The sequence below is a fragment of the Labrenzia sp. OB1 genome, from assembly GCF_001624695.1.
In the GTDB taxonomy this organism is placed as follows: Bacteria; Pseudomonadota; Alphaproteobacteria; order Rhizobiales; family Stappiaceae; genus Roseibium.
The window spans coordinates 1-57,671 of sequence record NZ_JSEP01000021.1 but is presented as its reverse complement, the minus strand read 5'-3'; the positions used below and the strand labels follow the sequence as shown (position 1 = coordinate 57,671).

The following is a 57,671-nucleotide window of genomic DNA, read 5'->3' as shown; positions in this document are numbered from 1 at the left end:
CATCCTGATGCGGGAAGGCTCGGTTTCGAAGGACCTGGAGGCGCTTGCTCCGATCCTGACGCCGGATGTGTCGGCCTTCGTGGCCTTGTGCACGGACGACCGAAATCCGCTGGATATTGCCGAGGAAGGCCATCTGGACAGCATGATCCGCCGCTTGATCGCCAAGGGCATCCGGCCGCTCGATGCTTACCGGGCGGCGAGCTGGTCGGCGGCAAATGCGTTCGGGCTGAAGGATCGCGGCTCCGTTTCGCCCGGCAAGCGCGCCGACATCGCGCTTCTTGACGATTTCGAGGCCTGCCGGGTCGCTCAGGTGATCTGCGGTGGCGTTCTGGTGACTGACGAGGAGTTTTCGAAGCGCTCCATCGTTGCTCCAGTCGGACTGGACAGCGTCAAGGTCGCGCCCGTCACCGCGGAAAAATTCGACGTTCCCGCCCGCAACAGCGAAGCGGATGTGATCGGTGTCGTTCCGGGCAGGATCATCACCGAGCATCTGAAGCGAACCTTGCCGGTGACGGCGGGAAAGACACTGGCGGATCTCGATCAGGATGTCCTGAAGGTGGCCGTGGTCGAGCGGCACAAGGGAACCGGCAACATCGGGCTCGGCTTCGTCAACGGTTTTGGCATGAAACGCGGAGCGATCGCTTCGTCCGTCGGTCACGACAGCCATAATATCTGCGTCGTCGGGGCGGACGAGGAGGCCATGGCGCATGCGGTCAACCGGGTGATCGCCATGAAAGGCGGTTTCGCGGTGGCCGATCAAGAAGGGGTCAAGGCGGAGCTTGCCCTGCAGCTTGCCGGTCTGATGAGCCTGGAATCGTTTGAGACGGTGAAGTCCGATCTGGAAGAGCTGCGTGCCGCCGCGAAGGAACTCGGCTGCACTCTTGCGGAGCCTTTTCTGCAGGTCGCCTTTTTGCCGCTGCCGGTCATTCCGCATCTGAAAATCACCGATTTCGGCATGTTCGATGTCAACAAGTTCGAACTGATCGACCAGGGATCCTGAGCCGGGAAACCGGGAGAAGGAGGCATCTGCCTTGATTTTGACCCTTGCCGTCTCCGGCTACCGCTCTTTGCGTGACCTGGTGCTGCCGCTGGACCGCGTGACGCTCGTGACCGGGGCCAACGGCAGCGGAAAATCCAGTCTTTACAGGTCGATCCGCCTGTTGGCCGATGTGGCCCAGGGCCGTGCGATCGCCTCGCTTGCGGCGGAAGGCGGGTTGAGCTCAACTCTTTGGGCGGGTCCCGAGGCGTTCTCGCGGGTAATGAAAAAGGGTGAACAGCCGGTTCAGGGAACTGTGCGCAAGGGCGTGGTCAGCCTGAAGCTCGGATTTGCTGACGAGGACTATGGCTATGCCATAGATCTCGGGCTTCCGGCCGATGCGGGCCGATCGATGTTTTCCATGGATCCTGAAATCAAGGTGGAGGCTCTGTGGGCAGGCGAGGCGTTGTCGCGGTCGAACGAGATCGCCGGGCGCAACGGTCCCTCCGTACGCGTGCTGAACGACCGGGGCCAGAGACTGCCGGTTCTGCAGAACATGGCCCGCTTCGACAGCATGATGACCCATGCGGCGGATCCGAAAGACGGGCTTGAACTGCTGGTCATGCGCGAGCGCATGCGCGCCTGGCGGTTTTACGATCACTTGCGGACTGACCGGGAGGCGCCCGCCAGATTTCCGAAAATCGGCACGCGGACGCCGGTTCTCGGCGCCGACGGGGGAGACCTGGCGGCGGCCGTTCAGACGATCCTGGAGATCGGCGATCAGACCGCTTTTGCGGAGGCGATCGACGATGCGTTTCCAGGCGCCGCCGTCGAAATCACGGTCAACGACGGCTATTTCGAGTTGCTGATGCGGCAGAAGGGCCTGCTGCGGCCACTTCGCTCCAGCGAACTCTCGGACGGTACGTTGCGCTATCTCCTTCTCACCGCTGCCCTGCTGTCGCCGCGGCCTGCACCACTCGTCGTATTGAACGAGCCTGAAACCAGCCTGCACCCCGCGCTGCTGGAACCGCTTGCCCGGCTGATCGCAAAGGCGGCCGAATCAACCCAGGTGCTCGTCGTCTCCCATGCGGACGAACTGGTTTCCTGTCTGGCGCCGCAATCCGGTTGCGTCCGCTACGACTTGCGCAAGGAACTGGGAGAAACCGTTGTGGACGGGCAGGATCGGCCCCGTTGGAACTGGCCGAAACGCTAGCGCCTGTCGCGTTAAATTGAATTCAGGAAACCACCCGAACGCATTTGCAACGCAAACGCCGCCTCGAGTGTTTTCCAAAATAGCTGAAGTCGCCTAAACGCGACACGCTTTAAGCAGTCATGCGTTCAATCGACCGCAGGTTGATGGCGGTGGAGTTAAACATTTTTGTTTGAAGTGATAAGTTTATGATTCTGAATATGTATTTTCACTCGAACTTTCGAGTTTTTCCCTTTACGACAATCGGCACGCTTAAAAAAATGACGAGCTGTCCTTACGTCGCGAGTTGACGTGAACGGAAGGTTGCGCCATGTCAGAGGGACCTTGGATTATGGATCCGTTTCTTGTTCAATTGCGGGTCTGCGGTCCAAAAAGGCACGCTTTGCCTGCGCTCGGGTGTAAAGGAGGAAGGAATTTCCGGAAGGTCTTTGAACTTCCGGAGAATTCGGGATTGCAACCGAACCGCGCGGTAACGCGACAAAGACGTTTTGGAGAACGCAATGACGACTGCGGAGGAGTGGACTGCGGCCTTCAGGCCCCGTCCGATACACGAATACCTGGAACAGACAGTTGCGACATTCGGTTCGCGGCCTGCCGCCGACTTCATGGGCAAGGGCTGGACCTATGCCGAACTTGGTGAGCTTGTGGACCGCACAGCGGCGGGGTTGCAGGCCATGGGCGTGGGACCGGGGGTTCATGTCGGCCTGTGCCTGCCCAATACGCCCTTTTATACGATCTTCTATTTTGCGATTTTGAAGATCGGCGGCACGGTCGCCAATTTTAATCCGCTTTATGTCGAACGTGAAATTGCTTTCCAGGCGCGCGACGCTGATGTGCGCGTCATGGTGACGATGGATCTGAAGGTCATCTATGACAAGGTCGAGCGGGTCCGGGAGGAGCGTGTACTCGACAAGATCATCGTCTGCCCGATGAGCTTCTGTCTCCCGACTGTCAAGAAAGTGCTGTTCGGTCTGTTAAAGCGAAAGGAATTGGCGCGTATTCCCGAGGATGCCGCGCATATCCGCTTCGCCGACCTGCAGACCAAAGGGGCGCATCCGACCCCGGTGGATATCGACCCGGCCGAATCCATCGCGGTGCTGCAATATACCGGCGGCACTACGGGCGTTCCCAAGGGAGCGATGCTGAGCCACGCGAACCTGTCTGCAAATATCGAGCAGATGAGTTGCGTGTTTGAAAGGGCTCAGCCTGGCAATGAGCGGATGCTTTGTGTGCTGCCGTTCTTTCACGTGTTCGCAATGACGGTGGCGCAGAATCTTTCGATCATCCTCGGCGCGGAAATGGTGCTGCAGCCGCGCTTCGAGTTGAAGGCGCTGCTGGAAGCGATCAAGCGCAAGAAGGTGACGCTGTTTCCCGGTGTGCCGACCATCTACACCGCGATCAACAACTCGCATATGACCGCGAACTACGATCTTTCCAGCATCAACCTGTGCCTTTCGGGCGGCGCACCGCTTCCCGTGGAGGTGAAGGAGAGTTTTGAAAAACTCACCGGCTGCATCCTCGCGGAAGGCTACGGCCTGACGGAAACATCCCCTGTGGCCGCGGTCAATCCGCTCGATCGAAACAGCCGCGCGGGTTCCATCGGCCGGCTGGTTCCGGGAACCAGGGCACGCTTTGTCAGCATAGAGGACCGCAAGACCGAAGTCGGCAAGGGCGAGAAGGGTGAGTTGCTGCTCCACGGACCGCAGGTCATGAAGGGCTACTGGAAACGCGAGGACGCGACCGCGGACAGCATCACCGCAGACGGCTATCTGCATACCGGCGATGTCGGATACCAGGACGACGAGGGGTTTATTTATCTGGTCGACCGGATCAAGGATCTGATCCTGTGTTCGGGCTACAACGTCTATCCTCGTGTCATAGAAGAAGCGATCTATCTGCATGAGGCCGTCGACGAGGTAATCGTCATCGCCATTCCGGACGCATATCGTGGCCAGTCGCCAAAGGCATTCATCAAGCTTAAGGAAGGGTGTTCCGCTACGGCTGTGGACATGAAGACCTTTCTGAAGGATCATCTGTCGACCATTGAAATGCCACGGGAATTCGAGTTCCGCGACGAGTTGCCGAAGACCATGGTCGGTAAATTGTCGAAGAAGGAACTGGTTGAGGAAGAGGCCAAAAAACGTGCGGACGCCGAGGCTGGAGCCGCCTGAACGCGAAGGCTTGGCCCTTCAAGGCGAGTCGCTTTCCGGGTTCTTCTCTCTGCACGGCTTGTTTTGGCGACTGCCGTCCCGGACTTGATCCGGGAACTGTATGAAGCGTGAACCTAGGTCCCGGCTCAAGCCCGGGGCTGCTTCCCCAACCTTTTGCTCGACGCTCTGACCGGAAATTTCCGTCAGTTGTTATAGCCGCGCCCGTCGGCGGCGCGGGCGAGTTCGCGGCCGCGTTTGGCTTCCCGGCGCACGGTGTAGATTGACGCGGCGATAATGACGGCAGCGCCGATCAGTGTTTCGAACCGCGGCCACTGGCTGAAGACCAGCGCTCCCAAGATCGTCGCATAGAGAAGCCGCGTGTAATCGAGGGAGGCGATGGCCGTGGCCTCTCCCGCCTTGAACGCCTGAATGTTGGCCATCTGGGCGGCCCAGGAGAAGATGCCGATGAGGAGCAACAATCCCCATTCCAACAGGGACGGCGCCTGCCAGGTGAGCGCTGCTGGGATCAGCACGATAATCCCGACACCGAAGGCCTGATAGGTCAGGATGGTGACCGGTGCGTCGGTCCGGGTCAGGATGCGCACCACGATCATCACCATGCCGGCGCAGGCCGCCCCCGCGATGGCGAGCATGGCGAAGGGATCGATCAGACCTTCACCGTCGGGACGGAGCATCAGCACAACTCCAAGGAAACCGACGATTGTCGCTCCCCAGCGGTGTATGCCGACCTTTTCGCCCAGCAGCCAGATCGCGAAGATTGTCAGGAAGAAGGTCTTGGAGAAACTGATCGCGGTCGCGTCGGCCAGGGGCAGCTCGATGATGGCCGAGAATCCGAACAGCATGGCCGTCGTCGCGAAGACAATGCGGGTAATCTGGAGGCCCGGCCGTTGCGTTGCCAGCGAGGTGGGCAGACCGCTTAGAATTTGCGGTGCGACGATCACCAGCATGAATACCTGCCGGACGAAAAGGATCTGAAAGACGCTGAGGTCCTGGCCGACAAATTTGATCAGCGTGACCATGATTGAAAACAGGAAGGCCGCCAGCAGGATCCAGATCGCGCCAATGGTATTGGCCGGCAGATGCCCGGTCCGTTCGGCGAATTTTCTAGCCAGGCGATTGCCCTTCGGGGGGCCGGAAACGCCGGTGGCCTGTGACGGCTCCGGATCTTTCTGGTGCATATCCATGTTGGTCCTGGCCCGGAAAGTCTTTTGGAGGGGGCGATGCGAAATGAGCATCGGAAACAGTGAAAGGCAGGTCGGGCAGTTGGAGACGGTTGAACCAAACTTAGCGATTTTCCAGAAGAAGGGGAAGAGGGGGGCATGTTTGCCTTTCCGCCAGAGATGGCCCTAAATGTCCAGGGACGCAGCAAGGGGAGGGAGGACCGGAATGCGCAAGATCCAGACCCAGGGTATTCATCACATCACTCTGGTGGGCGCCGATCGGCAGACATCCATCGATTTCTGGGAAGGGCTTCTGGGCATGCCCTTCGTGTTCGAACAACCCAACCTGGACGATGCCGAGCAGAGCCATCTCTATTTCGATCCGGGCGACGGCCGGCTGATCACCATCTTCACAAGTGAGGACCGCAAGCCCGATGACGGCCCTGCGCCGCAGGCGACAGGCTGCGTCCATCATCTGGCGCTCGATGTCTCCCAGGCGACTTTCCGGCAGATCGCGGAACGGCTTGACGCGCGCGGGATCTCCCATAGCGGTCCGGTGGACCGGGGGTTTATGGATTCGCTCTATTTTCGCGATCCTCTCGGTTTCCTGATCGAACTCGCAAGCTACCGGTTCGTACCGCCCGCAGGCGTGCTTATGGGGGAAGTCATGCTGGAAGCACACAAACTGAGGGTGGCGCGCGGTGACTACAATATTCAGGAAGTGCACCTGGCGGATGCCATCGAAAACCTGACCCGGGAGACCCGTCGCAGCCTGTCCGACGACCGGGAGGCCCGCAATCCCTATTCTCGCTGATGCGGATTTCCTGAATTCAATCTAACGCGACATGCTTTAATCAGGATCGACAAAGGCCAATATGTGTTTTTTAGCGCTGGCCGGTTTCCAGATGCGATTGATCTGATATTGTGACGTGGTCTCATTCGCCATCGTACACTATGATTGAGCCATTGCTCCTGGTGTTCGGCATTCCCGGGAAGATCTTCCCAAAACTGCAGGTCCAGTTACATGAACCAGATGGTCACTCCGAAGTTCGGTGTTGGCGCGCCACTGCGTCGCAAAGAAGACGAGCCGCTCCTGACAGGACACGGCATTTATACCGGCGATTATACGCCGCAAGGATGCCTCCACAGTTATGTTCTGCGGTCGGCAATGGCACATGCGAAGATAAGTCTTGGCAATGTGGACGACATCCGGGCGATGGACGGGGTCCGGATGGTCCTGACCGGTGCGGAGCTCGCCGGCAGGTCCATGCCCTGTCTGGGGCGTCCCAGGCAGATCGACGGGACGAATTTTCCGATCCCCGAGCAGCCGGTTCTGTGTTCGGATACGGTGCGGTATGTGGGCGATGCGATTGCCTTCATTGTCGCCGACAGTCTGGAAACCGCACGCAATGCCGCCGAGATGCTGGAAGTCGACTACGATCCGCTGGATGCGGTTGTCGGTATTGAAAAGGCGCTGGCTCCAGGGGCGGTTCAGGTCTGGCCCGAATTCGGCTCCAACGTCTCCTTCACCTACGGACAGGGCGACGAGGCGAAGACCGACGAGGCCTTCGCACAGGCCGACAAGATCGTTTCGATCGATCTGGTCAATAATCGCATCGTCGCCAACTACATGGAATTGCGCGGCTGTGTCGCCGAGTTCAATTCCGAAAGCGGCCGTTTCAAGCTGACCCTTGGAACCCAGGGCGGTCACGGCATGCGCGACACCATTTGCGGCATTCTGGATCTGCCCAAGGAAGACCTGCAGGTGATCACGCCGGAAGTCGGTGGGGGTTTCGGCACAAAGGGTTTTTGCTACCGCGAATATCCGCTGGCCATGATTGCCGCCCGCGAGCTTGGACTGCCGGTGCGCTGGGCCGGGGACCGGATGGACCACTTCGTCACCGACGCCCATGGCCGCGACAATCTCAGCCATGCGGAGCTGGCACTGGACGGTGAAGGCCGGATCCTCGGATTGAGGGTGGATGTGAAGGCCGCCATGGGCGCTTATCTGCACCAGTTTGGCCCGTTCATTCCCTTTGTCGGCACATCCATGACCTCCGGGCTCTATGATATCCCGGCCGTATTTGCCAGGGTCGAAGGCGTCTACATGCATACGGTGCCGACGGACGCCTTTCGCGGGGCAGGGCGGCCGGAAGCGGCCTATCTCATCGAAAGACTGATTGAAACGGCCGGCGAGGAAACCGGGCTCGGCCCGGTGGAAATCCGCAAGCGGAATTTCATCAAGCCGGAGCAACTGCCTTACACCACCGGCACCGGCCGCATGTACGACACGGGCGATTTCGCCGGGCATCTGAACAAGGCCCTGGAAGTCGCCGACTGGACGGGCTTCAAGGCGCGCCAGCAAGCCAGTGCGTCTGCGGGAAATTACCGCGGTATCGGCATTTGCTCCTATGTGGAAGCCTGCGCGTTTCCCGGCAGCGAGGAGGCGACGCTGGAGCTGGATTCGAACGGCGGACTGACACTGCTGATCGGTACCCAGACCAACGGACAGGGGCACGCAACCGCCTATAGCCAGGTCGTCGCAGAGCAATTCGGCGTTTCCATCGAAGATGTCGAGCTTATCCAGGGCGATACGGACAGGGTGCGCAAGGGCGGCGGCACCGGCGGATCGCGTTCGATCCCGATCGGCATGCCCTCTGTGCGCGACGCCAGCGTAGCGCTGGTCAAGAAGGTCAAGGAACTGGCCGCCGACAAGCTGGAAGCCGGGATCGAGGATCTTGAACTGGACAGCGGTGTCGTGCGGGTCGTGGGAACCGACCAGCAGGTGACGCTGGCCGAAATCGCGGCTTCGGCGGGCGAAACGCTGAAAGCCAGCGAAGAAGTGAGCCAGAGCGAAGCCACCTATCCCAACGGCACCCATATCTGCGAAGTTGAGGTCGATCCGGAGACAGGCGATGTCTCGGTTGAAAACTATGTCATCGTCGACGATTTCGGGGTCACCGTGAACCCGCTGTTGCTCACCGGTCAGGTTTACGGCGGCACGGTCTCTGCGATCAGCCAGGCGCTGTGTGAACACACGGTCTATGATGACGAGGGGCAGCTTCTGACGGCGTCCCTGCTGGATTATCAGATGATCCGCGCGGCCGATCTGCCGGATATCCATTTCGAGACCCGCAACGTGCCCTCCACGACCAACGCCATGGGCATCAAGGGCGCCGGCGAAGCCGGATCCATTGGCGGCTGCGCTTCGGTGATGAACGCGGTTCAGATGGCCCTCAAGGAGGGAGCCGGGGTCACAGAAGTGATCGACATGCCGGCGACCCCGCTCCGGGTTTGGGACGCGATTCAGGCAGCGGGCCAGGTTTGACCGCCTGCACCAGATCGTCTGGAAGCGGAAATTCGCTTGATACGAGAATCAGAGGCCGGCGCGGGACGCCGGCCTTCGTTTGTCGATAACCTCGCGTTGATTATCCCGGCTCGCGCTACGCTTTGCCGGGTTGGTGACGTTGAGAGCACGCTTTTGTAAGCAGTCTGAAGAGCCGTTCGCAAAAGGACGGCGCACCGTCAGCAAGTTCCGGCCGGGTAAACCTGTCAGCCGCCCGGGACGGTTTCCGCCTCAGAGCAAACTCGCGCGAATGTGTCTGTGGTTTGTTGCAATTATACATTTGAAATGGCGGGTTCTTGCCGCAATCTGAGTTCTCCTTGTCGTGTGTGGCGCGATTCACCTCTTTCCAGAAACAGGATCCTCCCTGTGTTCAAGTCCTTCTTTCCAAGACCTCATCTGTTTTTTAGCTCCGCAGTCTTCTGGTCCATGGCCGCCGTTCTCGCATGGTACGGCTTTGCAGACGATCTCGGCGGACCGCTCGGTTTCGGCACGATGCCGGAGGGCGCTTTGCCACCGGTCGGCCTGAGCTTCTTCATCACGCCCGACTTCCTCTGGTTCTATGTCTATTACGCGCTCTGTACCGGGCTCTTCTGCGGATTCTGGTCGTTCCAGGCACGGAACCATCCCTGGAAGATCTGGTCGATCTGGGGATCGGCGCTGATCATCTTCACGACCTATTTTTCCGTCCAGGTGTCGGTGGCGATCAACAACTGGCGGCGGCCCTTCGGCGACACACTGCAAAACGCCCTGCAGGGGGACGAGGGCATTGTCGCGGGAGACTTCTACTCGCTGATGCTGAGCTTCGCGGAAATCGTTTCCCTGAGCGTGACGCTGTTTGTCGTGACGCGGTTTTTCGTCAGCCACTACATCTTCCGCTGGCGCACCGCGATGAACGATTATTACGTCAGCAAATGGGGCAATGTGCGCCACATCGAAGGGGCCTCGCAGCGTATTCAGGAAGACACGATGCGTTTCGCGCTGATCATGGAAGGGCTGGGTGTCTCCATGATCGATGCGGTCATGACCCTCATCGCCTTCCTGCCGGTCCTGTTCGCCCTGTCCGGCTATGTGCAGACCCTGCCGATCATAGGTGAAATACCCGCACCTCTGTTCACGATGGCAATCTTGTGGTCGCTGTTCGGGACGTTTCTCCTGGCGGTGGTCGGCATCAAGCTGCCGGGCCTGGAATTCCACAACCAGCGTGTCGAGGCCGCCTATCGTAAGGAACTCGTCTACGGTGAGGATCATGAGCATCGGGCGCAGCCCGTAACCCTTCAGGAGCTGTTCTCCAATGTGCGACGGAACTATTTCCGGCTCTATTTTCACTACCTCTATTTCAACCTTACCCGCAGCATCTACCTGCAGGCGGATAACCTGTTCGTCTATTTCCTTCTCGTGCCAACCATGGTAGCCGGTGTTATCACTTACGGCATTGTCCAGCAGATCCTGACCGCTTTCGGGCAGGTGTCCTCCTCGTTTCAATATCTGGTCAATTCCTGGACGACGATCATCGAATTGCTCTCCATCTACAAACGCCTGAAAGGCTTTGAGGTTTCTATCGCCGAACGGGAAAGTCTGATGACGGGTGAAGCGGGAGAACCGGTCTCACACCCGGCTGAGGGTTCATAAATCAGGGCCGCCGATCCGGCGTTACCCAACCTGATCCTCGCGGTTCTGCGGCCCGACGCACCGCGTGAGACACCTTTCTGCGCCGGGCCGCGGAAGATCTGCATGACGCTTCGGAGCGTATTGTCCCGCTTTTCGGGCCCACCTGCGCAGGCGGGCATGACCCGGCACGCGCCGCTCCACGGGATTTCGCTGAAGGTGGCCTCAACCCTGGCGTTTTTTGTCATGGCCACGGCGCTGAAGATCGCCGCGGAGACCGTTCCGATTGGGCAGCTGGTGTTCGCGCGCAATTTCTTCGGCCTGTTCCCCGTGCTTCTCATGGTGGCGATGCGCCGGGAATTGGGACTGGCCTTTCAGACGCAGAACCCACGCGGGCACCTGCTGCGGGCGACCATCGGATTGTCGGCCATGGTCTGTGGCTTCACCGCCCTCTCGCTGTTGCCGCTGCCGGACGCCACGGCGATCGGTTTCGCTACTCCGCTGTTTGTGGTGGTTCTGGCGTTCTTTCTGCTGAGAGAAAAGGTCCGGATCTATCGCTGGAGTGCGGTCGGGGTCGGCTTCATCGGGATCCTGGTGGTGCTGTCGCCACATCTGGGCGATGCCCATCTTGACGGCCCCGCTACCCTTGGCGCGGCGATCGGCGTGATGGGGGCCGGCTTTGCCGCGCTTGCCATGATCACCGTGCGCAAGCTCTGCGAGACCGAACGCACCTCGACTATTGTGACCTGGTTTGCCGGGGCCTCCACGATTCTGGCGCTGATGACCCTTCCGCTCGGCCTCATGCTGCCGGGGCAGGCCTGGGTCATGCCGGATGCACCAACTGCCGGTTTGCTTGTCCTGATCGGACTGGCCGGGGGAGTCGGCCAGATTCTGCTGACCCAGAGCTACCGGTTCGCGGATGCCTCGACCATCGCGCCCTTCGACTATGTGAACATGCTCTGGGCGATCATCGTCGGCTGGGTGATCTTTTCCGAGATACCGGTTCCCGAAGTGGTGATCGGCGCCCTCATTGTCATAGCCGCGGGCGTGTTCGTCATCTACCGTGAACACAAACTCGGCCTCGACCGCACCAAGTCCCGCCGCGCGTCGTCACCGTCGAGATCGTAAGAACGCCTTTACAGACCGACTTCAAACGCTGCATGCCGTCCCGGCCTTGAGCCGAGACCTATCCCGAACAGACCCCGACTCAAGGCCGGGGCGGCACTTCGTGCATTGAATTTCCTGACTACTGCGGCTTGTACAGGAAAGTCTCGACGGCGCTTTTTGTGCCGTCCGGGAAGATCAGTTGCACGCTGATGGACTGGGTCGAGCCATCGGGCCGTTCCAGATAGGGCTTTTCCTTCAGAACCGCGTTCGGGTTGTCCGGGTTGCAGTCATCCAGTTCCCAGATCTCGTCCAGCGGGCCGCCGTTAAGGCCGTAGAACACGTAGTCGATGCCGCATTTCCACGCTTCCAGATGGGTGAAGTAGATCAGTTCCTGACCCTGCCAGTCCCGGAAGGCCACCCAATTGGCCTTGGTCAGGTCGAGGATCTGTTTGATCTGCTCCGGCGGCATGCCCTGAGCGGTCGCCGGAACCGGCAGGAAGCTGAGACCCAGTATGAGGGCGGCGGATTTCAAAATGCGCATGGAATATCTCCTGATGAGAAAAGCGTGCGATAAATCACTCGGACTCCCTGCGTTCAAACAGATGCGGGAGGTCTAGGGTGTGGACCCATAAAATTGTACTTTCAGGCATCAATCCGACAAAGAAGAGCAAGGAAAAGCCTGAAGAGCCATGCTTGTGCATGGGGCAAAGGCTTTAACGCCGCTCTTCGCAGCCGGATTGATGTCCTTCGGATCGTTCAGAAAGCGACTGTCTCCAGCGTTGCAAAATCTTGAAAACCAGAAAGGTTTCCTGCGATCTTGCGCCTTGGCGCCAATCATTTTCTGAACGACCTGAAAGCACAATTTTATGAGTACACACCCTAGAAAGCCTTGAAGGTAATGATCGTTTTCGTGTCCTGAATGCCGTCGATGGGATGTACTTTTTCATTCACGAAATGGCCGATATCGGCTCCGTCTTCGATATAGAACTTTATCAGAAGATCGTAATCGCCGCTGGTGGAATAGACCTCGGAGGCAATCTCGGCGTCGGCGATCGCGCCGGCGACCTGGTAAGTCTTGCCGAGCTGGCATTTGATCATCACGAAAAACGGGGTCATGCGGCGCTCCGGACATTGGGACGAGAGCATCTTGCGGTCCTGCGAAGGTTCACAGGATGCTCTCTCATTTCAAGATCGATCAGCTTCCGGCCGTTGATGCGATTGCAAGCTGACGGCCGCCGATCCGGACAAATTCTTTTCAAGGACATCGCCCATCTCGGCATTCCAGTCAATCGTCTGTGCCGTCAATCGGCAAAGGGACATCATGCCCGGGGCCTTGCAAAAGCAGGCGGGTCTTGCTAGCTGTCAGTCATCTCATGGGGGTGCCCGGCAATAGTGGTTCGGGCTGAGAGGCGGCTGGCCAACTCCTTGAACCTGATCCGGCTTGTACCGGCGGAGGGATTTGAGATGATGACATTCAGGGCGGATCGCCCGCACCACATCCATCTTCATACAGGCGCATTCGCGGCCCTTTCAGGAGGTGCCTCATGAGCCTCACTATTGCCGCATCCACCGAAATTCTCTCCGCAGAGACAGTTTACGACCTTCTGCTGCGGGTGCGCGGGAAGACGCCGCGTGTCCACGCGATCACCAATGCTGTCGCGCAGAACTTCACCGCCAATGTGCTGCTGGCGCTGGGGGCGGTCCCCTCGATGACCATTGCCGAAGAGGAAGTTGCCGGATTCGCCGGAAGCGCGGATGCGCTGCTGGTCAATCTGGGGACACTTGACGAGACCCGGCGCGCGGCGATCCCGCTTGCCATTGAGGCTGCCAGAGCCGCCGGGCGTCCGGTCAGCATCGATCCCGTCTTCGTCGACCGCTCGCCGGTTCGCTGTGCCTATGCGGCTGAGCTTCTGTCATGCGGTCCGGACGTTGTGCGCTTGAACGCGCAAGAAATGGAAGCGCTGTTTCCCGCAAGGGCCGGCGTGGAGGAGATGATCGCGGCGGGAACGGTTTTCGCGGTGACCGGCGAAGAAGACAAGATCGAAAGCAGCAACAGGGATTTTCGGCTCTCGAACGGACACCCGCTGATGGCGCGTGTCACGGCGACGGGATGTGCGGGCGGTGCGGTGCTCGCCGCCTTCGCGAGCGTGGAGAGCGATCGGGCGCTTGCTGCCGCCTGCGGATTGTCGGTGTTCAATATCGCCGGGGAAGTCGCGGCTGCACGCGCCTGCGGGCCGGGCACCTTTATGCCGGAGTTGCTCGACGCGCTCTATGCAATGAGCCTTCCCGATATCGAGGCCAGGCTCAACGCCGCCTGAGACATATTTCCATTTCCATTTCCATTCGAAGAGGAGACGCCCATGACCGCGATCGCGGTGACAATAGCAGGGTCGGATTCCGGTGGAGGGGCCGGTATTCAGGCCGACCTGAAGACCTTTTCCGCAAACGGTGTCTATGGTGCCAGCATTCTGACGGCCCTGACCGCGCAGAATACTCTCGGGGTGAGCGCCATCCACGATGTGCCGCCCGATTTCATACGTGCGCAGATGAAGGCGGTCTATTCGGACCTGAAGGTGAACGCGACCAAGATCGGCATGCTGTCGCGTGTCGAGGTCATCGAGGCAGTCGCCGAAGGTCTTGATGCATATGACACAGGCCCGGTGGTTCTTGATCCGGTGATGGTGGCCGCTTCCGGGGATCCTCTGCTTGCCGAAAGTGCTGTCGACAGCGTGATGAGCATACTCGTGCCGCGCGCCGATGTAATCACGCCGAACCTGCATGAAGCCGCCCGGATGCTGGAAACAGAGGTGGCGGACAGCGAGGCTGCCATGCGGGCGCAGTCCGAACAGTTGCTGGAGCGCGGGGCACGGTCTGTTTTGCTGAAAGGCGGACACGGCACGAGCGACGAAAGCGCGGACCTTTTCGTGGACGGGAGCGGGAACGCGACCTGGCTGCGAGAGGAGCGCATCGCCACCAACAACACGCATGGAACCGGCTGCACCCTGTCGTCTGCCATCGCATCCGGTCTGGCCCTCGGCAAGGACCTCGAAACCGCGATCCGGGATGCGAAAGACTATATCCACGCCGCCATTACGGCAGCTGACCGGCTCGCGATTGGTTCGGGGCACGGGCCCGTTCATCATTTTTACGACGTCTGGAGCACGTAACATGTCCGACAGTACTTCACAGGGAAACAGGCCGATAAACCGCAGGGCACTGCTCGGGGTGACCGCCGCTGCCGGTGCCACAGCTCTGGCGGCTCCTGCTCTTGCGCAGGAGAACGCCACCATCGAATGGAAGATGGTGACCTCCTGGCCGAAGAACCTGCCGGGACCCGGGGTAACCGCGCAGCGGATTGCCAACCGGGTCGGTGACATGTCCGGTGGCCGGTTGCGCATCCGGCTTTATGCGGCCGGAGAGCTGGTTCCGGCGCTGGGTGTGTTCGAGGCTGTTGCTGCCGGTACGGCCCAGATGGCCCATACGGCCTCGTTCTTCTGGCAGGGCAAGATCCCGGCTTCGGTCTATTTCACCGCGATCCCCTTCGGTCTTCTGCCTCATGAACACATCGCCTGGATCGAGCAGGGTGGTGGTCAGGCGCTTTGGGACGAGCTTTACGCGCCCTTCGGTCTGAAGCCGGTGATGGCGGGCAATACCGGCGTGCAGATGGGAGGCTGGTACAGGCGGGAGATCAACAGCCTTGCCGACCTCAAGGGGCTCAAGATCCGCATGCCGGGACTTGGGGGAGAGGTGATGCGCCGGCTCGGCGCGACACCGGTCAGCCTGCCGCCGGGCGAATTGTTCCAGGCGCTGCAGACCGGCGTTCTGGACGCGACCGAGTTTCTCGGGCCCTGGTCCGATCGGGCCATGGGCTTTCACAAGGCCGCGAAATCCTATTACACGCCGGGCTTCCACGAACCGAACGGTACGGGGGAGGCGATCTTCAACCAGGTCGCGCTTGACGGTCTGCCCGAGGAACTGCGGGCAATCGTTCTGGAAGCCTGCAAGGCTGAAAACGGGCGCGCCCTTGCCGAAAGCGATTGGCAGAACGCCGGCAGCCTGAAGCTGCTTCAGGAGGAGGCCGGCGTAACGGTCAGATTCTATCCGGAGGATGTTCTGGTCGCCTTGCGGGAAACCGCTGCCGTCGTTCTGGCCGAATTTGCCGAGAAGGACCCGCTCAGCGCGCGCATTCAGGAAAGTTACACCGCTGCCATTGTCCGCCTGGCACCCTGGAGCGATGTTGCCATGCGGCGCTTCCTGGTGGCACGGGACGGCTAACCTTATCGCCGGTCGGGTGGGGATGTCCGAACCTGCCGGCGCGAAATTGCGGTGGCTCTGCAGTCGCGGATAAACAGGTTCATGACGAGGAAGCGCGGCTGGACTGCCTCGCGTTTTCTGATTCACTGCGCGAGACCCGCCGCTTTATAAGTCAGACCATCGGTGTTTTTGCGAAGGCGTCTCGAGGGACTTATCCACCGGGTCTCGAGGTTCCCTTGGGAAACCTGTGACAAAGCCGCAACGATTCAACACGAATGCACATAAGAAAAAATGCGTAGCTCGATTGCCTAAAAATTGGGCAGGCGAGCGAAGGTGTGTCGTTGATGTGACTTACTGTCTCCTAACATGTCCTTTTCGAAGAATTTGAGCGGAGCAACAAAAGCCACCTTGCGGAAATATGGCGTGTTTTGCGGTGCGGCATCAAGAATCGGAGCGGGTCTCTTCGATATTATTATGTTGAAACCTGAAGTTTTCTCCAGAAAATCTGTCTTCAGTTGTCGTGGAACGCCCGGTGGGACGGGTAGGGGAGGAAACGCTATGTCAGGCGTAAACAAAAAAACCATTTTATTTGCCGAAACCGTAGTCGCACTATCTATGATTGCAGGTTCAGCTCATGCGGGTGGCTTCGGGCTGCGTGAGCAGAGTTCTTATTATCAGGGCATGTCTTTTGCGGGCTACGGAACGACGGGTGGCGGTATATCCTCGATGTACTGGAACCCCGCGTCCCTGATGGGAGCAGAGCAAGGACTGACCGTCGAAGCACACAACTCGGGCCTGTTCCCCGTTTCCGAGATCGACGGCACCCTGTCGGGAGGTCTTCTGGGATCATCATCCATCGGCAGTGGCGATATTGCTTCCGATGCTTTCATTCCGGCGTCCTATGCGGCCTACCGGCTGAATGACAATCTGATCTTCGGGGTCGGCATCAACGCGCCCTTCGGTCTGTCTACCAAGCCCGACATGAACTGGGCCGCGCAGTTCTATTCCAGGTCGTCTTCGGTCTTTTCCGTCAACGTGAATCCGGCCATTGCGTATCAGTTCAATGACATGGTCACGGTCGCGGTTGGTGTTCAGGTGCAATACCTTGATGTCTCCCTGAAATCCGCCGATGCCACGTCCGGTGCGGGCTTCCCGCGGTCCAATGAGATCTCGGGGGATGGCGTCGGCTTCGGCGTCACGGCCGGTGTCACCGTGCGTCCTTTCGAGGGCACAGAAATCGGCGTTGGCTACCGCTCGGGTGTCGGTCACGACCTCGAAGGCGACCTCTTCGCCAGTGGTACGCGGAGTGCCATAGGTCTCGGTGTGGTGACGCCGGATATGGTCAATGTCTCCGCCCGGCAGCGCTTGACCGACAAGTTTCGGGTGCTGGGCACGGTGGAGTGGACCAACTGGAGCCGGCTGAAATCGCCGCGTGCGACTTCGGACGCGACCGGTGCAACACTCACCACGCTGCATTTCAACTACAACGACGGCTGGTTCTTCTCGCTTGGCGGTGAGTACGATTTCAACGAAAAGCTCACCTTGCGCGCCGGCCTCGGATATGAAATTTCCCCCATCGACGAGGAAATCCGGTCCACACGTCTGCCGGACAACAATCGCTGGTGGCTGTCGGCAGGTGCGAGCTACAATTTCAACCAGCATCTGTCCTTTGATCTGGGCTACACTCACATCATCCCGGAATCGACCAAGATCAACATCGACCCCAGTCATCAGGACTACAATGCGACCTTCGGGACCTACGAGGCGGATGTCGACAGCCATGTGAACATCATCTCGGCTTCGCTGCGCTACAAGTTCTGACGGCTTTCCGCAGACCCTCAGATGAGACAAAGGCCGGGGAATTCCCCGGCCTTTCCAGTTTCGGAGCGTGCAGAGAACCTCAAAAGGCGGAGGGGAACAGGCCGCCGTCCATGAGGATGTTCTGTCCGGTGATATATCCGGCCTGACGGGAGCACAGGAAAGCGCAGGTCTGGCCGAATTCCTCTGCCGTGCCGAAGCGCCGCGCCGGAATCTCCGCGGCCTGCGCCGCCCTTACCTGGTCGACACTCTTGCCGGACTGCTGCGCGGCGCGTGTGAAGCCGCCCTTGAGGCGGTCGGTGTCCATCTTGCCGGGAAGCAGATTGTTGATCGTGATGCCATGTGGCGCGAGTTGCCGGCAGACACCGGCCAGAAACGCTGTCAGGCCCGCGCGCGCGCCACTGGACAGGTCAAGGCCTTCAATCGGCATCCTGACCGAGAGGGAGGTGATGTTGACGATCCTTCCGAAGCCGCGCTCCTGCATGCCCGGGGCAACCGTCTGGATGAGCTCGACAGGCGTGATGAAATTCTGGATGGCTCCGTCCAGCATCGCCGCCCGGTCGAGTTCGGAATAGTCCCGGCGGGGCGGGCCGCCGTTGTTGTTGACCAGGATGTCGGGCTGAGGGCAGGCCGTCAGCAAGGCTTCCTGGCCTTCGCGGGTGGAAACATCCGCGGCGACGCTGGTCACTCTCACGCTGTGGGCCGCCTCGAGGGCGGCCTGTGTTTCCGCCAGTACCGCTTTGTCGCGTCCGTTCAGAACGATCTCGCACCCTGCTTCGGCCAGAGCCTCCGCACAGCCCCTGCCGAGACCGCGGCTGGATGCGCAGATGATCGCTTTCTTGCCCTCAAGACCCAGGTCCATGGAATGTTTCCTTCTATTTCCGGTTTAACGGTTTGTGGCCGGTGCGCGGCACCCTGTCAATCGGACGCACGCAGCGATGCATCCTTGCTGAATACGGTTGGCATGCCGGGCTTTTTCAGCCATGCGCCGGCGCACGGCGAGGTCATTCAATCAGGGCGCTTTGCGGTCGCATTGTTCAATTCGACCCCGAAACGCAGCGGGACCGCAGATGTTGATCCTCGGGTGAAGGACAAGACATCAAACAAAAACAGGGCAGGGTGTCATAATAGTGATACCTGAATCGCGTCTATAGCGCCCCAATGAGGATATGGAGAAGTGCTATGTCTACCGGAGAGACATCGCGGCATTATCGGGCTCTGTTCATTTCTGACGTTCATCTTGGTACCCGTGGCTGCCAGGCGGATCTGCTGCTCGACTTTCTTAAGGACAACGATGCGGAGACCATCTATCTGGTCGGCGACATTGTCGACGGGTGGCGTCTGAAACGGTCCTGGCACTGGCCACAGCTGCACAACGACGTTGTGCAGAAGGTGCTCCGCAAAGGCCGCAAGGGCGCCCGTATCATCTACATTCCGGGCAATCACGACGAGTTCCTGCGCAATTTTCTCGGAACCCACTTCGGTGGGGTCGAGGTCACCGACAGCATCATCCATGAGTCCGCCAGCGGCAAGCGCTACCTCGTGATCCACGGCGATCAGTTCGATGTGGTCATCCGCCACGCCAAATGGCTGGCATTTTTTGGCGACAAGGCCTACGTGACGGCGCTCGGCGTCAATACCTGGCTGAATGCGATCCGCCGCCGCCTCGGCCTGACCTATTGGTCTCTGTCGGCCTGGGCGAAGCTGAAGGTCAAGAATGCCGTCAGCTTCATAGGACGGTTCGAGGAGGCGCTGTCGGACGAGGCGCGCCGCCAGGGGGTGCAAGGGGTGATCTGCGGTCACATCCACCATGCAGCCGACCGCGACATGAATGGTATACACTACATAAACACAGGTGATTGGGTGGAAAGCTGTACTGCGGTTGCAGAACACCATGATGGAACATTTGAGGTGATCCGATGGGTGGAACAGACCCAGGCAGGAGCCGTGCCGGAGAAGGCCAGGGAAACAGCGGTCGCCGCATGAGCTCCATCCTGATTGTGACGGACGCCTGGCATCCGCAGATAAATGGTGTCGTCCGGTCGCTGGAGAGAACGGCGGAACAGCTCAGGATCATCGGAATTCGGGTCGAGTTCCTTTCGCCTCAGGCGTTCAGGACCCTTCCGTGCCCGACATATCCGGAGATCCGCCTGTCACTGACCCATCGCGGCATCGTCGGCCGGAAAATAGAAGACTTCGATTGCGAGCATCTGCACATTGCCACGGAAGGCCCGCTGGGCATTCTGGCTGCCAGCTACGCCCGCAAGTCAGGGCAGCCGTTCACGACGAGCTATCACACCCGGTTTCCCGAATATGTTTCCGCACGATTGCCGATCCCGCTCTCCTGGTCCTACAGCTGGCTGCGCAGGTTCCACAATTCGGCAAGCGGCTGCATGGTGGCGACGCGCTCACTGGAGCAGGACCTGCGCGATCGGGGCTTTCAGAACCTGATGCGCTGGTCGCGCGGCGTCGATGAGCAGCTTTTCAGGCCCTATGAGGGCTCTGTGCTGCCGGCGGATCTGCCCAGGCCGGTGTTCATGTATGTCGGCCGCGTGGCGGTTGAAAAGAACATCAAGGCGTTCCTGGATCTCGGGATCGGCGGTTCCAAGGTGGTTGTTGGCGGCGGACCGCAACTGGAGACGCTCCGGCGTCAATACCCGGGCACGCATTTTACCGGCTCCAGGCTGGGCGAGGATCTGGCGCGTCACTATTCCGATGCGGATGTGTTCGTGTTCCCCTCGCTGACGGACACATTTGGAAACGTGATGCTCGAGGCGCTTGCCTGCGGTGTGCCGGTGGCGGCCTATCCGGTGATGGGCCCGCTGGATGTCATCGGCGATACCGGTGCCGGGGTGCTGTCGGAAAATCTGCAGGAAGCGGCTGAGGCAGCGCTGGACATTCCGCGCGACCATTGCCGGCAGATTGCCATGAATTACACGTGGGCGGCCAGTGCGCGGCAGTTTCTCGACAATTGCATTGAAGCCCGGGACATTTACAACGGCGCGTCCGGGCAGGCGAGGGCTGCGGAATAGACCTGTCCGGCTTCTGCCGGGGAGGGCCATGAGGTGCCTTGTGAGTTCGGCGGGTCTTCTTCCTTTGGTATTGATGTCGCCCGCAAACCTCACTACTCATCTGTCCCTGTCGACTACCATCGGGACGGATAAAGATGAGCGATACGCAGCTTCACCCGGATCAGGGCATGACACCGGCATCTTCCGGCAAGGCGATCACGATAAAGGATATCGAGGCAGCCGCAGCACGGATTGGCGGTGAGGCGCTCGCGACACCGCTTCTGCGGCATCCTCTGCTGGACGAGCGGGCCGGCGCCCGGGTGTTCATCAAGGCGGAGAACCTGCAGCGCAGCGGGTCTTTCAAGTTCCGTGGTGCCTTCAATTGCCTCAGTCTCGTTCCTGGGGAGGCCCGCACCAGAGGGGTGGTGGCGTGTTCCTCGGGAAATCACGCGCAGGGGGTTGCCGCCAGTGCGCGGCTTCTCGGCATGACGGCCACCATTGTCATGCCGGCCGACGCACCGGCAATCAAGCTGGAACGCACGCGCGGATTCGGTGCGAAAGTGGTCACCTATGACCGGGAGACCGAGGACCGGGATGCCATCGCAACGACGCTTTGCAAGCAAAGCGGCGCGACCCTGGTGCACCCCTTCAACGACCCGGCGGTGATTGCCGGCCAGGGAACCGTCGGATTGGAGATGGTCGCCCAGGCTGCAGCTCTCGGTGTGGAGCTTGACCACGTGCTTGCCTGCACAGGCGGCGGCGGGCTCTCAAGCGGAATTGCACTGGCATTGGCGTCCAGATCACCGTCCACGCTGTTCCACACCGTGGAACCTGAATTGTTCGACGACTACAAGAGATCCCTCGATGCGGGAACGCGTCTGTCCAATGCGGCTAAATCCGGCTCCGTCTGCGATGCGCTCATGTCGCAATCTCCCGGTGAAATCGGATTTTCCATTCTTCGCCGGCTGGCGGGGGAGGGCGTGACCGTTTCCGATGACGAGGTCCTGGATGCCGTTGCCTTTGCCTTTACGGAGCTCAAGCTGGTGGTGGAGCCGGGTGGCGCAGCGGCACTGGCGGCGGTGCTTTCCGGCAAGCTTGCACTGACGAATACGGCCGTCGGTATTGTCCTGACTGGCGGCAACATCGATCCGCAGATGATGGTCAAGGTGCTCTCCCGGCAATAGTCTCTGGCTGCCGTTGCAGGCACGATAGTATCATCCTGCGATTCGGCCAGGAGCAGCGGTTCGTGATCTCAAGTAAAAAGGGCGCTGCCATGCGGCAACGCCCTTTGATTTTCGCACGGAGCGAACGGTTCAGTTGAAGAGTGCCTGACGCTCGGCTTCAGTCATTTCTTCCAAGGCGTCCTTTTCCTCTGACGTTTCTTCCGTCATTTCCCACTCTGCGTCGGCATTTGCTTCCTCTGCAGCGTCTTCGGCAGCTGCCTCAGGAGCGTCCCCGGCAGCTTCTTCGGGGGCTTCTTCGGCTATTTCGTCCGCTGCGGCATCGACTTCCGTGTCGAACAGTTTTTCAATCGCCGCCTCGTCGAGCATCGCGTCCGGGTCGCCGTCGCTCGCTGCGTCGTCGTCAGGCGCCGCTTCCTCACCGGCACCGCCGCTGGCGGGAGACGCGAACATGTCGTCGATGTCATCGGTACCCATCGGTTCGTCGCCATTTGCCATAATGGCATCGACGTCTGAATCGCTGGCATGGATCTTGGCCGGTGCAGAAGATTCGGTCCCGCTGATAGCCGCGTCCAGAACATCGTCGCTGACAGACATCAGCTCATCGATGTTGGTCTGGGAAACGCCTTTTCCTTCGTGTTGCGGACCGTTCAGGAGATGGGCATCCGGGCGGTTGTCGACCGGGCCGGCATCCGCTTCGGCTTCCATTTCCTCGATACCCCAAATGCCGATCATCAGATTGATGCGGCTTTCCAGATACCTGAGAACCTGCACGACCTTGTTGGTGCGCTGTCCGGTCAGGTCCTGGAAGGAGCAGGCCATGAAGATTTCCGTGGCCTTTGCGTCTATTTCGTCGCAGGCCGCATCGTCAGCGCCTTTTTCGCGCAGCACCCAGGCTGTTTCCTGGATCTGTTCGGCGGCTTCCAGAATGGACTGGGTTGCCCCTTCGGTCTGGGTGATGATCGCGTCGAGTTCGTGCGAGGCATCCTCGAAGCGATTGCTCTCGTCGCCCTCATCCTTGATGTTGGATATTTCCGACTTGGTGCGCTCGATCGCCTCATGCATGTCGGCGATGTCGAGTCGGATCTTGTCGAGATCGGGCACACTGCGTTGCCGGGTAACCACTTTCTCGAGGCGCTGTATTGCCGTCAAAATCTCGGTGGTTTCCGGCGTTTTGTGCCGATTCAGATATTCGGTCAGAAACCGCCGGCCGCGATCAGACTCCAGCAGGGTCTGTTCGAGGGTATGGTATTCGGCTTCGCCGATCAGCTCCGGCTCTTCCGGTTTTGCTTCCGCTGTCATATGGACGCTAATCTCAACTTGCCTTAGGGATCGGATGCTGTTCTGCCTCGAACAACTTGTCCTTAAAGGTAAGGCGGAAATCGTTAACATCCCTTTAGGCGCAAACCTTGACATTAATCACATGATCCGTACGTCACCGAATGTCAGCACAAGGGTCTCGGGCCTTTTTGCCGTTCATTTTTTCGGGTTTGGTCTGTTCCTGCCGTTTTTGCCGGTGGTTCTCGAATTTCGCGGGATAAGTGCGGAAGATATCGGCTTTATTCTGGGGGCGGGTACGATCACCCGGATCGCCGCCAGCCCCCTTTTGGCCAACATCGCCGACAGAACAGGTCAAAGGCGGCTGGCGATCCTGATCTACAGTCTCGCCGGTGCGGCTTTTATCGGACTGTTTTCCGGACCTGCGGAGATCGTTTTGATCGGTTCCGCCGTAGTCGGATACATGGTGTTCCAATCGCCGGTTCTGCCGCTGAGCGATGCCTATGCACTCGATGTCGCGCGCAACACGGGCACTGATTATGCCCGGATGCGGCTGTGGGGATCCGCCGGCTTCGTCGCGGCGACGCTGGCGGGCGGCGCGCTCGCCGCACAGGCCACGAATTGGCTTATTCTGGTGCTGATCGTCATTTCCGCCGTGATGACCGGTCTGGTGGCCATGTCGATGCCCTCGCAAAAACGCGCCGGAACGACTGGTGCGTCGGAGGCACCGGAACAGGCCTCCCCCTTTGCAACTGCTTGGTTCTGGCCGGTGCTGACCGTATTCGGCCTGTTCCAGGCGAGCCATGCGGCGTTTTACGGTTTCGGCACGCTCTATTGGCAGGCGATGGATGTTCCCGATTTCACCATCGGCGTTCTCTGGGCAATCGGTGTGGTGGCGGAAATCGGCCTCTTCGCCATCGCCGGAAAATTGCCGATTCGGATGGACCCGCCGGTGTTTCTTCTGGTGGCCGGCATTGCCTCCGTCATCCGCTGGGGGCTTTTTCCGTTCGCCGACACGTTCGTTGCGATGGCCGCGCTGCAATTGCTGCACGGGCTCACCTTTGGCGCGGCGCACCTTGGATCGCTCTCCGTGCTGGCAAAGGTCGTTCCCAGCCGTTGGTCCGGGACCGGTCAGGGGCTTCTGGCCACGTCCATCGGCATACAGATGGCAATCGGGCTCGGGGTAAGCGGTGCGCTTTACGAAACCAATCCCGACCTTCCATTCTATGTGATGGCCGCGGCTGCCGCAGCCGGCGTGTTTATGGTGCTTGCGCTGACACCGTTGATACGCAGGCACATGGCATCCGCCGGCTGATCTTTTCCCTTGGGGTCAGCCCCACAGCTCAGGTTGCGGCGGGTAAAGCGTGCTGCCGTCGAACCTCAGGCCCGGCGACCTGTCATGTGCCAGAAGCAGGGGGCCGTCGAGATCGACGTAATCCGCCTGCTGGGCGATCAGCACTGCTGGTGCCATCGCAAGCGAAGTGCCAAGCATGCAGCCGACCATTATCGCGAGGTCCTGCTCCCTGGCTGCCTTCACGAGCTTCATCGCTTCCGTGAGCCCGCCTGCCTTGTCGAGCTTGATGTTGACCGCGTCATACTTGTCCCGCAGGCCGTCGACCCCCATGCCGGGATGAAGGCTTTCGTCCGCGCAGATCGTGATCGGACGCTCAATTTCCGCCAGAAGACCATCGTTTTTCGACGGCAGTGGCTGTTCGATGAGCGCGACCCCGGCAGCCACGCAGGCGGCCATGTTTTCCTCAAAGCAGCTCGCGTCCCAGGCTTCGTTGGCGTCGACGATCAGGGTGCTGTCAGGCGCGGCCTGCCGGACCGCGGCGATGCGTTCGGCATCTCCCGGACCCGCCAGCTTGATCTTCAGAAGCGGACGATGCGCCGCTGCCGCGGTTTTTTCCGCCATGAGTTCCGGCGAGTTGACACTGATGGTGAAGGCGGTTGTGACGGCCTTCATGGTTCCGAAGCCGGCAAGCTCCGCAGCCTGTTTTCCCGCCTTCTTCGCTTCCAGGTCCCAAAGGGCGCAATCAACCGCGTTGCGGGCCGCTCCCGCCGGCATGGCGTCCTGGAGCGCCGCCCGGGACATGCCTGATTTCAGAACGGGCGCAATTTCCTCAATCAGGGCCTGAACGCTTTCAAGGGATTCGCCGTAGCGTGGATAGGGGACACACTCGCCCCTGCCGGTGCGAGCGCCGTCCATCAGGGTTACGACGAGGACCTGCGCATGGGTTCTCGTTTCGCGCGAGATCCTGAACCCCCCGGCGATTTCAAAGCTTTCGGCTTCAATGTTGACGGACAGGCTCATGGGGCACCGAACTCTGCGGAGACCTTGTCGACGATGACCTCCATTCCGTATCGGACAGGGTCGGTCGCGGGCAGTCCATGCTGTTCGCCAACCTTGGCGAGATAGGCGAGCGCTTCGTCGTCATCCAGGGCGGATGTGTTGACCGCGATACCGATGCAGCGGATATCCGGATTGGTCAGCCGCCCGCATTGAACCGTCAGGTCGATGACCTGCTGAATGGTCGGCAGTGGTGTTTCGACACCGCGCATCTTCGTGCGTGTCGGCTCATGGCAGACGATGAAACCGTCCGGCTGGGACCCGTGCAACAGCCCGAGCGTCACTCCGGCGAACGAAGGATGGAACAGGGATCCCTGGCCTTCGATGATCTGCCAGTGACTGTCGTCTGTTTCCGGCGACAGCCATTCCGCGGCGCCGGAAATGAAATCGGCGACCACGGCATCGAGCGAGGTACCGCGCCCGGAAATGAAAACGCCGGTCTGGCCGGTGGCGCAGAAGGAGCTGGCGTAGCCGCGCTTGTTCATTGCCCTGTCCATCGCCAGGGCGGCGTATTTCTTGCCGACGGAGCAATCGGTTCCGACCGCCAGAATGCGTTTCCCGGAGCGTTTGGTGCCCTTGCCTGTGGCAAAGCTCATGCTGCTGTGGCGCACATCGTGCAATTGGCGGCCGTTCCTGTCGGCCGCGTTCCTGATGGCCGGAATATCTCCCAGGCGCACATGCAGGCCCGAGGCGACGTCCATGCCCGCTTCCAGCGCCGTCACGACCGAATCGATCCAATGTTCCGGCAGACGTCCGCCCGCATTCACCGCGCCTATGACGAAGGTCTTCGCACCGGCAGCGGCTCCATCCGCAATCGACATGTCGGAAAGACCGGTATCGGCGACGCATCCGTCCAGCCGAACCTGGCCGATACACCAGTCTTTGCGCCAATCGACGATGCCGGTCGCGGTTTTTGCCGCGAGGGCATCTGCAACATCACCAAGAAACAGAAGGTAGGGGCGGGCTATTTCCATGGGTAGATCTTTCAATAAGTTGCCGATGGTCTGGTAACGGTTCCGGGAACGGAGAAAAAGTGACATCAAGGAGGGCGATGCACCGCAGAGTGCGGTTGTCTCCATGTGGTTCGGATTTGATCAGGCCACGTCCCGAAAAAGGACAAACCCGTTCAAACCGCACTATTCCCGTTTTTGGGTCCGTGACCTGACCTGTTCCATCAGGTATACGGGGGGAGGTGAACCAGCGGCAAGAGGGCAGCCAGCCGGAATGGCATTCTTGGAAAAAAACATCGCGCCGGAGATGCAGATCGAGGCGAACGGCCCCGATCATTTGTGTCTTGCCCTCTCCGGGGATTGGACTGTCAGCACGATCGGCAAGGCGGAAGAGGAAATCGCCAACCTGCAGCTTGGCAGGGACGCGCCGACCTCGATCGATGTTTCCAACATCGAGCATCTGGATACGAGCGGCGCGTGGCTGATCCATCGAACCCGCGGTCGGCTTGAGTTCGAGGGGCGCAAGGTCGAGCTGACGGGCGTCACGCCTGTGCGGCAGACATTGTTTCAGGAAATCGAGCAGCATCATCCGCCGAGATGGAAACCGGATGTGCCGCGGTTGTCCATCCTCGGGTTTCTTGAGGCTACCGGACGGCAGATGGTGGAGGCCGGCAAGGACGGTCTCGCGATGCTGCACATTCTCGGCTCGCTCGGGCTGGTCCTGTCGACCGTACTGCTTCAGCCCAAGCGTCTGCGCGGCATCTCCATCGCGGTGCAATTCGACCGCAGCTGTGTCGGTGGGGTGCCTATCGTTGCCCTGATGAGCTTTCTGATCGGGGCGATCATTTCGCAACAGGGCGGCTTCTATCTCCGCCAGTTCGGTGCGGACATATTCGTTGTAGATCTGGCGGGTATCCTGGTGTTGCGCGAGATCGGCGTCATTCTGACGGCGATCATGGTGGCGGGCCGGTCCGGGTCGGCCTTTACCGCCGAACTCGGAGCCATGCGCATGCAGGAGGAGGTGGACGCCCTGCATGTGATCGGCCTCAGCGTGACCGAGGTTCTGGTGCTGCCGCGTATTCTGGCTCTGATGATCGCGCTGCCGATCCTGACCTTTGTCGCCGATATTTCAGCCCTGCTGGGCTCGGGTCTGGTGACATGGGCCTATCTGGACATTCCGCCGGCGGCTTTCCTCACACAGTTGCAGGCGGCGATCACGGTCCAGACCCTGGCCGTTGGTCTCGTGAAGGCGCCGTTCATGGCGCTGATCGTGGGGTTGATTGCCTGCGTGGAAGGGTTGAAGGTCGAAGGCTCATCGGAATCACTTGGACGTCACACCACGATGTCCGTGGTGAAGGCCATTTTCCTTGTTATCGTCGTGGACGGCATGTTCGCCATATTCTTTGCCGCCATCGGAGTTTGACCGGATCCATGTCGCTGACCGAAGCCGAATATACCCAGACCGATGTCGAACCGACCGGCGACGGCACCGACTATGTCCTTTCCGTGCGCGGCGTTACCGTCGGATTCGGCAGCAAGGTCATCCTTCAGAACCTGGATCTGGATGTGCGCCGCGGGGAAGTGCTCGGGTTTGTCGGCGGCTCTGGCACCGGCAAGTCGGTGCTGATGCGGACGATACTCGGTCTGAACCAGAAGCGGGCCGGCGCGATTTCGGTCTTCGGACACGATCTGTCGACGGCGACCGACTCCGAACGCAAGACCATCGAGCGCCGCTGGGGGGTCCTGTTCCAGCAAGGGGCGCTGTTTTCCTCGCTCACCGTGAAGCAGAACATCCAGGTGCCGATGCGCGAACACCTGAAGCTTTCGCCGCAACTGATGGACGAACTGGCGACCCTGAAGCTGGAGCTTGTCGGTCTGTCGCAGGATGCTGCGGACAAGCTGCCGTCGGAGCTTTCCGGTGGTATGATCAAGCGCGCCAGCCTGGCCCGCGCCCTTGCGCTGGATCCGGATTTGGTGTTTCTGGACGAGCCGACGTCCGGGCTCGATCCGATCAGCGCTGCGGCCTTTGATTCGCTCATTGCAAATCTCAGTTCAACCCTCGGGCTGACTGTTTATATGGTCACTCACGATCTGGATAGTCTCCATTCTATCTGCGATCGTATCGCTGTCCTTGGAAAAAAACGTGTTCTGGCAATCGGAACACTGGACGATATGATGAAAAACGATGATTCCTGGATTAAATCGTATTTCCGGGGTGAACGGGCGTTGCGCCGGGTATAGGTAGGACTGGATGGAAACGCGAGCGAACTACATTCTGATCGGTGCCTTTATGGTCGCTGTCCTGATCAGTGCGTTCGGATTCGTGTACTGGCTGGCCGTGACGGCGGAATCCCGCCAGAACGTGCAGGTCAAAATCTATTTCCCGGGTCCCGTCACCGGCCTGCCCGTGGGCGGGCAGGTGCTTTTCAACGGGATCAAGGTCGGAGATGTCAGTTCGCTGGATTTCGCTCCGGACGACCCGACCAAGGTTGTCGCCACCGTGGGCATCAAACCGACCACCCCCGTACGCGAAGACACCAAGGCAACCTTGAACTTCACCGGCCTGACGGGGGTTGCCTATGTCGATCTCAGCGGCGGTACCTCTGCGTCACCGTTGCTGCTGAGCGATTACGATGAAGACAAGGTGCCGGTCATCTACGCCGACAAATCCTTCTTCGACGATATCGTCGACGGTGCGCGCGACGTTCTCAAGCGCGCCGATTCCACCATGAAGACGGTCGATGACTTCCTGGTGGAAAACGGCCCGGTCGTCACCAGCACCATCAAGAACGTGGAAACCTTCTCCGCCGCCCTGGCCGCGAACTCGGACGGCGTGAAGACATTCATGGCGAGCATAGGCAAGGCATCGGAGGCTTTTGCGAGCCTGTCGGGACGTATGGAACCTCTCGTGGATCAGGGTGAGCGCCTGCTGGCCGCCGTTCCCTCGGACAAGGTCACCGCGATCGTCGACAATCTCACCTCGTTCTCCGAAAGTCTCGGGAATGCCAGCAAGGATATCGATCTTCTTCTTTCCGACGCCCGCGGCGCGGCGCAGGAGCTGCAGAAATTCAGCGAGGGCCTGAACGGCAGCCTTGGCGAGGTCAAGAAAATTGTCAGCGAGATCAAGCCGGAGCAGGTCGCGCGTATCATGGAAGGTGCGTCTGCTGTCGGCGACCTGCTTGAAAATCGTTCTGGCGATATCGACAAGCTGATCGTTGCGACTAGCGAAACGATGCAGAATGTCAACGGCATCGTCGAGTCGGTCAAACAGCGCAGCAGTGACATCACGGAAATTCTCGCCGGTAGCAGGGATGTGGTGGTGAAGGTCGATGCCATCATGACCAGGGGCGTGGAGATCGCCGCAGCCATCGATCCGCTTGATGTCGAGGGAATCGTGAACTCGGTCGGCAGCTTCACCGACGGTCTGAACGTCTCGCTCGCCCGGGTTGACGACATCGTCGCCAATGTCGATCCGCAGAAGGTCGGCAACGCGGTGGATGGTGCCGCCAGCTTTATCGACAACATCAACAACCAGCAGACCCAGATCAATGACATCATCGCCTCGACCAAGGCGACGGTGCAGAATTTCGAAGCGGTCTCGGCGACGGTTCGCGGACAGGACGACCGGATTGCTGCGCTGATCACCGATGTTCAGGAAGCGGCCACACGGTTTGCCTCGACGCTGCAAACCGCGGACGATCTGCTGAAGGCGGTGGATCCCGCCAAGGTTTCCAATATCGTCGGCTCCATCGAGACGGCAGCTGCGGATCTGACGAGCCCTCAGGACGGGATACCGGCTGTGCTGGCGAGTGCGAGGCAAGCCGCCGACAACGTGCAGCGCATGACGGACGACCTTTCAAAGCGCACGCCGGACGTCGACCAGATCATCACCGATGCCAAACAGATGACAGCAACGCTGAATTCCACGTCGGTGCGTGTGGAAAGCCTGGTTGAGAAGGTTTCCACGATGGTGGACGGGGACGGCGAGGGCCTGATCAAGGAAGCGACCCTGGCGGCGCAGGCAATCAGAAAAGTGGCCGTGGCGTTTGAAAGCCGTGCGGATTCAATTGCCGGTGGCCTGTCGAAGTTCGCGACCCAGGGGTCCGCCGATTTCGCTTCCGCCCTGGGGCAATTCAACCGGACGCTGGTGTCTATCCAGCGCGCCGCGGAGAGTTTTGAGCGCAGTCCGAACCGGGTGATCTTCGGTGGGGAAGACGTGCCGACCTATACCGGCGGCCGGCGGCGTTGATGATGAAGAGTTTTAAGGGGCAGGGCGTTATGACGAAGGCAACCACTGACATGACCCGGCGGGGCGTGCTTGGCGTTCTCGGGCTGGGCGTGCTGGTCACCGGTTGCGCGAGTTCCACGCCCTCCGCCTATTACGGGATCGAAGCGGCCGATGTCGGCGGTCTGACGGGGCGGTCCAGTCGCGTCCAGTTGCTGGTGTCGTCGCCGCGCGCTTTGAAAGCGCTCGACAGCAGCTATATCGCCGTGGTCGACAAGGGCCCCGTCTACAGCTATTTCCCCGGCTCCGCCTGGGCGGACACTTTGCCGAATGTTGTGCAGCTCAAGCTCGTCGAAACCTTGCAGAACACCGGCCGCCTGCGTGGTGTCGGTCTGCCGGGAGACGGACTTCTGATCGACTATCAGCTGCAAAGCGAAATCCGCGCATTCGAGCTCAGGCTCGGCAGCGGCAACCGGGGGGTCGTCGAGATTTCCGCACGGATCGTCAACGACCGCAACGGCCGGTCGGTCGCTACCAAGGTGTTCCGCGCGGAAACACCGGCGGGTGCGACCTCCGTCGACAAGGCCGTCGAAGCCATGAACCGCTCCGCCGACCGTGTTTTTGCGGAAATAGCGGCCTGGACGCTGCAGAACGTTTAAACGTGTCTGCTGTCTCTCTTCCGGGGCCGCATCAATGCCCGCGAGACAAATCCGCGACATTACTCTCCCTGAGGCCGTCCCGATCTGGCCTGGCTTGATCGGCGTGATTGCGCAGCCGCCTTTCCCCCAGCGAATATTGCTCTCTGCGGGCTCGACAGCTCTCGCCAGTCGCTGAAGTCCCGTAGCGAAAGTGCACCGCTGCTCGCTCTTTCACCGCTCCGGGAAAGAGCAGGCTTGGTGCGCGTAGTGTCGCCAGCCAACAAAAAAGGCGGGCCGAAGCCCGCCTTTATTCGTTTGGATGATCGCGCCGCTTAATCGAGACGGCCGCTGGCGTGCGCCAGCATGGTGTAGACCTTGCCGGTATCCGACGTGAGATAGGTCTGACCCAGCATGTTGTCGCGGTCGTTGCGCGAGACCTGGGCCAGAAGCTGTTCGAAGTCGGCCACGTAGCGTTCCACGGCGGTGCGGAACTCGGGGTCGCGGGAATACTTCTGACGGATCTCGTCGAAGGTCTGCTGGCCCTGCAGCGTGTAGAGGCGCCGGGTGAACACATGTCGCTCGCCGCCACGATAACGGTTCCACAGGTCGATGAAGGTCTCGTGATCGATTGCCCGGGCGATATCGACGGACAGTGAATTGAGGCTTTCAACGGTCTGCAGCGGTGTGCGGCCCGGCTGGATGTCGCTGTCGGCATCCTCGTCGCGCGACGCGCGGCGCAGGAGATCGGACACCCAGCCCTTGCCACCGGAACCGCCCGTTTCGGCCTGTGCCGGTTGCTGCCGGCGCGTGTCCATCGGACGGCTCTGTGCCGGGCGCTGTTCGCCGGCTGGGGCTGTCTGCGGACGGGCGGGGGAGGCGGGGGCGTAATTGACCGGCGCCGGTGCTGGTGCGGCAGCGGCAGATGCCGTTGCTGCCTGCGGGCGGGAGAGGTCAAGTACATTGGACTGCTTGGCGACGATCTCCGACAATTCGGTCAGCGCGCGGATCTGCTCGTTGACCACCTTGCGCAGGGCCGCCGAGGACTCCTCGGCTTCGTCCGGCAGGTTGAGGACGCCCTGTTTGAGTTCGGACCGGGTCGCCTCCAGCTCGCGGTGAACGTCGCGAGCGACGTCGCGCATGCGCACCGCCGCATCGTTGAAGCGTTCGGATGCCTCGCTGACCGTGCGGGTCATTTCGGCAATGATGTCATCCTGTGCTGCGCGGACCGCATCGCGTGCCTTCTGGCCTTCCATTCCGGCTGTCAGGCGCATGGACTCGAACTGCTCGGCCACCTGTCTGGAAGCTGCCTCCGCGGCGGCGCCCAGCATGTTGGCTGCTTCGCGGGCCTTGTCGTCAGCCGTTTCCAGCGTGCTGGACAGGGTCTGCGTGAAGGACCGCATGAGCGTGTCGACCGACTCGGTTTTCGCCAGCAGCGTATCGGCAACTTCCTCGATTGCCGTGCGGCGGTCTGCGACGCGGTTTTCCACGGACCGGTTGGTTTCTTCCAGGTAACGAGCCGCCTTGGTCAGTTCCTCCGACTGATCGCCGAAGCGGTTCGTCAGGTTCATGATGTCGGCAAGGGTCGTCTCGGTCACATCGCGCAGGTTCGCAACCTGTTCGGTGATGACGGATGTCGTCGAATTGGTCTCGCCGACGGCCCTGTCAACCGCGGAGCGGAACTCACCGGCGCGGCGGGCAAGGTTGCCTTCCACTTCGCTGAGGTTCTCTCCGGCCGTGGCGACAATACCCTGCAGATTGGTATTGGAAGCCTCGATCTTGACGAGAATTTCGGAAACATCCGCTTCCAGACGGCGCCGCGTCTCCGTAAGGAGGGATGTGGCGTGTTCGCTGCGCTCGTTGATGCTGGTGACGATCTTCTCACCGGCCTCGACCAGCGAGCGGGTCGCATCCAGCCCGGTGTGGGCGAAGGTATCCGTAACGTCGCGGCCCTTGACGGTGATGGCTTCCAGAATGGCACCGTGGACCTCGGACAGGCGTCCGGTCAGGTCGTTGGCGCGCATCTCTATGGCCTTGACGAGTTCGTTGCCATCCGCGCCGACAATTTTGGCCAGTTCGCCGGAGCGGGCGCCGAAGGCTTCGTTGAGGCTGTTCGCCTTCTCCAGAAGTTCGTTGGCGACCTCGTTGCCACGGCCCACCAGAAGCTCCGCTGCTTCCGCAACGGCGCTGTTGACCCGGGCACGCACGATGCCGGCTTCGCTCGACATCTGGCCGCGGATTTCTTCCAGCGTCTTGGCGAGCGTCAGGCGGGCCTGTTCGCTTTCGGCGGACAGGTTGCCGGAAATCTCGGCGATAAGACCGGAGAGTTCGTTGCGGACCTTGTCGCTTTCGCCGGTGAGGGACCCGCTGAATTCCGCCAGCGTGCCCGCATAGAGGGTACGTGCCTTTTCGCTTTCCGCTGACATCGCACGGGCAGCGTCTCCGACGGCCGAGAACACGAGGTCGCGGATCTTGATGCTTTCGCCGGACATGGAGCCGGTCGCCTGGTTCATGGCCGAAGTGACGGCTTCGGCCGCTTTCTGGCTTTCGCCCACCAGCACGCCGCGGGCTTCGCCCACGGTGCCGAGCACGATCTGGCGCATGCGGTCGCCTTCGCCGGCAAGCTTTTCCGTCGCATCGGCGAGCGCCCCGTCGACAATTTCGACGGTCTTGTTGCGCTCATCGGAAAGTGACTGGACCGCGGCTCCGACGGCTTCCTGAACCACATCGCGCAAACGGGTGCTCTCAGTGGACAGGGTGGAGCCGGCTTCGGCGATCACGGTCGTGAGGATGTCACGGGCGCGCTCGCTTTCACCGGTGAGAGTGCCGGAGATGCTTTCCAGGCGCTCGTTGAGCAACGTTTCGAGCTGGGTTGCGCGGGAATCGAGGGTTTCCGCGACCTCGAACACCTTGGCGCCCAGGGAAACGTTGATCTCGGCGATCCGCTCGGAGAGGGATTCGGTCAGCTCGGCACTCTGCTTGCCCAGAACGCTTCCGGCTTCCGCCAGACGGTTGTCCAGAGCCGAGGTCATTTCGTCCTGGCCATCGACAAATGCCTGGGCGATCTCTTTGGTGCGCGAAATCAGGGTTTCGGAGATCTGACGCGCACGTGCGTCGAGTGTTTCGTCGATCCGGTCTGTGCCGCTCGTCATGGAGACGGAGAGCAACTCGGCTTTCTCGGCCATGGACGATGCCGCGCCGTCGACACGGGTCGACAGGGACTGACCGATTTCCTCGGCGCGTTCCGCCAGAGTGTTGCCTGCATCTTCGATGCGCTGACCAAGCTGCAGGGTGATTGCGTCGGAGCGATCCGCCAGAATATCGGTGATGTTGCGGGTCTTTTCCTCCAGGGCATCGCTGATACCGGACGTGCGGTGGTCGATAGCATCCGCAAGGATCTGCGTCCGGGTTTCCAGGGTCGCCTCGAATGCGGCGGTTCGCTGGTCAAGCGTGAGGTCCAGCGTGTTGATGTGGCTTCCGAGGGACGTGTCCATCGTTGCGATACGGTCGCCGAGCGAGGCATCCATCATGTCGATGCGTGTCGCGAAGGTGCTGTCGAGGCCCGACAGGCGGCTGTCGAGTGCTTCCGACAAGACTTCCGTCCTGGAATCGAAGGCATCGATTAATTGGCCGCCGCGTTCGCCAACAAGGGTTTCCAGTTCGGCCAGACGCGAGGACAGGCCTTCCTGCAGGGCGAGGCCGCGCACATCCAGCGTTTCGGCGATCTTGCCGCTGATCTCGTTGATGTTGCTGGTCACACGGTCACCGCGGCTGCCGATCAGTTCGGCAAGCTGGGTGCCGGTTTCGGCAAGTTTATCGGTGAGGGCGGATGTCTGCTCACCGAGGCCGGTCGAGAATTTGTAGGACACGCCTTCGAGAGTTTGACGGAAGCCGTCCGTCTGCTGCTCGAGAACCGTCGCCATCTCGTTGCTGCGGGCCGCCAGACGTTCGTCCAGCTCACTGCCGTTGATGGAGATCGCCGTGTAGATGCGTTCGGAGATCGTATCGAGTTTCTCGGCCAGTTCCCCACCGCGTACGGTGATGGTCTCGGTGAGTGAACCTGCGGTTTCGTCCAGCTTGGAGGCGATTTCGCCGCCGCGCAGGGAGAGATCGACAACAATGCTTTCGCCTGTGCCGCGCAGAATCTCGGACACTTCGGTGGACCGGCTCGACAGGGTGTCGACGATTTCCGCGCCACGGATGGATATGGTGTCGGTGACAGTCTGACCGCGTTCGGAGATGCTTTCCACGACCCGGTTGCCTGTTTCGGCAAGGGACTCGTCCAGCGAGGTCACGCGGGTGTCGACCGTCCCGACCAGCTCTTCGGTACGAGCGGTGATCGTGTCGATCAGGCGGCCGGATGTCAGCGACAGGTTGGCGTTGATTTCCTCGCCACGCTGGGTGATGATTTCGCTGACCGACGCACCGGTGCTTTCCATCGAGTTGCGGAACTCATCCGCCTTGGTGCTCAGAGTCTCGATGACCGAGGTGCTTGAAGAGGTGAGGGTCTCGTTGATGTCGCTGCCGCGGGAGGTGAGGGTCTCGACGAACTGGTTCGCGGTTTCGGCGAAGCGCTCGTTCACTTCGTTGCCGCGGATCGACAGCGTCTCCCACATCGTGGAGCCGGTCTCGGCCAGATTGTCGACCAGATCGTTGCCGGTGGTGGACAGGCGGGAGACATAGTCCTCCGCACGTACCGTGAGGGAATCGACCAGTTCGCTGCCGGAAGCATGCAGGGTCGCGCCAAGCGTCTCGATGCGCGAGTCCACGCTGGAGGTCAGTTCCTCCACGCGGCTGTTCACCGCGTCGATCATCCGCTGGGTCGCCGTTTCCACAGTGCTGCCCAGTTCACCGGAGGTGTTGGTCATCTGCGCGGCGAAGCTTTCATGGGCGCCGGCGATGGTTTCGCGCACCCGTTCGGCGTTCATGACGATGGATTCACGCTGGCTGACCAGTTCCTCGATCAGGCTGCGGATCTTGAGTTCATTGTCGTTATAGGACCGCTCGAGGGAAGACACCTCGTTGTGGACCAGGACTTCCAGCTCGCTGGCGCGGGCGATCGCGCGCTCGATGCCGTCACCCATTGCCGCCACTTCGCGGCGGATGGCCTGTCCGACACTGAGGATGGATTCCTTGGCCATGTCTTCCGGTTCGGCCAGACGCAGGGCGACTTCGGTCATGCCGCGGGCGACGATACGCATTTCCTGCGCGCGCCAGATCATCATGGCCATGACGAAGAAGAAGACGATCGGCACCACGATCCCGGCGCCGGCCAGGATCATTTCCGGCGAGCCGAGAAGGGCCTGAAGATCGTTGATGGTGGAAACCTTGTCGGCGAAGGCTGTCAGGAAAAGACTGCTGCCGAGGGCGGCCCAGATGGCGCTCAGCGCCAGGGCACCCCAGAAGGGCGTGGAGGAGGGGCGGCGCTGCAGGGCGTAAATCAGAGTGCCGATGTTTCGGCGGTCGTCATTGGCCGCGGGCGGTCGTCCGCCGCGTCCCCGGCGCCGGGACTGGCGCTGTTCGTCCCGAGAAGAGGATCCCGGCTTGGCCGTCTGGGATCTGCGCGCCGTGTCCGCTTCCACAGCCACGCTCGCCTCCGCAGCCGGTTGGGTTGCTGCCGCTTCAGGGCCGCCGAAGTCAAGCTTCAGGGCTTCTTCAACCGCAGACAGTGCCGCTTCCGCCGGATCTTTCGCCTTTGTCGGATTTGCCATTTAGGGTCGCCTCACGTCCGTACTCATTACACGCCGGTAATTTCAGCCTGCTGCTTTCGCAGCACTCCACAGTGACTACCGGATGCGCCAATTTTACGGCCGCAGTTCGACAGAACTGAACCGTGGATATTGTCCTAGAGGAGGGCCGCCGCCGACCGACCGTGAACTTTACGTTCGACGGTACACTCCCCATCTTGCCGCATCAGTAACTGTAATGGCACAATCTCTCCTAACGAACAAGAAACGGCAATAGCGTGAGTCACTTAAGGGGCTGTTTGAATGCCAGAATCGAAGTCTGAAGACGTCGTGAAAGAGGATCGCAACACTGCTTCGGCCCCTGCGCTCAAAGCGGGAAACCTGACCGCTGCGCAAAAGCGATGGTTGCTGAAGGGGCTCGATCAGGCGGGTGGCAAGCTGCCGTTGTTCGACGGCAGCGGACGGGAAATTCCTGCGCGCACAATCCGGGCCTGTATCGAGGCAGGCTGGGCAGAGCCTTGGTTTTCCAACCCAATCAAGCCCGATTGGCTCGTCTGCAAGCTGACGCCTGCAGCAGTTGAAGCACTCTCCGCAAGTCAAAACCGTGAAAAAAGTTAACGCCGAATCACTTAATTAAAATTTTATCGATTCAATGAAACGGCGAGATTGCAAGGATTTTTTTAATCGTATTTTGAAAGCCGTGTTAACCCGCGTTAACCAAAAAAACAATTTTTTGGGGACATTGGGCCGAAGAGCTCGTCCGGCGGGTGCGTTTAACCGGGTGTTTGGGGGTTCTGGCGCACAGTCTCTCCAGTCATAGCTTGCGGCGGAGTGCCGTCAGGCATGAGTTGAGCAGTTTGGAGCACCTACATGGCCCCCTCATCCATGGCCCGTGTCGCCGGCCGGACCGGGCCCGAAGCACCGATAGATCTGGTGCGACTGGCCACCAACACCCTGGGAAACCGGGATCTTGAAGTGCAGGTCCTTCATCTTTTCAAATCGCAATCCTCCACCACGCTTGAACGGCTGGCAGGAGAAACCGACGCTTCGGTGCGGTTCGAGCTCGTTCACACCCTGAAGGGGTCGGCGCTGGCGATCGGCGCGGAAAGGGTCGCGGTGGTTTGCGAGACCCTGGAAGGAAAGATGAGATCCGTGCCCAATCCGGCGACCGAGAGCCTGATCGCCGCAGTCGACGAGACCAATCGCTATATCCGGGATCTTCTGGAAGGCTGAACAGGCTGAGAGATTGCTTCCAGGCAAGTCTGCATCCCCGAGTGATAACGATTTTTCCGGGGCAGATTGACGCTAAGAAACGGCACGGTCCTTGACCTTTTTCACGGAAGCTTTATGTCGGGACGACCGGAGCGCAATGTTCCCGATGTGAAACGTGTGAGGATCGGCGCCCGTGGCGCTGAAAACGTTCATGACGGCACGGCGCTGCATTGACCACAATTGAAGGCCTGGACGCGACGCATGCCGAAGATCACATTCATAAACGCCGATGGAACCCGGACCGATGTGGACGCCGCCGAAGGCTCCACCGTGATGGAAAACGCCATCAAGAACATGGTTCAGGGCATTGAAGCGGAATGCGGCGGGGCCTGCGCCTGCGCCACCTGCCATGTCTATGTGGACGAAGCGTGGCAGGGCAAGACCGGTTCCGCGGAGCCGATGGAAGAGGACATGCTCGATTTCGCCTATGATGTGAAGCCGAACTCGCGCCTTTCCTGCCAGATCAAGGTCACCGGTGAGCTTGACGGCCTGGTGGTCCATGTGCCTGAGCGGCAGGCCTGAACAAGCCGCCCGACGTCAACTGACATTCGACAAGCTGAAAGGATCGCCTGGCAACAGGGCAATCCTTTCGTGCTCCGTTCGCTGCGCGCGATTTGGCCTTACTCGGCCGGCTGAGCGACGGGCTTGCGGTACCAGAAGTCGACCTCCCGGCCTTCTTCCGGAGCGCTCGGGATCAGTGTCGCCAGCCCCAGGCTGAAGAGCGCCATGACGGCGCCGGACAGGAAGACCGCCGTCGGCGAGATCAGCCAGATCAGGCCGAACACCACTGGAATGAAGACCGCTGCGATGTGGTTGATCGTGAAAGCGACACCGGCAGTGGGTGCGATATCGGCCGGATCGGCGATCTTCTGGAAATAGGTCTTGATGGCGATCGCGATGGCGAAGAAGGCATGGTCGATCACATAGAGGCTGGCCGCCACCGTGGCGTTGGTGACGAAGGCGTAGCTGACGAAGACCAGGGACAGGCCGACATATTCCAGGACCAGCGCCTTGCGCTCGCCGAAGCGGACGATCAGTCTGCCGATCTTCGGTGCCAGAAGCATGTTGAAGAAGCCGTTGAGCAGAAACAGTCCGGCCACTTCGTGAACGTCGTAGCCGAAGCGTTCGACCATCAGGAAGCCCGCGAAGACCGTGAAGATCTGGCGGCGGGCACCGGCCATGAAGGTGAGGGCGTAGTAGAGCCAGTAGCGCTTTTTCAGGATCAGCTTCTTGTGCTGGGGTACGCCTTCCCTGAAATGCGGATAAGCCATCATCAGGAATGCCAGCACCACAAGGGTCAGCCCCCCGGCGATGGCGAAGACCGTGGTGAAGGACAGGTCGAACATCTTCCAGGCGACGAAGATGACGCCATAGGCAATCAACTGAGCGAAGGCGCCAACGGAAATGATCTTGCCCATGCTGGCGGCGGCTGTAGCCTTCGGCAGCCACTGCAGCGACAGCGACTGGGCCATGGTTTCATAGTAGTGAAACCCGATCGACATGATCAGCGTGGTGGCATAAAAGCCCAACGCGGTGGGAAAATACCCGGTGAGGGCAACGCCGACGCCAAGCATCAGCAGGGACAGATAGGCGAGCGTCTGCTCGCGCATCAGCAGCAGCAAGTAGATCGCCAGGAAACTCAGGAACCCCGGAATCTCGCGGATCGACTGCTGTATGCCGATCTCGCGACCGGTGAAATCCAGCTCCTGAACCGCAAAGTTGTTCATCAGGTTCCACCAGGCGGCAAAAGACAGCTGCATGGCGCCTGCCATGATCATCAAGAGCACTGCCGGGGAACGCCAGCCGGTGTTTCCATCCGTGCTGACGGATCGGGTGAAATAGGTCATTCCGTAGCCGTAGAAAGAGAAAATTGATCTGAGGCCAGCTTCTAGACCCATTTCCGGCATGCGTGTTAGCGCTGTTTTGTCACGATATGTTTTCGACTCGCCAAAAAGTCAAACTGACCCTCCCAAACTTCGCTTCCCCTTGCTGCGCCTGGCTCCGGGACGAGGTGTGTAAAGCAAGCTTTACAACAGCGCGATGATGTGAGATGTAAAGTCAGCTTTACAAATTGATGCCAAGGGGCGCGGAGATGAACCGCTTTGACAGGCTGACTTACCGGTATCTGGCGGAGACATTCAGCGGAACCGCGCTTTATGCTCTGGCGAGTTACCTTGCCCGGCAGTTCCTGGAAACGCACGATGCGCCGCTGGTGGTGGTTGCCGTTTCGTTTGCGGCGACCTTGCCGATGGGGCTTGCCCTTTGGGCTCAGGTGCGGTTCTACCGCAAGGTCGATGAGCGCGAACGGCATATTCTGGCCGTTGCCGGAGCGCTGACATTGCTTGCTGGTGTGTTCCTTGCGCTTTTTCTGGACAAGCTGGGCAATGCCTGGCCGGTCGATTTCAGTCTTTATGCGACCATCCTGATGATCGCCTGGTCGATCGCGACTGTGCTTGTGCGCCTCAGGACCTGATGCGCAATCACCTCAAGGACCTGAGATGCGCACAAGGCTGGTCCCAGGCGGCCCTGGCGGAGAAGCTGGACGTCACACGTCAGACCGTCATCGCGCTGGAGCGGGGCAGATACGATCCGAGCCTGCCGCTGGCCTTTCGCATCTCCCGGGTGTTCGGATTGCCGATCGAGCGGATATTCGATCCGGAAGATGGATAGGTCTGTACCCATGACTGCCGAAACCGGGTAATACAGACGTTGGTTTCAACAAGCGTGAAGGCCGGGGCAGACCATGCGCATTCATCCTGAGCTGGCGGAGTTCCCCAGGCATGCGGTCGCCGCGCCGATCATCGGTTATGCGCGGAGCGAATTGCAGGGGCAGAACAACGGCTGGCATGCCCATGATGCCGCGCAGCTTTTTCATGTGGTGAACGGATCGATCGCGATTGATACGGACATGGGCACCTATTTCGTGCCGCCGGAACGTGCGGTGTGGCTGCCACCCCGGGTCAGCCATCAGACGCGCTACCTGACGGACACCGAGTTGCGCTACATCTACGTCCAGTTCGAACATGCCAGGAACCTGCCGCAGTCGCCGCAGGTCATGCAGGTCACGACGCTCCTGCGCGCGCTGATCCTGGAGTTCATGTCCTATGCGCGTGCCGAAACGGAAGAGGGGCCGGCTGCGCGGATCGCCGCCGTCATTCTCGACCAGCTCAAGATGCTGCCCGCAGCGGGGCTGCAGCTTCCCATGCCGCAGGAGGCGCGGCTCAGGCAATTGTGTGACGACGTGGTGCGCTGTCCGGCCGATGTGCCCTCGCTCAGCGAGGCCGCCGAGCGCTGCGCCACCTCCGTCAGGTCCTTCGAGCGGCGGATCAAGGCGGAAACCGGGCTCAGCTACCGGACCTGGTGCCGGCAGGTGAAGCTGTTCCGCGCACTGGAACTGCTGGCCTGCGGGCGCAGCGTCTCCGATGTTTCCCACAAGCTGGGTTACGAAGGCCCGAGCGCATTCGTCGCAACATTCAAGAAGTCCTTCGGGGTGACGCCCGGACGGTATTTCGGCGGCAGCAATCCGGATTGATCTGGCTCATGGCGGCGCTCGGTGTCCACGGCGATGGTTGGACGAAACAACACGCCGGAGACAAGAGCCATGTTCAAGAAAATCCTCGTACCCCTGGATACCGCCGAACCGGGCTTCGCGGAGGAGGCCCTGGCGAAAGCCTCACAACTCGCCAGGGACTATGGCGCCAAGATCCATCTTTTGGCGGTGTGTCCGGAAGTGCAGAGCTTCGTGGCGAGCCAATTGCCGGAGGGCTGGCAAAAACGGGAAGTTGAGGCAACGACGCTCATACTTGAGGAAATCACTGCAAAGCTGGAGGTCCCTTCCGGGGTGGTCGACAGTCAGGTTCGCATGGGCACCGTTTATCACGAGGTGATCGAGGAAGCCGAAAAATCCGGCTGCGATCTCATTCTCATGACGTCTCACAAGCCGGGGCTTTCGACCTATTTCATCGGCTCCAACGCGGCGCATATCGTGCGTCATGCACCTTGCTCGGTGATGGTCCTGCGCGGCGACTGACGTGTTTTATACATAGCGTAATTCCGGCGGCCACTCTCCTGAGCCTGTGATGCGGGGTCGTAGCACACGCCCCAAGAGGCATGAAAGGAGAGTGGCCGCCGGAATTACACTATGTATTAGCGCGCCAGTTCCTTCATCCCCTCGGTCAGACCCTCCAGGGTCATCGGGAACATCCGTCCTTCCATCAACTCGTTCAGCATCTGGATGGACTGGGTGTAGCCCCAGTGTTCCTCGCGCACGGGGTTGAGCCAGATCGCGTTCTTGTAGAGCCCGGTGAGACGTTGCATCCAGGCCGATCCCGGTTCCTCGTTCCAGTGTTCCACCGAACCGCCGGGATAGGCGATCTCATAGGGACTCATGGAAGCGTCGCCGACAAAGATGATCTTGTAGTCGGCGGGATACTTGTGCAGCACGTCCATGGTCGGCAAGCGCTCGGTATGGCGGCGGCGGTTTTCCTTCCAGACGAATTCATAGGGGCAGTTATGGAAGTAGAAATGCTCCATGACCTTGAATTCCGAGCGGGCGGCGGAAAACAGTTCCTCGCAGACACGGATGTGATCGTCCATCGAACCGCCGATATCGAAGAACAGCAGCACCTTGACCGCATTGTGCCGTTCCGGGCGCATCTTTATATCGAGCAATCCCTTGTGAGCGGTCGAGCGGATGGTGCTGTCGAGGTCGAGTTCGTCGGCCGCCCCGGTGCGGGCGAAGTTCCTGAGGCGCTTGAGGGCTACCTGGATATTGCGTGAGCCCAGAAGCTGCGTGTCGTCCAAATCCCTGAATTCCCGCTTGTCCCAGACCTTGACCGCGCGCCGGTGACGGCTCTCGTGCTGGCCGATGCGAATGCCTTCCGGATTGTAGCCATAAGCGCCGAAGGGGGAGGTTCCGGCCGTCCCGATCCATTTGTTGCCGCCCTGGTGGCGTTTTTCCTGTTCCTTCAGGCGCTCGCGCAGGGTCTCCATGAGTTTTTCGAAGCCGCCCAGAGCCTCGATCTGCGCCTTGTCCTCTTCGCTCAGATGCTTTTCGGCGAGCTTGCGCAGCCAGTCTTCGGGGATGTCGGTCGCAGGGACGTCGCTCAACAGCTCCAGGCCCTTGAATACATGCGCGAAGACCCGGTCGAATTTGTCGAGATTGCTCTCGTCCTTCACCAGGCAGAGGCGGGCAAGATAGTAGAAGTCCTCGACGCTCTTTTCCGCCAGATCCTTGTCCAGCGCTTCCATAAGCGTCAGATATTCGCGCATTGAGACCGGTATTCCGGCGGATTTCAGCTCGGTGAAGAAATTGATGAACATGACAGGAAAATAGCGGCGCGCCGGTGGACTGTCGAGGCGGGAATTTTACGCCTGCCCGGATAGGCGTCGCCTTCCTCTCCGTCCTTTCAAACCGTGGTCACTGGCAGGACAAGAGCTTCAAGACGTGTTTCTGCGCACAGCGGCCCGGAGCCCGCGGGCGTGCTGTCATCAGGCCTTCGGGTCCCGGCCGTGTCTGCTGCCCGCCCGATCGCCTTCTCCGGGGCTTGACGCGGTTTTTTCCGGTTTTTCAGTGGAGGAGATCAATTCGCCCATGAACTCGGAGATCGTCGGGCCTGTGGTGGCGACAAAGGGGGCGGGGCGGCAGACGGCTATCGCTGCAATGCCGATGCGGGCGGTCAGGAGGCCGTTGATGACGCCTTCGCCGAGCCGTGTCGACAGACGAGCCGCCAGACCGTGACCCAGAACCTGTGAAGCAAGACTGTCACCAGCCGCCATACCTCCGGTAACGGCCAGATGGCCCACCACATGTCTCGCAAGACGCAGAAACCCGAGTGTGCCGGGCCGTCCGCCGTAGAGTGTCGACAGGCGGCGGATGGTTCTGAGGTTTTCAAACAGGACCGCCAGCAGATCGATCAGTGCCCTGGGACTGACGGCGGTGACCAGCGAGACCCGCTTGGCACTGTTCATCACGATCCGGCGCGCTTCCAGATCCAGCGGTGCGAGCAGGTCGCGTTCGGCAAGTTTTACAAGATCCTCGCCGTCGATCACCTCACGCATGTGACCGGCGAGCAGCTTGCGGCCATGAGCTGTCTCGGGCCTGTCCAGATAGAGCGCAAGCAGCTCTTTCAGGCCGGAAGAGGCCGCCTTGCTATCATCCGTGTCGGCAGCCTGCTGCAACCGGTCGCGCAGATGATCGATGCGGGAGAGCCTCAAGAGGCCGGCGATTTCCCTTGCTGCCAATCCCAGCACGCCGAGCGCAGCCAGCCCAGCCAGGGCAAGGCCCAGCCAGCCCAGCCAGTCGGTGCGCGTGAAGAGGTCGCGGATGAGGCTGTCCACCGCCAGGCCGATGGCGAGCGATACCAGTCCGGACAGGCCGACAAGCAGCCATTTGCCGAACCGGAACCGGGTTTTCGGCGTGCTTGCAGTGCGCGGCAGCCGGGGCTCCTCGTCTTCAGCGGACATCTGCGTGATCAGGGCTTCGCCGGCGGAGGGTGTCCTCGTGTCGTCGTCGGTCATCCGCACCTTGGTATCGTCAAGGCGGAAGGCGGCCGGTTTGCGGCCGGAGGAGGGAGTGGTCCCGGTCATGCCAGACGGTCTCCGATCAGGAATTCAAGGGCGCGGTCGAGACGGATATGCGGCAATGACAATGTCAGCCCTTCGGCCGTGGTGTCCAGCTCCGGAGGACGGAACCGCAGGAACTGGAGATCTGACTGGGCTGACGGAAAGTCCGGGCGGAGGTCTTCAGAGACTGAATCAACCTGTCCAAAAACTGATTCAGGGTTTTGAGGCAAGTCCCCGGGAAACATCGCTATTTCCGTTTCGCCGTCATAGGTATCGCCATTGAGGCGCTCACCCGGCAACGGCGTTCCGAGGATCGCGGGAAGCGCTTCGCCCCGATGTTTGACGGTTGCCTCCCGGGTCGCGCGCACGGCGGCCAGGGCGATGACGTCCACCTCCGCCCCCTTGAAGCGGGCCGTCTCCTCCGCCCGGGCGACCAGCCGCCTGAGGATAGCCTCCAGCCGGTCATGATCGCTTCTGTGCAGATGGTCCGCCTTGGTGGCGGCGAACAGGATGCGGTCGATGCGCCGTGTCAGGATCGAGGACAGCCAGCTGCGTTTGCCGGGCCGGAACGCGCCGAGAACCTCGCCCAGGGCCGCCTGAAGGTCGGCGATCGCATGAGGTCCGGCATTCATGGCATGAAGCACATCCACGAGAACGATCTGCCGGTCGAGCCGTGCGAAATGATTGCGGAAGAAGGGCCGGACCACATGGGTCTTGTAGGCTTCGTAGCGCCGCTCCATCATCGCCCGCACCGTGCCGGAGCGGGCAGGGGCGGCATCCGCAGGGATGTCGAGAGGGGCGAATGTCAGCGCGGGAGAGCCATCCAGGTCACCGGGCATCAGAAACCGTCCGGGCGGCAGCATGGACAGGGCATGGGTATCCTCCCGGCAGGCGGCCAGGTAGGACTTGAACGCGGCAGCAAGCGTCTGTGCGGCCGTTTCGCTTTCCGCGGCATCGCGATCGATCACGGCCAGCGCTTCCAGGAACGGGGCGGCGATCTTCCTGCGGTTGGGCGCCCTGGCCCGCACGAGGGCTTCCGCGGAAAAGGCAGCGTAGTCCTTGTTCAAGAGCGGCAGGTCCAGCAGCCATTCGCCGGGATAGTCGATCAGGTCCACATGCAGACGGCCCGGTCCGAGTTTTCTGTAGAAATAGGATGCGCTCTCGAAGTCGATGGTCAGCCGCAGTTCGGAAACCTGGCGTGTCGAATCCGGCCAGATGCGGTCGCTGACGAGGGCCCGGACATGGGCCTCGTAGTCGAAACGCGGCACCGCATCGTCCGGTTGGGGCTGGAGGCCAGCGCCGGTTATGCGGTGGCCAGCCGCCGCGCTGAACACAGGCAAACGTCCACCGTGGACCAGGTTGTGGACCAGAGCCGTCAGAAATACCGTCTTGCCAGAGCGGGCAAGACCGGTCACGCCCAGGCGCACGCTCGGTACGGCAAGATCACCGACCGCATCGGTCAGGTTCGCGAGTGTCAGCCGGGTTTCTTCGGCAAATGTCGTCAATGGGTTCAAGAGCGCCTCCAGCGCGTTCATGTAAGCGCGGGAACGGGCAAGTGCAAATGCGGGCTATCGCGGACGCCGCGGTATTGGGAGGGGCAGGCAGGCGTTCAGTCGGCGGCGTCTTTCAGGTCGCGCGGTCTGGTGAAGCGTTCCAGATGGCCGGTTTTGGGATGAAGCTCTGCCCATTCGGCGATATCGAAGTCGATCACGGCCAGCGCCCCGGTCGGATATTTTTCCTGTAGGTCGGACATGGCCTGCGCATCGGCGGTCCCGGTCAGACTGAGTGCGGTGTCTTCTGTCGCCGGATTGTGACCGATCACCATCAGGTTCTGCGCCCTGCCGCCATGTTTTCGAATGAGGCCTGAATAGTCGTCCTCGCTTTGCTGGTAAAGGTTGGAGATCAGGTGGATCTGGGCCTCCTGCGGGAGGAAAGGCAGAAGCCCCGCGAGCGTTTCGCGCGTGCGTTGGGCCGTTGAACACAGGATCTGATTGGGCAGCAGGCCGGCGTCCTTCATGTAACGGGCTATCGTCACCGCTGCAGTCTTGCCACGGCTGTTCAGCGGGCGGTCGATGTCCGCGATACCGTCATCTCCCCAATCGGATTTGGCATGTCTGAGAAGAAGTAGCCGCATGTCATGTTTCCGGATTTTCTCTTGCCATCGCGGGGTGCCCGCAAATGGTCAGGGTCGTGTCGCTGTCAGTTCTGGCTGGCGAGGGCCCGGGTGAAGGCCGCCACCGCCGGACCGACTTCAATTTCCTGAGTCGGTAACGTGTAGGACAGCCATAGGGTATAATCGGCCTGGTCGCCGGAAAAGTACCACAAGGTTTCGCACAAGCTTGTGGGCGTCCAACTGCGGGTGCGGAAGGACGTGCCCGATGCGGCGGCGCCCGACAGCTTGATCGGCTCAAACCCGGCGGCCTTGTAGCTGCGTGAAAATGTAAGTGCCTCGCGGCGGCCGGTCGTTTCAAGATGATTGCGAAGCACGGCGGTTATGCCGTCACGGCCGGTGTAGATGCAGCCGGCCAGGCTGACGGCATCTCCCTGGATGACCTTGATGCGATTGAAGCTGCCGATCATGTCCGGGCAGCGCAGGCCTGTGAAATGGCGCAGGCCGCCGACGTCACTCTGCCAGCCCGCATCCTGCTCCGGCGGAACCTGCGCGCCGGCGGGTTCCGGCATCAGGCCATGCGGTAACAGGCTTGCAGCCACCAGCAGAAGCAGGATCTGGAGCCGTCTCGCCAAGGCATTCTCCTCTTCGCGTTCAGGTCCGCTCCCGGCGCGACATGAACGCGAGACGTTCAAAGAGATGGACGTCCTGCTCGTTCTTCAAGAGAGCGCCGTGCAGCGGAGGGATCAGTTTGGCACCGTCTTGTTGACGAAGGGTTTCCGGATCGACGTCTTCGTTGAGCAACAGCTTGATCCAGTCGATGAGTTCCGAAGTGGACGGCTTCTTCTTGAGACCGGGCACGTCCCTGACATCATAGAACATGCGCAGAGCCTCTGAAAGCAGGCGTTTCTTGATGTCCGGAAAGTGGACTTCCACGATCTCGGTCATGGTCTCCGCGTCCGGAAACTTGATGAAGTGGAAAAAGCACCGGCGCAGAAAGGCGTCGGGGAGGTCCTTTTCATTGTTGGACGTGATGATCACCACCGGCCGCTGTCTTGCACGGACAGTATCTCCCGTCTCGTAGACGTGGAATTCCATGCGGTCGAGTTCCAGAAGAAGGTCGTTCGGGAATTCGATATCCGCCTTGTCAATTTCGTCGATCAGAAGAACCGGCCTTTGCGGCGCGTCGAACGCTTCCCAGAGCTTCCCCTTGCGGATGTAGTTGTTGATGTCCTTGACACGTTCATCGCCCAACTGGCTGTCGCGCAGACGGGAGACCGCGTCATATTCATAAAGGCCCTGCTGGGCCTTGGTCGTGGATTTCACGTGCCACTCGATCAGGGACGCGTTCAGCGCCGAAGCAACCTGCTGCGCGAGCACGGTCTTGCCGGTCCCGGGTTCTCCCTTGATCAGCAGCGGCCGCTCCAGCGCAACGGCCGCATTCACGGCAATACGGAGGTCTTCCGTGGCGATGTAGTCTTCAGTTCCTTCGAAACGCATGAGGCCGTCCATCTTGAATTCGTTGCGCGAAAAGTGGCAGGCCCGGCTTCAGGACGCAAGTGCGTAAAGGGACCGAGTGCGCGGCCTGTGCATATGGACAGTCTTGCCCATCGGGGCGGGAATTTTTTGCCCTTTACGCTGATGCTTGCCGGGTGGTTGTTGTGTCCTCATCAACGGGCTTATCTTTCAAGTCATTGAATTAAATTGATAAAAAATCGAATTTTAAACTTGGCACGGCCCTTGCGGGTAAGGGGCCGAATAGGGGCGCAAGCTCTCGTCAATCGTGCCCAATCTATCAAGAGGACGTAACATGGGTATTTATGGGGCTATCAATACGGCGGTTTCCGGACTGACTGCGCAGGCAACGGCGCTGGAGAATATCTCCGGTAACGTCGCCAACTCGCAGACAACCGGCTACAAACGGCTCGATACGACTTTCTCCGATCTGGTCTCCGGCGGCGGCTATACCCAGGCCGCGCAGGTGTCCGGTACCACCACGTCCACTTCACGTGCCACCAACACGATCCAGGGCGACATTACGGATGTCGACGTGGATACCTACATGGCGATCAACGGCGAGGGCTATTTCGTCGTGACCCGGGCTTCGGATGTCATCGACGGCTCGACGTCATTTGCCGAAGAGACCTTCTATACACGCGCCGGCGATTTCGAGCGCGACCAGGAAGGTTATCTCATCAACGGCGCCGGATATTATCTGCAGGGTTTTCCTCTCGACCCTGAAACAGGCAATGCGATCGGCGATGCAGCCTCGGTGATCCGGGTGGAGAACCAGCCGCTGGCAGCTTCCGCAACCACGACGATTGACTACCAGGCCAACCTGCCGCGTATCCCGCAGCCGAACGATTATGCCGATACCGATGCATCGGCGCTGCTGAACGCGTCCGTCGGTACCGGCAATGTTGCTGATACCAACAATCAGGACTTCCTCGACAGCTCCATCTCCGGCGGGTCGATCAGCATTTATAACCAGAACGGTACGGCGATGAACGTCGAGGTGCGCTACGCCAAGACGGTGAACGAGGATACCGGCGTACCTGTCGAAGACACCTGGAACATGTATATCGCGACTGGTGAAGATACCGGGGACACCTGGTACAATGTCGGGGAAGTGACGTTCGACGACACCGGCGAGCTGAGCAGCATGGACGGTACATTGGGCATCGGTACCGCCGACTTCGCCAACGAGAACTTCACCATCGCCAGCCTGAACATCGGTGGAACGACCGTTTCCAATGTGGAGATATCCTTCGGTGGCGGCGCGCTGACCCAATATTCGGACGCGGACGGTTCGGCGAGTTCCGTCAGTCTCGATCAGGACGGTTATGCAGCCGGTGAACTGGTTGGGGTCGCTGTCGATCAATCCGGCCGGGTGATCGCGAGTTATTCCAACAACCAGCAGCGCCCGGTCTTCCAGATCCCACTTGCGACCTTCGAGGCCGAGCAGAACCTGCAGCGCGTGGACGGGGCCGCTTTCGCGGCAACCTCGTCTTCAGGTGATCCGGATCTGACGGGCGGCGGACAGATCCGTTCCAACAAACTGGAGCTTTCAAACGCGGATATCGCGGACGAATTCTCAAAGCTGATCATCACGCAGCAGGCCTATTCAGCCAACTCGAAGATCGTCACGTCAGCCGATGAGATGCTCGACAGCGCGTTGAACATGGTCAGGTAATTTGAGCTCGCCGGCGGGTTTCGACCCGCCGGTTCTTTCGGCCAAGCCGCAGCGTAACCCTGGGAGAAACCGCCATGGGACTGACAAGTGCCCTGAATACCGCGGTCTTCGGAATCAAATACAATCAGCGCCAGTTGGACGTTACGGCGGCCAATATCGCGAATGCCGACACGGCCGGATACTCGAAAAAGACCGTTTCGGCGAATGTGTATTTCGATACCCTGGGCAATGTTTCCGGTGTCACGGCGACGGAAGTGCGGCGGATCGTCGACGAACAGATCCAGACGGACTATTTCAACTCGATCGCCGATACCAGTTACGCCCGGCAAATTTCCGACTTTACCGATCGCCTGGACGATATTTTCGGGACACGGGACGACAGCAGCGGTCTTTCGGTATTGGCCGGTGAACTGACTTCCTCCTTGTCTCTTCTGGTCAACGATCCGGGAAACTTCGCAGCCCAAAGCGACGTGGTCGCGCTTGCCGATGCCTTCGCCCGTGAGCTCAACTCGTCCTACAGCCAGATAACGGACCTGCGTCAGGAAGCCGACGACAGTCTGGCGCGCCAGACGGAAACCGTGAACAGTCTTCTCGCCAGTATCGCGGATATCGACGTGGCGATCCGGGATGCGACCCAGGCCGAGATATCCAGCGCGGAAATGGAGGACGAGCGCGACCGGCTGGTCGAGCAGCTCTCCGGTTATCTGGACGTGAATGTCACCAAGGAAGAGAACAACACGCTGTTCATCCAGACCGCGGAAGGGCAGCAGCTCTATGCGGATACCCGTGCCTCGACGCTCACATACGACAGCTCGCATTACCTGCAGCCGGGACAGCCCGGAAATTCGGTTCTGGTGACAACTGCCGGTGGAACCACCTACGATCTCATTTCCGGATCCCGCTCGGGCTCGATGCTGGCAACCGCCGAACTGCGGGACGATATTCTGCTTGAGGCGCAAAAGCAGCTCGATACGATCGCCGCGGAAATCTCGCTGGCTTTTTCGAATGTCACCGAGTCCGGCACCGCTGCGACTGTCGGTCTTGACGAAGGCTTCGACCTGGATGTCTCGGCGCTTCAGCCTGGCAACACCATCTCTTTGGAATATACCGACGCAGCCGGGGATGCGCAGACGGTGACGCTGGTAGCCGTGGACGATCCGACGCTTCTGCCGCTGGACAATTCCGCAACCGCAAATCCCAACGACACCGTCTTCGGCATCGATATCTCCAGCGGCTTGCCGGCAACCTACATCACCAACATCACTGCCGCGCTGGGCGGCACCGGGCTTCTTGTCAGCAATGACGGTTCGGACAATCTGCGCATTCTGGGCGACAACACGGCGCCAACAAGCGTCGAAAGCCTGTCAGCCGAAGTCACGGTCACCGCCAATTCCGACCAGGGGCTCGGGCTGGCGATTTTCGTCGACAAACGGGACGGGTCGGAGCTGTTCACCGACGCTCTGGAAGACGGCGGCCAACGGGTCGGCTACGCCAGCGGGATCGGCGTGAATCCGGACCTGCTCGCCGACAGTTCCCTGCTTGTGAACTACCAGACGACCCCCGAATCGAATACCACCAACGATCCGGCACGGGCGCAGTTTCTGTCCGAAGCGCTCAGGAACGGCACGGCCTATTTCGATCCGGCAGCGGGTATCGGCAGCACTTCGACACCTTTCGAAGGCACTGTTCTGGACTTTGTGAACCACACCGTTGCGTTCCAGGGCAATCAGGCCCAGGACGCGGCGACATTCGCGAATTCGAAGGAAACGCTGACCATCAATCTGGCGGTCCGCTACGAGGAAAGCTACGCGGTCGATCTCGATGCGGAGCTTGCCTTCATGGTGCAGCTCGAAAATGCCTACGCGGCCAATGCGCGTGTCATGCAGACCATCAAGGATCTCTTCGACGAGCTCCTGACAATCGTGTAGTGCGGGAAGTGACTTATGACGATCGGTAACATCACAACCTCCAGAAACTATATCACGCGTCAGCTCAGCGAGATGAACGATCTGCTGGCCGAAAAGACCACGCAACTGGCGACGGGAAAGGTCGGGACCACTTTCGGCGATGTGGGAGACCGGCGGCTTCTGGACATTCAGCTGACACAGAAAGTCGGCATGATCGAGACCTTCCAGGAGACGATCACCGTTGCCAATCTGCATCTGGAGACGATGAACCTGTCACTCGAACGCCTGGAAGATATCCGGAGAGACTCGAAAACAGCCCTCGATTCCAACGATTTCGTCGTTCAGGACGATGGGCAGACCCAGACCCAGTCTCGGGCCGAGCTTCTGCTGAATGAAACGCTCAACATTCTCAACACCGAAATCGCGGGTTACTACGTTTTCGGCGGCACCGATGCCATAGAAAGCCCGGTTGCTTCCATGGACACTATCCTGGATGGCGCAGGTGGTCTCGACGGCTTGCGAACCTACATGAGCGAATTCGCGGAGGCCAATCTCGGTGCGACCAATACGGGGCGGACGACGATTTCGGCGCTGACGACGAATTACGACGGTTTTGGGGATCCTACCGATTCCACTTTTTCGATTGCGGAAGATGGCGCACATGACTTCGGATTCGATATCGCTTCCGTATCGTCGTCGCTTACCAACGTAACGATTACCGGCCCGGCCGCGGCGGATCCGGATAACGTCGATATCGCCTTTACAGGCCAGCCGGTGCTGGGAGAAACTATAACGATCGAGCTGAGCCTGCCGCCGGATCATGCGGAAACGATCTCGATAGAACTGACGGCGTCCCTGACGGACGAAGCGGAAGGGACTTTCGTCGTCGGTGCCGATCTTGAGGAGACCGCGCAAAACCTGCGCGATGCGGTCGCCGATGAAATCGAAAAACAGGCGATGACGACACTGCGCGCGGTTTCTGACGAATGGGCGTCGGACGAGTTCTTCAGCACCTTCGCGGGCGAAGAGCCGCAGCGCGTGGATGGCCCACCATACGACACCGCGACCGCTATGGTCGCCGGTGGATCGACCACGGTTGAATGGTACACAGGACGTAACACGGCAACCGACAATCCGCGCACGGACAAGAATGCCGTTGTCGATACGAGCCTGTCCGTGAATTACGGTGTGCGGGCCAACGAGGACCCGCTCAAGGAGCTGGTGCAGTCTTTGGCGACCTTCCTGGCCGCCGATTTTTCCGGCGCGACGTCGACGGACGAGGAATATTACAACGCCCTGTCGAAGGACATGCGCACAATCCTGCAGCCCGAGGGTGTCGATCAGTCCGGCATCGTGGACATTTCGACAGACATTGCGATTGCGCACCGCACGATGTCATTGACTGATGACCGGCACAGTCAGACCAAGAACAGCTACGAGGGCACCATCGCCGAGATCGAGGGTATCGACCAGGAACTGGTCGCCGCGCAGATCCTGACGTTGCAGAACAATATCGAAGTATCCTACCGGGCCTCCGCGATCATCTTCAATCTGTCGCTCTCCGATTACCTGTAGGCTCAGCGGTCTATTTCGTAACGCTCCTGAGCGTGGGCGCGTCATTCCTTGAAATCGAGCCGATCATGATTGTGCCCCGGATGATTTTCCGGGCGCAACGGGGTGGAGATGCAGGGCTTGCTCCCGTTGCCGCTTGTTTGGGATATCGTTTTGACGAGGGGCCTTCTGATATACCGGAGCAGGTTCCGGCAAATCTCGGCCCCGGGGCTCAGCGTTGCGCGTCTTGGTCGATGCCCCGCATCGCCCTGCGACACGCTCCTCGCGGAACGCGCTCATGTCATGGTCAAGTAGGTTCTTATTTATTGCGGCTGGTATAAGAAGGCAGGCCGCTCCAGCAAATCCGGCCGGCATTTGCGGCTCACATGCCTCTTTGATCACCTGATCCGGAAAACCCCGGCTTGCCCCGGGTGTCCTCGACACAAGGGCTTGAGGACGATTGTTGGTCTTGCCGGCAAACAAAAAGCCGATACGAATTTCGCACCGGCCTTCATATTCAACTGCGCTAGGGCATCTCCGCTCAGAGCAAGGGTTTTATTGTTTAATCAATAGCTTCGAGCTTAAGTCCTGTTAAATCTGAAGCCTATTCCGGCGACGACCGCAAGCCTTCCGCGATGGCCCTGTTGATCCCGATGATGGAGGTGAGTTTGCCCGCGTCATCGTCTGTCATGATTGTGATTGTCTGTTTGAAAATGAACACCCCCAGCGTGGCGATGTTGTTTTTGATGTCTTGAGGCAACTCGCTTTCCGAACTGGTCGCCGACGTTACAAGAATGGTCCAGAGCTTGCGGTTGTAAACGAGCGCATCGTCCTTCTCTGCAAGCGATGATTCTTGCCATTCATCCTTGATCAACTGGAGCCGTGCCGCGGCTTTCATCAGCAGATTCGCTTCCAGCTCCCTCGGTGACATCGCCACCTGGCTCGTTTTCTGGTAAGCCTGCGCTGCCTGCTTGTACATGACCGATCAGCGTCCCTTCATACTCGATAAGCTTTCGTGCTTCTTTCAGTGCTTTATAAAACGCGCCGGTTATTATCGCATTACTGATCCGGGTTACATAAGGGATCGTACTGGGCGCCGCTTTCACGATGTCGTTGACGAGGGTGAAGTAATTCTCCTGAATTCTCTCTACATCCGTTGACAGATACATCAGCTGAACGGCCAGATAGACGCGTTTCGCCGGGGTATCCGCAGTCGCGAGTGTGAGAATATCCTTTTCTCGCAGAATGGGCGCCTGACCTTCAATAAAAAGGCGAGTCCGCTGGTTGTCATTGGTGATAACACTATCACCAATAATAATTCGTTCCCCCGGCTTCAGCTCAACCTTGAGCGCCATTCCGTGACCTCCACGTCTGAGTATCGTCCGAATCGTTAACGAATTGGTTAACACCCGCTTGGTGCATATTAGAGATAAACACTGTAGGTGTTAACCGAACAGGCTCAGAACGCTCTGATCCGCCTGGTTCGCCAGCGACAGCGCAGTCGATGAAAGCTGCTGGCGGGTCTGCAACGCCAGCATGTTCGCGCCTTCTTCATTCATGTCGGCAATGGTCAGATTACCGGCACCGACCTCAAGCGTGTTGATCATGTGCTCGGTGAAGTCGGTCCGGATCTCGACCGTGGACAGGGCGGTTCCCATGGCCCTGGCCGCCGACCGGAGTTCGTCCAGAGCCGCGTTGATTGCCTGAAGGGTCCGGTCGATATCCGTATCGGTCTTGAACTCGGATGCAGCCGCCGTAAGGCCGACCGTGCCACTCGTGGCGGCGAGCGTCGTTCTGTTGAAGTCCGCATTGTCGCTGGAGATATCGAAGGACACTTCGCCGATCAGACTGATGCTGCCGCCGGAGAAGGTGGCATCCAGGCCTTTGACGTTGTTGAGGAAACTCACCAGATCGCCGACCGTGGTTTCATCATCGATCTCGATTGAGGCCGGTTCGAAATCATTGCCGTCTGTAATCGTGATCGTGTCACCGGCCTGGAAACCGCCGGAGGAGATCAGGGTTGCACCCGCGGTGAGCGGGGTGACGGAAAGCGTTGTTGAGCCTGTCGCCCCGGTGCCGCCGTTGGTTGCGGTACTGCCGGTGCCGGATGCATCCTTCGAAATAGATAATGTGTTGTCCAGGCCGGATGTAATCGTGATCTGGTCGGTTGTCTCGTCAAAGCTGGCGTGAACGCCGCTGAGATCGTCCAGAGCGTCGAGGTAATCCTGCACGGTGGTGATGGTCGCGCCGACCGTGAATGTGGTGGTGCCGGAACTGTCGACTATCGAGACAATATCCCCGTCTGCCCAGTCACTCAAGTCGCTGAGGTTTGACGAGGCCTGCAGCCCTGTGAGGTCAAGGGTGGCCGCCCCACCATTTATGTTGAAGGAAGACGTTCCGGTTCCGCCCGGATCGAGATCGTCCAGATTGAGCCCGTCATCGAGGCTGGTGTCGGTGAAATCAACCGGATTGACCGTCAGATTGGACGTCGAATCCTCATTGAAAATCACTTCCAGCTCATTGCCGGCGCCGGAAAGCAGGTTCTTGCCCTTGTATCCGGAGTCACCCGCCATGTCCTCGATCTGCTGAAGGAGATCGTTGTACTGGCTCGTGTATTGCTTGCGCTCATATTCACTGGAAGTCTGGAGCGCCTGATTGGCGATTGCCTTGGCTGACTCAACAAGCTTGGTGATCGATGTGATGCCACTGTCGGCGGCGCGGAGCGTTTGAACTCCCTGGCCCATATTGTCAAGCAGGTTGGCCAGATCGCTCGCCCGGTCATTCAACGACTGCGCCGTGAAGAACGAATTCGGGTTGTCGAGAGCGGTGTTCACCTTCAGGCCGGTCGCAAGACGTCCTTGCGTGGTCGACTGGAGGCTGGCTGTTTGTTTGAGCGACAGGAGATTGTCCCGGACCGCACTGGAAAGAACAATATCAGGCATCAGATTTCACCACGTTTCCTAATTCAGCACTTGCCAAGTTGGCCTTCCATTGGAGCAAGAAGACTCGGTACCAATGGCGTAAAACTAAAGGGAAAGTTAATCGGTGATGCACTCATTAACCTGTTGTAAATAAAAGTTACCAAAAGCTTTCTTTTAAGTGCCTGAAATTCAACCGAAAATTTTCAGGTGCCCGAAGAGCGGAAAAGCACAAAAAGCAAACGGCGGGCTTTGGGCCCGCCGTTTCCTGTTGTGTGTTCGTGTCTTCGCAGTCTGACTGATTCTAGCCAGCCTAGAAGAGGGACAGTACCGTCTGATCTGCCTGAGAGGCGAAGGACAGTGACGTTGAGGCAAGCTGCTGACGGGTCTGAAGTGCCAGCAGGTTCGCACCTTCCTCGTTGGTGTCCGCCAGGGTCAGGAGACCTGCACCTTCCTGCAAAGTGTTGATCATCGTCTTGGTGTAATCCTGACGAATCTCGACTGTTGAAAGGTTTGTACCGAACTCGGATGCCTGGGACCGGAGGGTCGAAAGCCCGTTGTTCAGCCTGTCGATGACCCGGTTGATGTCACCGTCCGTTGCAAACCCGGAGTCGCTCAGTGCGGAAATCGTCACACCATCGCTGTCCGCCGTATAGTTGTCCGCGGCAAAGTTGGTATTGTCGCTGGCCAGCGTAAGGTCAGTCTCGCTTTCCATCGCTATCCGGCCGGTCGCAGTATTGAATTCCGCCGATACGCCTCTGAAGTCATTGATGAAGTTCACCAGGTCGGTGACTGAGGATTCTTCATCGACCTCGAACGAGCCGAGTTCGTAGCCGTTACCATCGGTCAGTGTCAGCGTGTCGCCCGTATCGAAGGAACCACTGTCGATCAGCGTGTCCGATGTCGTGGTGAACGCTGCCGCGGTCACTGCGACCAGCTCAGCAGTGGTCGAGACGTCATTCTGCAGAGCGATGGAGTCGTTGGAATAGACGGTGACCTCGCCGGTGCCTTCATCGAATTCCGCACGAACGCCCGCAACGCCCTCGATGGTATCGAGAAGGTCCTGAACGGTGGTACCAGCCGTGACTGCCAGCGTGGAGCCGGAAATAACAGCAGTTGTGGAAGAACCGTCGTTCAGCGTCAGGGTGTTGGTTGTCGAAATTCCGGTCGCGGAAGAGAGCAGGGAGCTGGA

At 60.0% G+C, this 57,671-nt stretch carries 48 protein-coding genes and 1 riboswitch (1 of these 49 running past the window's edge); of the genes, 29 read left to right on the top strand and 19 right to left on the bottom strand.

The genetic code is table 11. The features are described 5' to 3' along the window. The 3 genes from ade to OA90_RS22265 form a co-directional block, all read left to right on the top strand. Positions 1 to 1,000, top strand: the 3' portion of a protein-coding gene (gene ade, locus OA90_RS22275) for an adenine deaminase (protein WP_068417741.1). Its footprint begins 722 nt before the window's first position; 1,000 of the gene's 1,722 nt are visible here — the last part of the coding sequence; its start codon lies off the left edge, out of view; the stop codon is at positions 998 to 1,000. A gap of 31 nt (positions 1,001 to 1,031) precedes the next feature. After that, the gene (locus OA90_RS22270; RefSeq protein WP_068417738.1) at positions 1,032 to 2,189 is read left to right on the top strand and encodes an AAA family ATPase; all 1,158 of its coding nucleotides are present in this window, start codon (positions 1,032 to 1,034) and stop codon (positions 2,187 to 2,189) included. Positions 2,190 to 2,686: 497 nt separating this feature from the next. Continuing rightward, positions 2,687 to 4,357 carry a long-chain fatty acid--CoA ligase gene (locus tag OA90_RS22265; RefSeq protein ID WP_068417735.1) on the top strand — a complete coding sequence of 557 codons (1,671 nt, stop codon included), beginning with the start codon at positions 2,687 to 2,689 and terminating at the stop codon, positions 4,355 to 4,357. Between the two features lie 182 nt (positions 4,358 to 4,539). Here the strand turns inward: OA90_RS22265 and OA90_RS22260 are convergent, their stop codons facing one another. Then, positions 4,540 to 5,535 carry a DMT family transporter gene (locus OA90_RS22260; RefSeq protein ID WP_208986251.1) on the bottom strand — a complete coding sequence of 332 codons (996 nt, stop codon included), beginning with the start codon at positions 5,533 to 5,535 and terminating at the stop codon, positions 4,540 to 4,542. A 208-nt stretch (positions 5,536 to 5,743) separates the two neighbouring features. Between OA90_RS22260 and OA90_RS22255 the strand changes: the two genes are divergently transcribed. From OA90_RS22255 to OA90_RS22240, 4 genes are all read left to right on the top strand, one after another. Further along, positions 5,744 to 6,331 carry a VOC family protein gene (locus OA90_RS22255; protein WP_068417734.1) on the top strand — a complete coding sequence of 196 codons (588 nt, stop codon included), beginning with the start codon at positions 5,744 to 5,746 and terminating at the stop codon, positions 6,329 to 6,331. 210 nt (positions 6,332 to 6,541) lie between these two features. Next, positions 6,542 to 8,845, top strand: coding sequence for a xanthine dehydrogenase family protein molybdopterin-binding subunit (locus OA90_RS22250; protein WP_068417731.1), 2,304 nt, complete (start codon positions 6,542 to 6,544; stop codon positions 8,843 to 8,845). A gap of 384 nt (positions 8,846 to 9,229) precedes the next feature. After that, positions 9,230 to 10,492: a peptide antibiotic transporter SbmA gene (gene sbmA, locus OA90_RS22245; protein WP_068417728.1), complete on the top strand. Its 1,263-nt coding sequence runs from the start codon at positions 9,230 to 9,232 to the stop codon at positions 10,490 to 10,492. A 102-nt stretch (positions 10,493 to 10,594) separates the two neighbouring features. Next, positions 10,595 to 11,596, top strand: coding sequence for a DMT family transporter (locus OA90_RS22240; RefSeq protein ID WP_082837210.1), 1,002 nt, complete (start codon positions 10,595 to 10,597; stop codon positions 11,594 to 11,596). Positions 11,597 to 11,714: 118 nt separating this feature from the next. Here the strand turns inward: OA90_RS22240 and OA90_RS22235 are convergent, their stop codons facing one another. Together OA90_RS22235 and OA90_RS22230 are read right to left on the bottom strand one after the other, a co-directional pair. Beyond that, positions 11,715 to 12,116 carry a hypothetical protein gene (locus OA90_RS22235; protein WP_068417725.1) on the bottom strand — a complete coding sequence of 134 codons (402 nt, stop codon included), beginning with the start codon at positions 12,114 to 12,116 and terminating at the stop codon, positions 11,715 to 11,717. A 338-nt stretch (positions 12,117 to 12,454) separates the two neighbouring features. Beyond that, positions 12,455 to 12,691, bottom strand: a complete 237-nt coding sequence (locus OA90_RS22230; protein WP_068417722.1) for an Lrp/AsnC ligand binding domain-containing protein — start codon at positions 12,689 to 12,691, stop codon at positions 12,455 to 12,457. 249 nt (positions 12,692 to 12,940) lie between these two features. Further along, positions 12,941 to 13,051: riboswitch (TPP riboswitch) on the top strand. A 68-nt stretch (positions 13,052 to 13,119) separates the two neighbouring features. On the opposite strand from OA90_RS22230, the gene OA90_RS22225 reads away from it, so the two are divergent. The 4 genes from OA90_RS22225 (at position 13,120) to OA90_RS22210 (ending at position 17,650) form a co-directional block, all read left to right on the top strand. After that, a complete protein-coding gene (locus OA90_RS22225; protein ID WP_068417719.1) occupies positions 13,120 to 13,893 on the top strand; it encodes a hydroxyethylthiazole kinase in 774 nt (257 codons plus the stop codon). Positions 13,894 to 13,935: 42 nt separating this feature from the next. Next, on the top strand, positions 13,936 to 14,742 hold the full coding sequence (gene thiD / locus OA90_RS22220; RefSeq protein ID WP_068417716.1) for a bifunctional hydroxymethylpyrimidine kinase/phosphomethylpyrimidine kinase: 807 nt from the start codon (positions 13,936 to 13,938) through the stop codon (positions 14,740 to 14,742). A 1-nt stretch (position 14,743) separates the two neighbouring features. Beyond that, complete coding sequence (locus tag OA90_RS22215; RefSeq protein ID WP_068417713.1) at positions 14,744 to 15,850, top strand: TRAP transporter substrate-binding protein; 1,107 nt, start codon at positions 14,744 to 14,746, stop codon at positions 15,848 to 15,850. Between the two features lie 594 nt (positions 15,851 to 16,444). Next, positions 16,445 to 17,650, top strand: coding sequence for an OmpP1/FadL family transporter (locus tag OA90_RS22210; RefSeq protein WP_208986250.1), 1,206 nt, complete (start codon positions 16,445 to 16,447; stop codon positions 17,648 to 17,650). A gap of 79 nt (positions 17,651 to 17,729) precedes the next feature. Here the strand turns inward: OA90_RS22210 and OA90_RS22205 are convergent, their stop codons facing one another. Further along, a complete protein-coding gene (locus tag OA90_RS22205; RefSeq protein ID WP_068417707.1) occupies positions 17,730 to 18,509 on the bottom strand; it encodes an SDR family oxidoreductase in 780 nt (259 codons plus the stop codon). 320 nt (positions 18,510 to 18,829) lie between these two features. On the opposite strand from OA90_RS22205, the gene OA90_RS22200 reads away from it, so the two are divergent. The 3 genes from OA90_RS22200 (at position 18,830) to OA90_RS22190 (ending at position 21,842) form a co-directional block, all read left to right on the top strand. Beyond that, entirely contained in the window at positions 18,830 to 19,633 is an 804-nt protein-coding gene (locus OA90_RS22200; RefSeq protein ID WP_068417704.1) for a UDP-2,3-diacylglucosamine diphosphatase, read from the top strand. Further along, on the top strand, positions 19,630 to 20,679 hold the full coding sequence (locus tag OA90_RS22195) for a glycosyltransferase family 1 protein (protein WP_068417701.1): 1,050 nt from the start codon (positions 19,630 to 19,632) through the stop codon (positions 20,677 to 20,679). The genes OA90_RS22200 and OA90_RS22195 overlap by 4 nt, the downstream gene beginning before the upstream one ends. Before the next feature lie 167 nt (positions 20,680 to 20,846). Next, positions 20,847 to 21,842 carry a threonine/serine dehydratase gene (locus tag OA90_RS22190; RefSeq protein ID WP_068417837.1) on the top strand — a complete coding sequence of 332 codons (996 nt, stop codon included), beginning with the start codon at positions 20,847 to 20,849 and terminating at the stop codon, positions 21,840 to 21,842. A 129-nt stretch (positions 21,843 to 21,971) separates the two neighbouring features. On the opposite strand, the gene OA90_RS22185 is transcribed toward OA90_RS22190, so the two are convergent. Next, positions 21,972 to 23,141 (bottom strand): protein phosphatase CheZ, encoded by a 1,170-nt coding sequence (locus OA90_RS22185; RefSeq protein WP_068417699.1) that lies wholly within the window; start codon positions 23,139 to 23,141, stop codon positions 21,972 to 21,974. A 121-nt stretch (positions 23,142 to 23,262) separates the two neighbouring features. On the opposite strand from OA90_RS22185, the gene OA90_RS22180 reads away from it, so the two are divergent. Continuing rightward, a complete protein-coding gene (locus tag OA90_RS22180; RefSeq protein ID WP_068417696.1) occupies positions 23,263 to 24,432 on the top strand; it encodes an MFS transporter in 1,170 nt (389 codons plus the stop codon). A 15-nt stretch (positions 24,433 to 24,447) separates the two neighbouring features. On the opposite strand, the gene dgcA is transcribed toward OA90_RS22180, so the two are convergent. Together dgcA and dgcN are read right to left on the bottom strand one after the other, a co-directional pair. Next, the gene (dgcA, locus tag OA90_RS22175; RefSeq protein ID WP_068417693.1) at positions 24,448 to 25,431 is read right to left on the bottom strand and encodes an N-acetyl-D-Glu racemase DgcA; all 984 of its coding nucleotides are present in this window, start codon (positions 25,429 to 25,431) and stop codon (positions 24,448 to 24,450) included. Continuing rightward, on the bottom strand, positions 25,428 to 26,441 hold the full coding sequence (gene dgcN, locus OA90_RS22170; RefSeq protein WP_068417690.1) for an N-acetyltransferase DgcN: 1,014 nt from the start codon (positions 26,439 to 26,441) through the stop codon (positions 25,428 to 25,430). The genes dgcA and dgcN overlap by 4 nt, the downstream gene beginning before the upstream one ends. A gap of 250 nt (positions 26,442 to 26,691) precedes the next feature. Between dgcN and OA90_RS22165 the strand changes: the two genes are divergently transcribed. The 4 genes from OA90_RS22165 to OA90_RS22150 are packed head-to-tail and all read left to right on the top strand — an operon-like array spanning position 26,692 to position 31,301. Then, positions 26,692 to 27,840 (top strand): ABC transporter permease, encoded by a 1,149-nt coding sequence (locus OA90_RS22165; RefSeq protein ID WP_068417687.1) that lies wholly within the window; start codon positions 26,692 to 26,694, stop codon positions 27,838 to 27,840. An 8-nt stretch (positions 27,841 to 27,848) separates the two neighbouring features. Then, positions 27,849 to 28,658: an ABC transporter ATP-binding protein gene (locus OA90_RS22160; RefSeq protein ID WP_068417684.1), complete on the top strand. Its 810-nt coding sequence runs from the start codon at positions 27,849 to 27,851 to the stop codon at positions 28,656 to 28,658. A 10-nt stretch (positions 28,659 to 28,668) separates the two neighbouring features. Continuing rightward, positions 28,669 to 30,666: an MlaD family protein gene (locus OA90_RS22155; RefSeq protein WP_068417680.1), complete on the top strand. Its 1,998-nt coding sequence runs from the start codon at positions 28,669 to 28,671 to the stop codon at positions 30,664 to 30,666. A gap of 29 nt (positions 30,667 to 30,695) precedes the next feature. Continuing rightward, on the top strand, positions 30,696 to 31,301 hold the full coding sequence (locus OA90_RS22150; RefSeq protein WP_068417834.1) for an ABC-type transport auxiliary lipoprotein family protein: 606 nt from the start codon (positions 30,696 to 30,698) through the stop codon (positions 31,299 to 31,301). Between the two features lie 311 nt (positions 31,302 to 31,612). Here the strand turns inward: OA90_RS22150 and OA90_RS22145 are convergent, their stop codons facing one another. Next, entirely contained in the window at positions 31,613 to 36,988 is a 5,376-nt protein-coding gene (locus tag OA90_RS22145; RefSeq protein WP_068417673.1) for an antitoxin, read from the bottom strand. Between the two features lie 279 nt (positions 36,989 to 37,267). Here OA90_RS22145 and OA90_RS22140 point away from each other — a divergent pair, with 279 nt between their 5' ends. The 3 genes from OA90_RS22140 to OA90_RS22130 all read left to right on the top strand — a co-directional run bounded on the left by OA90_RS22140 (position 37,268) and on the right by OA90_RS22130 (position 38,758). Then, positions 37,268 to 37,582, top strand: coding sequence for a hypothetical protein (locus OA90_RS22140; protein ID WP_068417672.1), 315 nt, complete (start codon positions 37,268 to 37,270; stop codon positions 37,580 to 37,582). A 252-nt stretch (positions 37,583 to 37,834) separates the two neighbouring features. After that, on the top strand, positions 37,835 to 38,197 hold the full coding sequence (locus tag OA90_RS22135; RefSeq protein WP_208986249.1) for an Hpt domain-containing protein: 363 nt from the start codon (positions 37,835 to 37,837) through the stop codon (positions 38,195 to 38,197). A 240-nt stretch (positions 38,198 to 38,437) separates the two neighbouring features. After that, positions 38,438 to 38,758 (top strand): 2Fe-2S iron-sulfur cluster-binding protein, encoded by a 321-nt coding sequence (locus OA90_RS22130; RefSeq protein ID WP_068417831.1) that lies wholly within the window; start codon positions 38,438 to 38,440, stop codon positions 38,756 to 38,758. Between the two features lie 98 nt (positions 38,759 to 38,856). On the opposite strand, the gene OA90_RS22125 is transcribed toward OA90_RS22130, so the two are convergent. Next, positions 38,857 to 40,083 carry an MFS transporter gene (locus OA90_RS22125; protein WP_068417828.1) on the bottom strand — a complete coding sequence of 409 codons (1,227 nt, stop codon included), beginning with the start codon at positions 40,081 to 40,083 and terminating at the stop codon, positions 38,857 to 38,859. A 245-nt stretch (positions 40,084 to 40,328) separates the two neighbouring features. On the opposite strand from OA90_RS22125, the gene OA90_RS22120 reads away from it, so the two are divergent. The 4 genes from OA90_RS22120 to OA90_RS22105 all read left to right on the top strand — a co-directional run bounded on the left by OA90_RS22120 (position 40,329) and on the right by OA90_RS22105 (position 42,266). Further along, a complete protein-coding gene (locus OA90_RS22120; protein ID WP_156510600.1) occupies positions 40,329 to 40,709 on the top strand; it encodes a hypothetical protein in 381 nt (126 codons plus the stop codon). Then, positions 40,709 to 40,906: a helix-turn-helix transcriptional regulator gene (locus OA90_RS22115; protein ID WP_068417664.1), complete on the top strand. Its 198-nt coding sequence runs from the start codon at positions 40,709 to 40,711 to the stop codon at positions 40,904 to 40,906. Before OA90_RS22120 ends, OA90_RS22115 begins: the two co-directional genes overlap by 1 nt. Before the next feature lie 73 nt (positions 40,907 to 40,979). Further along, positions 40,980 to 41,768: a helix-turn-helix transcriptional regulator gene (locus tag OA90_RS22110; RefSeq protein WP_068417660.1), complete on the top strand. Its 789-nt coding sequence runs from the start codon at positions 40,980 to 40,982 to the stop codon at positions 41,766 to 41,768. Between the two features lie 69 nt (positions 41,769 to 41,837). Continuing rightward, positions 41,838 to 42,266, top strand: a complete 429-nt coding sequence (locus OA90_RS22105; RefSeq protein WP_068417658.1) for a universal stress protein — start codon at positions 41,838 to 41,840, stop codon at positions 42,264 to 42,266. Between the two features lie 116 nt (positions 42,267 to 42,382). Here OA90_RS22105 and OA90_RS22100 read toward each other — a convergent pair whose 3' ends face one another. The 6 genes from OA90_RS22100 to OA90_RS22075 form a co-directional block, all read right to left on the bottom strand. After that, complete coding sequence (locus tag OA90_RS22100) at positions 42,383 to 43,558, bottom strand: VWA domain-containing protein (protein ID WP_068417655.1); 1,176 nt, start codon at positions 43,556 to 43,558, stop codon at positions 42,383 to 42,385. 168 nt (positions 43,559 to 43,726) lie between these two features. Further along, positions 43,727 to 44,824 carry a TIGR01620 family protein gene (locus OA90_RS22095; protein ID WP_068417652.1) on the bottom strand — a complete coding sequence of 366 codons (1,098 nt, stop codon included), beginning with the start codon at positions 44,822 to 44,824 and terminating at the stop codon, positions 43,727 to 43,729. Further along, a complete protein-coding gene (locus OA90_RS22090) occupies positions 44,821 to 46,314 on the bottom strand; it encodes a YcjX family protein (RefSeq protein WP_208986248.1) in 1,494 nt (497 codons plus the stop codon). Before OA90_RS22090 ends, OA90_RS22095 begins: the two co-directional genes overlap by 4 nt. Positions 46,315 to 46,409: 95 nt before the next feature. Further along, positions 46,410 to 46,934, bottom strand: coding sequence for a histidine phosphatase family protein (locus OA90_RS22085; protein ID WP_068417646.1), 525 nt, complete (start codon positions 46,932 to 46,934; stop codon positions 46,410 to 46,412). A gap of 65 nt (positions 46,935 to 46,999) precedes the next feature. After that, on the bottom strand, positions 47,000 to 47,545 hold the full coding sequence (locus OA90_RS22080; protein ID WP_068417642.1) for a hypothetical protein: 546 nt from the start codon (positions 47,543 to 47,545) through the stop codon (positions 47,000 to 47,002). 19 nt (positions 47,546 to 47,564) lie between these two features. Beyond that, positions 47,565 to 48,410: a MoxR family ATPase gene (locus OA90_RS22075; protein ID WP_068417825.1), complete on the bottom strand. Its 846-nt coding sequence runs from the start codon at positions 48,408 to 48,410 to the stop codon at positions 47,565 to 47,567. 310 nt (positions 48,411 to 48,720) lie between these two features. On the opposite strand from OA90_RS22075, the gene OA90_RS22070 reads away from it, so the two are divergent. The 3 genes from OA90_RS22070 (at position 48,721) to OA90_RS22060 (ending at position 53,585) form a co-directional block, all read left to right on the top strand. Continuing rightward, positions 48,721 to 50,103 (top strand): flagellar hook-basal body complex protein, encoded by a 1,383-nt coding sequence (locus OA90_RS22070; RefSeq protein WP_068417639.1) that lies wholly within the window; start codon positions 48,721 to 48,723, stop codon positions 50,101 to 50,103. A gap of 74 nt (positions 50,104 to 50,177) precedes the next feature. Then, the gene (gene flgK / locus OA90_RS22065; protein ID WP_068417636.1) at positions 50,178 to 52,031 is read left to right on the top strand and encodes a flagellar hook-associated protein FlgK; all 1,854 of its coding nucleotides are present in this window, start codon (positions 50,178 to 50,180) and stop codon (positions 52,029 to 52,031) included. Positions 52,032 to 52,046: 15 nt separating this feature from the next. Further along, positions 52,047 to 53,585, top strand: a complete 1,539-nt coding sequence (locus OA90_RS22060) for a flagellar protein (RefSeq protein WP_068417633.1) — start codon at positions 52,047 to 52,049, stop codon at positions 53,583 to 53,585. Positions 53,586 to 54,165: 580 nt separating this feature from the next. On the opposite strand, the gene flaF is transcribed toward OA90_RS22060, so the two are convergent. The 4 genes from flaF to OA90_RS22040 all read right to left on the bottom strand — a co-directional run. After that, positions 54,166 to 54,492 carry a flagellar biosynthesis regulator FlaF gene (gene flaF / locus OA90_RS22055; protein WP_068417630.1) on the bottom strand — a complete coding sequence of 109 codons (327 nt, stop codon included), beginning with the start codon at positions 54,490 to 54,492 and terminating at the stop codon, positions 54,166 to 54,168. Next, the gene (gene flbT, locus OA90_RS22050) at positions 54,422 to 54,916 is read right to left on the bottom strand and encodes a flagellar biosynthesis repressor FlbT (protein WP_068417626.1); all 495 of its coding nucleotides are present in this window, start codon (positions 54,914 to 54,916) and stop codon (positions 54,422 to 54,424) included. Before flbT ends, flaF begins: the two co-directional genes overlap by 71 nt. 90 nt (positions 54,917 to 55,006) lie before the next feature. Continuing rightward, on the bottom strand, positions 55,007 to 56,503 hold the full coding sequence (locus tag OA90_RS22045) for a flagellin (RefSeq protein WP_068417624.1): 1,497 nt from the start codon (positions 56,501 to 56,503) through the stop codon (positions 55,007 to 55,009). 289 nt (positions 56,504 to 56,792) lie between these two features. Beyond that, positions 56,793 to 57,671 (bottom strand): flagellin (locus tag OA90_RS22040; RefSeq protein ID WP_279625828.1); only part of this gene is annotated, 879 nt, incomplete at its 5' end.

Excerpts from the sequence above, each read along its gene's own strand:
- OA90_RS22130 (WP_068417831.1), top strand. The coding sequence starts at position 38,438 with ATGCCGAAGATCACATTCATAAACGCCGATGGAACCCGGACCGATGTG.
- OA90_RS22190 (WP_068417837.1), top strand. The coding sequence starts at position 20,847 with ATGACACCGGCATCTTCCGGCAAGGCGATCACGATAAAGGATATCGAG.
- OA90_RS22265 (WP_068417735.1), top strand. The coding sequence starts at position 2,687 with ATGACGACTGCGGAGGAGTGGACTGCGGCCTTCAGGCCCCGTCCGATA.
- flaF (WP_068417630.1), bottom strand. The coding sequence starts at position 54,492 with ATGTCACCGAGGGAGCTGGAAGCGAATCTGCTGATGAAAGCCGCGGCA.
- OA90_RS22095 (WP_068417652.1), bottom strand. The coding sequence starts at position 44,824 with ATGACCGGGACCACTCCCTCCTCCGGCCGCAAACCGGCCGCCTTCCGC.
- OA90_RS22210 (WP_208986250.1), top strand. The coding sequence starts at position 16,445 with ATGATTGCAGGTTCAGCTCATGCGGGTGGCTTCGGGCTGCGTGAGCAG.
- OA90_RS22255 (WP_068417734.1), top strand. The coding sequence starts at position 5,744 with ATGCGCAAGATCCAGACCCAGGGTATTCATCACATCACTCTGGTGGGC.
- dgcN (WP_068417690.1), bottom strand. The coding sequence starts at position 26,441 with ATGGAAATAGCCCGCCCCTACCTTCTGTTTCTTGGTGATGTTGCAGAT.
- OA90_RS22165 (WP_068417687.1), top strand. The coding sequence starts at position 26,692 with ATGGCATTCTTGGAAAAAAACATCGCGCCGGAGATGCAGATCGAGGCG.
- OA90_RS22060 (WP_068417633.1), top strand. The coding sequence starts at position 52,047 with ATGACGATCGGTAACATCACAACCTCCAGAAACTATATCACGCGTCAG.
- thiD (WP_068417716.1), top strand. The coding sequence starts at position 13,936 with ATGACCGCGATCGCGGTGACAATAGCAGGGTCGGATTCCGGTGGAGGG.
- OA90_RS22150 (WP_068417834.1), top strand. The coding sequence starts at position 30,696 with ATGACGAAGGCAACCACTGACATGACCCGGCGGGGCGTGCTTGGCGTT.
- OA90_RS22140 (WP_068417672.1), top strand. The coding sequence starts at position 37,268 with ATGCCAGAATCGAAGTCTGAAGACGTCGTGAAAGAGGATCGCAACACT.
- OA90_RS22110 (WP_068417660.1), top strand. The coding sequence starts at position 40,980 with ATGCGCATTCATCCTGAGCTGGCGGAGTTCCCCAGGCATGCGGTCGCC.
- OA90_RS22160 (WP_068417684.1), top strand. The coding sequence starts at position 27,849 with ATGTCGCTGACCGAAGCCGAATATACCCAGACCGATGTCGAACCGACC.
- OA90_RS22105 (WP_068417658.1), top strand. The coding sequence starts at position 41,838 with ATGTTCAAGAAAATCCTCGTACCCCTGGATACCGCCGAACCGGGCTTC.
- OA90_RS22085 (WP_068417646.1), bottom strand. The coding sequence starts at position 46,934 with ATGCGGCTACTTCTTCTCAGACATGCCAAATCCGATTGGGGAGATGAC.
- OA90_RS22075 (WP_068417825.1), bottom strand. The coding sequence starts at position 48,410 with ATGCGTTTCGAAGGAACTGAAGACTACATCGCCACGGAAGACCTCCGT.
- OA90_RS22225 (WP_068417719.1), top strand. The coding sequence starts at position 13,120 with ATGAGCCTCACTATTGCCGCATCCACCGAAATTCTCTCCGCAGAGACA.
- OA90_RS22125 (WP_068417828.1), bottom strand. The coding sequence starts at position 40,083 with ATGACCTATTTCACCCGATCCGTCAGCACGGATGGAAACACCGGCTGG.
- OA90_RS22180 (WP_068417696.1), top strand. The coding sequence starts at position 23,263 with ATGATCCGTACGTCACCGAATGTCAGCACAAGGGTCTCGGGCCTTTTT.
- dgcA (WP_068417693.1), bottom strand. The coding sequence starts at position 25,431 with ATGAGCCTGTCCGTCAACATTGAAGCCGAAAGCTTTGAAATCGCCGGG.
- OA90_RS22145 (WP_068417673.1), bottom strand. The coding sequence starts at position 36,988 with ATGGCAAATCCGACAAAGGCGAAAGATCCGGCGGAAGCGGCACTGTCT.
- OA90_RS22235 (WP_068417725.1), bottom strand. The coding sequence starts at position 12,116 with ATGCGCATTTTGAAATCCGCCGCCCTCATACTGGGTCTCAGCTTCCTG.
- OA90_RS22200 (WP_068417704.1), top strand. The coding sequence starts at position 18,830 with ATGTCTACCGGAGAGACATCGCGGCATTATCGGGCTCTGTTCATTTCT.
- OA90_RS22100 (WP_068417655.1), bottom strand. The coding sequence starts at position 43,558 with ATGTTCATCAATTTCTTCACCGAGCTGAAATCCGCCGGAATACCGGTC.
- OA90_RS22230 (WP_068417722.1), bottom strand. The coding sequence starts at position 12,691 with ATGACCCCGTTTTTCGTGATGATCAAATGCCAGCTCGGCAAGACTTAC.
- flbT (WP_068417626.1), bottom strand. The coding sequence starts at position 54,916 with ATGGCGCTCAAGGTTGAGCTGAAGCCGGGGGAACGAATTATTATTGGT.
- OA90_RS22135 (WP_208986249.1), top strand. The coding sequence starts at position 37,835 with ATGGCCCCCTCATCCATGGCCCGTGTCGCCGGCCGGACCGGGCCCGAA.
- OA90_RS22195 (WP_068417701.1), top strand. The coding sequence starts at position 19,630 with ATGAGCTCCATCCTGATTGTGACGGACGCCTGGCATCCGCAGATAAAT.
- OA90_RS22120 (WP_156510600.1), top strand. The coding sequence starts at position 40,329 with ATGAACCGCTTTGACAGGCTGACTTACCGGTATCTGGCGGAGACATTC.
- OA90_RS22250 (WP_068417731.1), top strand. The coding sequence starts at position 6,542 with ATGAACCAGATGGTCACTCCGAAGTTCGGTGTTGGCGCGCCACTGCGT.
- OA90_RS22155 (WP_068417680.1), top strand. The coding sequence starts at position 28,669 with ATGGAAACGCGAGCGAACTACATTCTGATCGGTGCCTTTATGGTCGCT.
- OA90_RS22045 (WP_068417624.1), bottom strand. The coding sequence starts at position 56,503 with ATGCCTGATATTGTTCTTTCCAGTGCGGTCCGGGACAATCTCCTGTCG.
- OA90_RS22215 (WP_068417713.1), top strand. The coding sequence starts at position 14,744 with ATGTCCGACAGTACTTCACAGGGAAACAGGCCGATAAACCGCAGGGCA.
- OA90_RS22205 (WP_068417707.1), bottom strand. The coding sequence starts at position 18,509 with ATGGACCTGGGTCTTGAGGGCAAGAAAGCGATCATCTGCGCATCCAGC.
- OA90_RS22260 (WP_208986251.1), bottom strand. The coding sequence starts at position 5,535 with ATGCACCAGAAAGATCCGGAGCCGTCACAGGCCACCGGCGTTTCCGGC.
- flgK (WP_068417636.1), top strand. The coding sequence starts at position 50,178 with ATGGGACTGACAAGTGCCCTGAATACCGCGGTCTTCGGAATCAAATAC.
- OA90_RS22115 (WP_068417664.1), top strand. The coding sequence starts at position 40,709 with ATGCGCAATCACCTCAAGGACCTGAGATGCGCACAAGGCTGGTCCCAG.
- OA90_RS22070 (WP_068417639.1), top strand. The coding sequence starts at position 48,721 with ATGGGTATTTATGGGGCTATCAATACGGCGGTTTCCGGACTGACTGCG.
- OA90_RS22185 (WP_068417699.1), bottom strand. The coding sequence starts at position 23,141 with ATGACAGCGGAAGCAAAACCGGAAGAGCCGGAGCTGATCGGCGAAGCC.
- OA90_RS22240 (WP_082837210.1), top strand. The coding sequence starts at position 10,595 with ATGACGCTTCGGAGCGTATTGTCCCGCTTTTCGGGCCCACCTGCGCAG.